Below are 42938 nucleotides of genomic sequence, written 5' to 3' on the forward strand. Positions count from 1 at the left end.
ATGTCCGCCTCCGCTGCTGCCTCGATCTTCACAGCCGCCCCTTTCAGGCAGAGCCAACGCCTCGTGCAGCGACCGGACTTCCGCCGACCCCTGTGCCCCGGGCACTCTAATGGCGATGTCCCGCGCCCGGTACAGGATCAGCGCCGTATGCATGGCGTGTACGGCAGCGGCGGCCGGATCTCCCTCGACCGCAAGACACATGGCCTCATCGAGGCGGATCAAGGCCCGGTCGGTCAGGTCGTGGGCCGGGTACAGCTCCACCGCCTGGACGTGCTCCCCCACAGTTATGTTTTTCGCGCTCGCTCCGTCTCGCCGAGATGCGTCCACGCGTTACCGGCGTGGAAGTGGAGTTGGGATGCGCTGTACCCAAAGGCCGAGCCGATCCGCTCCGCCTCGGGGAGCCGGTCCAGCGCGGTCCCTGCGGCCTCCAGCGCTGCCCGGGCCTTCTCGCGCACCCCGAGCAGCGCGTACGCGCGGGCCTCCAGAGGAGCCGCCAGGGCCGGGCCGGCGCAAGGCAGGCCTCCGGCCAGGCTCTGGGCGCGGACAGCGAGGTCGACGGCTCCGTGCACATCGCCGCTGTAGTACTGCTGGTACACCTCGTGCGCGTAGATCCACGAGAGGGTGGCGCGGTCGTCAGCCGCCGCCGCTGCGGCCCGGCCGGTACGCCCTGTGCCCGGTCGTCGCCCAGCTTGAGCAGGGTAGGGCCATCAGCCCGGACATCCGTGCGGCCACAACATGAAGGCGTCTGCGGGCATGCGGGGGATGCCGTCGGACCAGGAGGATGCGCAGGTCCTGAAAGTCGTCGATGAGGTCGCCGAGGAGGTCAGCCTCAGGTCGGTGGCGGGTGGCACGTCCATGGCGGGCGACGGCGTAATCCCACTCGTCGAGGGTCGCGTCGGTCATCGGGCCGGCGGCCAGAGCCGCGTGCACGCCGCGCTGAAGGGCATCCGCCCGCTCCATCGGGCTGGCGCCGGGCCGGGCGTCGGCGGCCGTGATCAGTTCCCCGCCCGCACCGAGGGCCCGGTCCAAGGCCGCGGCGACCTCCGGGCTGGGGTGGTGCCTGCCGCGTTCTAAGACACTGACGTACGATTTGCCGATTTTCGCGAGCGCGGCGACGTCGCGCACAGAGCGGTCACCGCGCCAGCGCCTGAGGACTTCGCCAAATGGCTCCCTGTTCATCGTTCCCGTCCGCTCCCCGTGTCCAGCGTGTCCAGTAGCTACCGGACAGCACTGGGCAGGGATCGCTTGCCCCTGGCTGTCCGTCACCGCAACGCTACTCGTACGCGAACGCACTTTCCCTTCGTCTCCGGCGCGGACAACTCCCTTTTCCACTCGGGGACTTGCTCCCGCCGGGACGCAGCCCGCCCCTGAATTCCGTGCGTCGCCCCTGAACTCTAATCAGCCCTGATTTGGATTCAGGGGTGATCTTCGTAAATGGCCCTACGTTGTTGCGACATGACGAAGGGGCAACGCGACTCGTCCATGAGGGAGATACCACTGTGGTCCGGCTGTTGACGCCGCTGCCGTCCGCCCACAGCGTCCGGCCGCCTCTGTAGCCGGTCGCCGGGGCGGGGAGCTCGTCGTTCCCCGTAGCGGACAGCCTGCCCCGGCGGCCCTTCTCCCGCGCGCCTCCGTGCAACCGGCCTGTGCCCACGTCCCCGAGGTTTTGATGTCTGATACTCCACCTGCCACACGCTCCGAGCGCCGACGGCACGGCAAGTCGTGGGCGCGCAGGGTGAACACCTCCGAGGGGCTGCGCTCACGGCTGGGGCAGCTCGCCGTCCTCCCTCCGTGCGCCGTGCTGTTGCTGGTAGCCCTACCCGAATACCTCCTGCGGACCGAGCGCCCCTGGTCCGGAGCACGGTTGCTGGTGTGGACGGCTGTCGCCGCGGCATGCTCTGTGGTGCTGGTTGTGGCCTGGCGGATGTCCGGTACGACCGCCGATGCGGTGCACCGGCACCGAGTAGCCGATGTGGAGGCGGTGCAGCAGCAGCGGGCGGCTGACGTTCAGGCCCTGGAACAACAGCAGAAGGCTGAGCGCCTGGCTGTGTCCCAGTGGATCGCCCGTCTGCGGTCGGTGATGGCCGACGGCCTCAAAGAGGTCCAGGCGACGGTGGACCAGCTACAGCGTGGCGAGCAGCCCCAGGTGCGCGATCTGCCGTCGGAGCCCGTTGCCCCGCATCCGTTCGCCGCGCTGGAGCGTGGACTGCTCGAATTCGTGCACTGCGTGCAGATGGCTCTCACCGACAGCTCGGCCCGGCAGGAGAAGGCCGCCGTCCTCAGTATCGCCCGGCGCATCCTGACCTTGATCAACAATACGTTGAAGGAGTTCGACGCGCTGGAACGCGAGATGGAGGACCCCGAGGTCCTCAAACCGCTGTTCCGGCTGGACCACAAGGTCACCCGGCTGCGTCGCCTGGCGGAGAGCCTGACGGTGGCGGGCGGCGCACTTCCCCGGCGCTCCGGCAAAGCGACGCTGCTGTCCGACGTGATCAACCACGCGATCTCGGAGATCGAACAGTACGAGCGGGTCAGGCTGGTGTCCCCCGTGGACGGCATGGTCGACGGGCGGGCGGCGACCGGACTCGTCCATCTGCTGGCTGAACTCCTCGACAACGCCGCCAACTTCTCCGATCCGCAGACACAGGTGCTGGTGCGGGTCGAGAAGGCCGCCTCGGGAGTGGTCGTCCAGATCGACGACCGCGGAAAGCTCATGCCGCACGAGACCCTGGCCCAGCTGAACGGCCTGCTGTCCGAGCCGTCCCGGCACCGGGCCGGCGACTACCTGCGGGACGGACGCATCGGGATGTGGGTGGTGGCGGAGTACGCCCGCCGGCTCGGCCTCCACGTCAGGATCCAGAGCAACTTCTACGGCTCCAACCAGGCCGAAGTCCGCGTGCCGTTCGGCCTCTTCAGCACAAGGCCGGACCGGCAGGAACAGGCCGCGCGGCCTGACCTCCCATCCCTCGCACCGGTTCACGCCCCCGACCGGGGAGCGCCTGCGGCAGATACCCGCGCCGGCGGCCGTACGGGGATTCCGGCAGCACCCGGGCCGGTGGCGGCACGCAGCACAGCGCCCAACGTCGGCGGGTCAGCCGCCGCGGGCGGCGTTGCGCCTCTGCCCTCACGCCGCGCGACCGGCGAGCACCCCGCCCCGGGGCACGCCCCGAGCGGAGTGCCGGACAGCGCATCCGGCGACGACGCTCCGCTGCCGAAGCGCGACCCTTCACGCTCCTACCTGGCGCCGGGCCTGCAAGACAGGACCCGTGAATCCCGTGGAAATACGGAACCGTCCGCGCCTCCCAGCGCGGGCCTGATGTCCCGGGTCGCCGAGGGGCGGCGCCGCGCCGAGCAGGACCGCGTACCGGATTCCGCCCCCTCTTCCGAACCGACCAATCCCCCACACCCCTTGGAGGCCCCCCGTGACGACCACGACTCCGCGTGACCTGAACTGGCTGCTGACCAACTTCGTCGACAGGACGGACGGCGCGCTCAGCACGCTGGTGACCTCTCGCGACGGCATGCAGGTCACCAACCTCAACATCGACGGGGCCGGGACGGCTGACACGCTGAGCGCCATCGCCAGCGGACTGCACTCCCTGGCCGAAGGCGCTGCTCCTCTGCTGGGGGACGCCGGCGGCGTGCGCCAGGTCGTCGTGGAACTCGACCAGGGCCACCTGTTCGTCATGGCGGCCGGCGAGGGCACACTGCTGTCCGTCCTGGTCGATGCCGAAGCCGACGTCGCGCAGGTCTCCTACGAGATGACCCTGCTGGTCAAGCAGGTTCCTGGCTATCTGTACGTCGCGCCACGGTCCGAGCCCGCAGCGGCGGGCACGACGGTCCAGTGAGATGTCCGGTGACGACGCCCTGGTCGACGACGCTCTCGGGACGGTGCGGCCCTACGCGCTGGTCCACGGGCGGGTTACTCCCTCACAGGATCTCGGCAGGGCGTCCCTGGTCAAGGCCAAGATCGACCTGCCGTCGGAACCCTTGCAGTCGCACTATGCGCAGGCGTTCGAGCTCTGCCGGGCCGGTGCGGTCTCCGTCGCGGAGATCGCGGCAAGGCTCGGGCACCCCTTACAGATCGTCAAGATCTGGCTGGCTGACCTCATGGACGACGGCTATCTCACAAATGCGATGCCCGACAACTGCGGCGGAGCAGCCACCGACCCACAGGTATTGGAAGAAGTCCTTGCTGGGCTACAACGAATCTGAGCTGATGCTCTCGCTGAAGATCGTCGTGTCGGGCGGTTTCGGGGTCGGGAAGACGACCTTCGTCGGCGCGGTGAGCGAGATTCCGCCGCTGCGGACGGAGGAGACGCTCACCGAGGCCGGGATCGGCACCGACAACCTGGCGGGCATCGAGCAGAAGACGGCCACCACCGTGGCCATGGACTTCGGCCGCATCACGCTCCGCAGCGACGATCAGGTGCAGATGACCCATGAGGTGCAGCTGCTGCTGTTCGGCACGCCCGGCCAGGATCGCTTCTGGTTCATGTGGGACGACCTCTCGGAAGGCGCCGTCGGCGCGGTCGTCCTCGCCGATACCCGCCGGCTGGCGGACTGTTTCGCCGCCGTCGAGTACTTCGAGCGCGGCGGGCTGCCGTTCCTGGTCGCGCTCAACCAGTTCCCCGGGGCACGCCCCCGCACCGAACAGGAAGTACGGGACGCCCTGAGGGTGAGCCCCGAGGTTCCCGTCGTCCAGTGCGACGCGCGTGACGGAGCCTCTTCACGCCGCGTACTGACCGCTCTGGTCGCGCACGCGCGCGACCGTGCCCCACTCGTCCCCTCCGCCTAGCCCCATCCCTTCCCGCCGTTTCGCCGTTTTGCCTTTGGAGCCCACGATGCCCACCTTTGACGCCGTAACCGGCCGCCACGACCGGGTCCCCGAGGACCGTGAACTGGCCCAGCGCATCCCGCTGTTGCAGCGCAAGGGGCTGATCGAGGACCGTCCCGTTCCGCGGTTCGACGCTCTCGCGCAGACCGCCGGGATGGAGGCGGCCGACCTGGTTGGAAACCCGCACGGGTTCTTCGCCATGGTCAACCTGATGAAGGACGGCTACCAGTACTTCGCCGGTTTGTGGGTGCCCGAGGGCACCAGCGGCGGCGCGAGCCAGGCAGCCGCGGCCGCCACTCCGCAGGTGGACCGCGTCATGGACCGCACAAGCGGATGGTGCGTCCACACCGTGGACCGCCGCCTGGCCCTGCCGCTGAACAACGTCTTCGACTATCCGCGCTGGCTGAACAAAGCCATCCACCAGCTCGGCGCCAGCTCATACCTGGGCACCCCCCTGATCCACCAGCCCACCGACATCGCGCTGGGCACGCTCTGCCTCGTGGGCCAGGAGACGACGGACTGGGGCCGCCAGGGAGTCGCCCTCATCAAGCACGTCGCCGCCCAGGCTGTGGACTACATCGACGAACTGCCCGACAACACCCCGCCGCCCCTGCCGCCCCCGCTGCACTAGCGCGACCGCCCGCCGTACAGCAAAGCGCCCGCCAGACCAGAGGGAGGGGACGGACCGATGTCCACCACATACACGTACCTGACGGACGACCACCTGCGCCTGCGTGACCAGGCGCAGGAATTCGGCCACTCAGTGATCGCCCCCTACGTCCCGCGCATGGAAGCGGCGGGAACACACACCGACCGGGAACTGCCCCGCCTGATGGGCGCGCTGGGCTGGTGCGGCGTGATCATCGGCGCCGAGTACGACGGTATGGACCTGGACCACCTTTCCAAGACCATCCTGATCTCCGAGATCAGCTATTTCAGCGGCGCCGCCGGGGGCATCCTGCAAGCCTCCCTCATCCCCACCGCGGCAATCCTCTACCTGGGCAGCGAGGAACAGAAGCAGCTGTGGCTGCCGCAGATCGCCCAGGGACTGTGGACGACCATCGCGGTCACCGAGCCCGACAGCGGCAGCCACGTCCTGGGCATGGACGGCACGGCCCGCCGCAAGGGCAAACACTGGATCGTCAACGCGACCAAGTGCTTCATCGGCAACTCAGGCATAGCGGGCCTCCACGTCGTCGTCGTACGCACCGGCAGACCCGGCGATCCACGAAGTCTGTCGGCGTTCCTCGTCGAGGCCGACCGGGACGGGATCGAGGTGAGCCAGCCGGAGCTGGTCGGCATGCATGGTTTCACCTGCGGCAATGTGCGACTACGCGACGTCCGGGTGCCCGAGACCCACCTCCTTGGGGAGGTCGGCGATGGCCTCGCCGCCGCCTACACCGCCTCAGTCGTCTGCGGCCGTCCCAACCTTGCCGCGACCGCCCTCGGTCTCCACCACAGGGCCATGGACGAGACCACCGACTTCCTCCGCGGCCGCCACCGCAAGACCGGCAAACGCCACCGCCAGACGCAACCGCTCTCCGAACACCCCGTCGTCAAGTACCGCCTCGCGGACATGCAGTCCCGGCTGATGGCCGCTGAACGGCTGGCGTACGACGCCGTGCACCTGCTGGACCAGGGACGAGCGTGCGACGCGGAACTCGTCCAGGCCAAGCTGTACAACAACGTGGCGGCCGGCGAGTCCCTGCGGGACGCGAGCTCGCTCCACGGCGGCTACGCCGCCCGCACCGACCACCCCATCACGCGCCTGATGCGCGACATCCAGCTCGTCGGCGCACCGGCAGGCCCGGACGACATCCAGCGGCACCGGCTGACCGAGAAAGCGCTCGGAGCCGACCGCACCCAGTGGTCCGAAGACTTCATCCGCCGCACGAGGTCCGCCGAGGCACGCGCCGCCTGACCCCCACTGCTCCATCCCTCATCCCGCCCATGGCCGAAAGACCTTCATGATCAGCATGTACGTCCAGAACGAAACGCCTCACACCGAGGAACTGGCCGAGCAGATACACCAGTTACTCACGCAGGCGACCCCGTGGGTGGAGAAGGCCACCGGCCTGCTCCTGCCAACCGTCAGGGTCGAACTCGTCGGAGTAGAAGGACTGGCGACGGCGTACGCAGCCTTCGTCCGCCGCCAGGTCGAGCGCGACACCGAGGGCCTGGACCTCACCGAGCGAGAGCGGAAGAAGGCGGCCGCCCTGCCGCTCACCGCCCGCGGGTCGGCCCGCACGATGTGGATGGTCGAGGAATCCGTCCTCATCGCGACCGGCGTCGGCCAGCCGTCGGCGCTGATCGTCCCCGAAGCCCTGGAACACCTGGGGCTGACCGGTGCCCCCGATCTCCTGTGCGACGCATTGGTCCGCGCGCTCGCCCGGCAGGCCCAGGTCGCCGCCTGCGGCGGCACCCTCATACCGGCCCCGGAATGGCCTGTAGTCCGGCCCGCCAAGGATGCCATCACCCAGCTCAGCGACGGCCATGCGCAGTGGACGAGCGACCAGGCGACCCCGCAGATACTCGGCAGACCCGTCGACTGCACCCAGCGCCGGCGGCCCAGGACTTTCCTGGTGCGCCGCGCGGTCCTGCGTATCGCAGACCCGGGAGCGGGCAGGCGGCGGGCCCGCGCTGCCGCCCTTGTCGACAAGGCCGTGAACGCCGTCGGCCTGGACGCCTTCAACCAGGTGTGGAGCGCCTCCGGCCTGGCCCCCACCCTTGGCGAACTCCGATGTCCTGAGGACTGGATCAGCCGCCTGCCCGGCTGACCTCGCGTCCGGCCTCAGCCGTGCGGCGGCCCAGTAAGCGGTGCGCCGCCGTCGACACAGACCCCGTCCTCGTTGTCCGCCGACGGCGGCGGACAACAAGGACGGACCCAACGCCGGCGTAGAGGGCAGTGTGTCCCCCTGGCTCCCCCAGAGGTACGAGCTCTCCGCGCCGGTCTCACCAGTACCTTCTCGCACACCGAACGGCTCCTCCGTGACTCCCCTAGCCCCAACCCTCGTACGGCCGACCGCCCCAGTCAGCCCGCTCCGTGCCGACGTAACCGCACCTGGCTGGGACATCCCCACCCTGACCGGCCACGATCCGGGCCAGGAGGCGTACACGCTGCTGGGCTCGGCCTGGCGGAGCTCCACCGCCCGTCTCATAGCCACCGGGGGCGACTTCGACGCGGTCCGGGTAGCGCAGCCGTACGCCGCCCCGGCCTTGGAGTATCTGCGACGGCGCGGTGCCCGCCGCGGCGCCGTGCCCGCTGAACGAGACGTCTGGACCTTCTTCGTCCCGCCGCTCTCCGACGATCTCCCCTGGCCGCCCTGGGTCACGTACCTCAGCGGGCCCACGGTGTGGATTCCACCGCGCGCTGCCCGCGACGACGGCCTCAGCCTGCGGTGGATCACTCGCGGCGATCCGGCCGGACAGCTCCTGACGGCGCCCTTCGTGCTGTGCCCCATCCTCACCGCTCTCGCACCCCCGAGCCCCGATCCGGCCTGTGACCGGACAACACTTCCGGAGGAAACCCCGTGAAAGACAAGATCGACACGTCCGTCCCCCACTCGGCACGGATCTGGAACTACTGGATGGGCGGCAAGGACAACTACCCCGTCGACCAGCAAGCGGGCGACGCCTATATCGAGACCGCCCCCCAGGTCGTGACCATGGCCCGCGAATCCCGCAAGTACCTGATCCGTGCGGTCACTCACCTCACCGGCGAACTCGGCGTCCGCCAGTTCCTCGACATCGGCACCGGCCTGCCGACGTACGACAACACTCACGAGGTCGCCCAGAAGATCGCCCCGGACGCCAAGATCGTCTACGTCGACAACGACCCGATCGTCTTGGCCCATGCCAACGCCCTGCTCTACAGCAAGCCCCCGGGTGTCACCGCCTACATCGACGCCGACCTGCACGACCCGGAGGAGATCCTGCGCCGCGCCGCAGTCACCCTGGACTTCAACCAGCCCGTCGCCCTGATGCTCATGGGCATCCTCGGCCACATCGAGGACTACGACGAGGCGAAGTCGATCGTCCGGCGGCTCCAGGCCGCCCTGCCGTCGGACAGCTACTTCGTGCACTACGACGGTATCGACACCGACGCCGACCTCAAGGACGCGCAACAGGGTTACGACGACACCGGCGCCGTCCCGTACGTCCTGCGCAGTCCCGAGCAGCTCGCCGCCTACTACGAGGGGCTCGAACTGCTGAAGCCAGGGTTCGTCTCGTGCCCCCTGTGGCGCCCTGACCCAGGCGTCTCCCCCGAGCCGACGTACATCTACGGAGGCGTCGCCCTCAAGTCGTAGTGCGCTGTTCCTGCTGCTCGCCGCACTGGCCTCCAAGGGCGGCCCCGGCGACACCATGCAGCAGGAGGCACGACGCCCGTCGTGCAGCACGCGCCGTCCGTCGCCTCGCACGGCGAGAACTGTTGAACGCTCACTCCTCACGACACAGTCCTAGGAAGACATGTATTCGCTTCTTGCCCGCGAACGCTCCGGCCACAGCCAGCTGCCCATATCCGGGCAGCCACCCACCTCTTGGGGAGCGGCACACGGGTACGCCGCCGTGCTGTCCTTGTACGCCTTCGTAGGCGGACCTCACCTCGCGGGGTCTGTCACGGCGGGATGGCTGTATCACCGCTACCGGCGGGTGATCCCGCTCGCCCTCGCCCACGCCTCCTACAACACGCTCAACAGCTTGTTCGGCGTGCCGCTCCTACCGGTGCTCGCCCTCACACTCGCGGCAGCCGTCTGGGCCTGGCGCGAGACGCGGACTGGTGACGAGGCACACGCATGAGCAGCGACATCGCACCGGACCGTCGGCGAACGACCCGGGAACTGAGCGTCAGAGAAGCCGTGCTGAACATAGCGCTTGGTCTGCACGCGGATGGCGTGTGGGACCGGACCTCGATGGAGCGGATCGCGTCCGCCGCAGGCGTGTCACGGCAAACCCTCTACAACACCTTCGGTGACCGGAAGGGCATCGCCCAGGCTCTGCTCTGGCGGGAGACCGACCGGCTGCTGGACGGAGTGGACCTGTGCTGGCGCCGAGCCCGCGGGCGGGGCGCGGAACCCAGAGACTGCCTCGTGGCCGCGATGAGCTGGATACTCGCAGCGAGTCATGATCACCCCTTGCTCCACGACGTGCTCACCGGCCATGGCCACCAGGCAGCAGACCTGAGTCTCCTCTCGCCACGGCACGCCCCGGCAGATCAGCGGGTCGACCTCGGCCGAGGACTGGCTGCGGTTGTGGGCGCCGTCGCGGAACGTTGTCGCCGCCTGGATGCCGCCGAGCCCGGCGGACACCCCGACCGGCTCCGGGGTGTCGAGGCCGTCGTCCGCATGACGGTCTCCTACCTACTCCTGTCCACGGCAACCATCCAGGCTCGTCGGGAGATCGCCCACACCGCTCGGAGCCTGCTGCCCGACAGCCGGTCTCCCGCCCGCGCACCTGGCAGCGGCACCGCGACGACGCTGGAGAGATCGAGGAGCGAGCCGTCGACACCTGGACGCCCGTCAGCCCGCCCGACGCGGACCGTTGACGCTCGCCCTCAGCTGGCCACCGCGCCGTCCTCGCACCGTCCTTCTCCACCCCAGCAGGCCCGGAGGTTCGCATGATGCCAAAGTCCAGTGACCGTATCCGTCTCCTGAACTGGAACTTTGAGCGCAATGGCGGCCCCGGTCCGGAGCCCGGGGTGCTTCCCGAACTGTGTCGCGAGGCGTACGAATTCCTGGCCCAGCTGGAAGCGGACTGGATCGGCATGCCGGAGCTCCCGCACGTCCAGACCGGGCCCGACGCTTCTCCGGAAGAGGTGGCCGCCGCCAGACATCGGCTTGGTGCCTCCGAAGACATCCTGGTGGGCATGCGCGGCTTCCTCGGGGGGATGGGCGAGGGCAACAACCCGACCGGGCTCTTCGTACGCGAAAGCAGCTTCACCATCGGGCCCCAGCGCCACCACCGCACCGGGTTCCACACGCCACCCACCCACGTCCCCCTGTACCTGGACGAAGTGCCCGATGTCCCGATCCACACGGCCTGCTTCCACAACGCGTACTGCTCGCCGCCCGACCGGCGGCGTGAAGCGTTCAAGCTGACGCGTCTGGTGGACAAGGTCAAGGCCCACAGCACCGCCCCGTGGGCGGCATGCTGGCTGCTCGGCGATGCCAACGAGATGCCCAGCCCTCACGGCGAGCTGGTCCCGGCCATCGACTGGTCCTCCCTCGAGATCACGGATGATGTCCATCGGCTGCACCGTGCCGAGCAGCTGCCGGACGGCTCCTGGCGCAGTTACACGGACTTCGACGACATCATGCTGGGGGCCGGCATGCACGATGCCGCCCGCTGGGCGGCCCACCACGGACAGCTTCACGCCATGGCTGCCACGGCGGGCCGTGCTCGCCCGGAGCAGGGCGGCCCCGTCCGTCTCGACCGCGGGCTCTTGGACCGCTTCAGCATCCAAGGCGTGGTGTACGTCTGCGTCGTCGACATGTCCGGGCTCAGCGATCACGACCTCGTCGTGATCGACCTGTCGCGCCGCAAGCTCGTCGAAGCCCTCCTGCGGCAGACCGTCCAGCCTCTGGCGAAGTGGAGCGACCAGCCGCTGCTGCCAATGCCGGCCCTTCTGTCTCGCCAGCAGTTCGTCGAGATGGGGCCCGAGCAGCCGCTTCTGGTGCCGGCGCGCAGCTCGCCGTCAGTGCGCTCGCCCGCCGCCCGCACCACTCCCTCGGTGATCTGGCCGCCGGGTGGGCGCGCACTCAGCACAGCGCACACATCCGCCGAACCGTCCCCGAATACCAGGAGGTGGCTGTGACCGCAGCCCTCGACATCCGTTATCAGGACCTGCCCCCCGGCGCCGCCGACCTCTATCGGTTCCTGGGCGGCGGTCTGTTCGTGCTGGACTTCGACGCCGCGCTGGCCGCCGCCGTCTCGGGCCTGTCCCGGGCGGCCGCGTGTGACGCGCTTCAGGTGCTGCACTCGGCACGCATGATCGAAGCTGCCGGGGCCGCCCCGGTCCGAGGCACCGTCTACCGATTCCACGACGCCGCCCGCACACACGCCGCCGAATACTTCGCTCAGGAAGCGGCAGCCGACCAGGGTGAGGTGCTACGCCGCGCCCTGGACTACTTCCTGGACACCGCTACCAGGGCCGAACGCCGCCTTACTCCCACCCATCGCCCGCTCGGCCGGGACCACCACGAGCCCGCGGAACCGGTCGAGTTCGACGACGACGCCGAGGCCCTCGCATGGCTGGAGTCCCAGCAAGGCAACCTGCGCGCGGGAATCATCGCGGCGGCCGACGCCGGGCTCGACGCATCGGTGTGGCAGCTCACCCACGCTCTGTGGCCGCTCCTGCGCGCCCACCACGACTACACCCTGTGGGACGAGACCCACGCGCTCGCGCTCGGCGCGGCCCGCCGCTGCCAGGACACCGCCGCCGAACTGGAGATCCTCGGCACCTGGGCCGTGGGCCTGCGTGGCGCCCGCCGCTACGACGACGCCGCAGAAGTCTTCGACCAGGTGCTCCGCCTCGCCCGTAAGTCCGCCGACGGCCGCGCCGAAGCCCAGGCCCTCCACGAGATCGGCGCCACCCACCTCGCGGCCGCACGCCCCGAGGAAGCCGAACCCTTCCTCCTCCAAGCACGCGCACGCCGCTTCCTGCTCGCCCGCCTGGCCGCCGCCGACAGCGACACACGAAACGCGGTCACGTATCGACGCGCCGTGGCCGTCACCGACGTGTGCCTCGGCCAGGTTCAACTCCTCCTCGCAAGACCCTCCGAAGCGGTCGCAACGTTCTCCTCCGCCCGCGCCACCCTGCTCACCGTCAAGGACCCCATCGACGCGGCGCGAGCGCTGGCCCGGCTCGGCCGCGCCCACACACTCAACGGTGACCCCGCACAGGGCGAGCGATGCGGGCGGCGGGCCATCACCGAGTTCGACGGCTCAGGGACACCGCGCTGGCAGGCCCACAGCCGCGAACTCCTCGCCCAGACCCTCCAGGACACCGGCCGCCGCGACGAAGCCGGCGCCCTCTACCAGGAAGCCGAACGTATCTACACCCCCATCAGCCCGCCCGACGCGGACCGCGTACGGCAGCAGCTCGACGGCCTGTCCGCACACACCACCACCGGGGAAGACGGCCATGACGGCGGGTAACGACACGATCTGCCGCGGTCAGGCCCTCGCCCGTCACGGGGCGACGGCCCTCTCCCCGCCTTCCCCGGACAAAACCCACTCACTGAAAGGGATCTACATGTCACGTCCGTTCGCACTGAGGCTGCTCTCCCCTCGTGCCGTTGCCTCCCCGCCGCCCAGGACCGCGGGACAGCGGTTCGACCCGGTCCGCCAGATCACCGTCGGAGCCAACGGGGTACCCGCACCGTTCGGTGCCGGCACCTCGCCGACCATGAACGGCCCCTTGTCGCCAGGCGACGCCGAGGGCAACACACCCCTGCTCTGACCTCTGGTGCCGGTGGGGGCTCCAGCACCGGAGCCCCCACCGGCAGAACTCCCACGGAGAACATGCCCATGCCCATACACACGCCTGCCGCCGGCCCGGTCGGCATCGTCACCGAGCAGACGGACCCGACAGCCGACCGCATCATCATCGAACTGGACAAGCGCGACATCCCCGTTGTCCGCTTCGATCTCGCGGACTTCCCCACCGGTCTTGGCCTGGATGCCGTTGTCAAGGCAGGCACGGTGACCGGATCTCTCACAGCGCCAGGCGGCCGTCGGCTGCGCCTGGACACCATCCGATCAATCCTCTGGTGGCATCCAGGGCGCCCCGAGATCAGAGCATGCCTGCCCGAACCGGAGCACGGGTGGGCGCAGAAGGAGGCCACAGCCGGTCTCGTCGGCGTCCTGGCCGCTCTGGACTGCCTCCACATCAACGCTCCGGACCGAGGCCAACCGGCTCAGAACAAGGTCATGGCCTTACGCGCGGCGGCCGACTGCGGACTCAGTGAGCGGTGTGCATCGTGAAGTTGCTGGTCACGGGTCTGGTGTGTGCGGACATCGGGATGCTCGGGCTGGTCGCGGGCGGATGGCTTCGGCGTAGATCATCGGTCACCGGGAGATTTCGCGGTTTGTGAGGACCAGCAGGGCCCTGACCAGGGCGGTCGCCCACTTCGGGTCGGTGCGGACCTTGCCGAGCACGCGCCAGTTCTTGAGGTGGGCGAGCCCGTGCTCGACCGGGGCCCGGACGGCCGCCAGCGCCTCGTTGGACAGCTTCTGCGCCCGCGTCAGGGGCCGGTTCCGGGCGGTCTTGTAGCCCGTGATCACCGCAGGGTCGGCGTCGGGATCGCTGTCGTCGAGTCCGACGAATCCCAGGTCGGCGATGGCGCCGAGGCCGGCCGCCCGTAGTTTGGCGGTGAGCTGGTCATGCCGGCAGGCGGTGATCTCCGAGGTCCGTCCGGGCCGGGTGGCCGAGACCCAGAGGAGTCGGCCCTTGTCGTCGGTGAGTGCGATCACAAGCAGGCCATGGCATTTGTGTTTGCCTGAGTAGTTCTTCCGGTTCTTCCTTCCGGTGCGCCTGCGGGTGCGGATCAGCGTGCCGTCCAGCAGTACGACTCCGCCGCCCGTTCGGGCGATCTTCTTCAGAGCCCGGTCAAGGCGCGGGGCGCGAGCGGCCAGCGGGGTACCGACGTAATTCGCTGACCTGGGGCGCCACATGATCGTCCGCGAGTTCGTTCCGGACTTTACCTGGCTTACATCGTGTCAAGACTGGATGAACCGGACATCGCCCACGGTCGTCGTGAGCTGCGTATACCCGGCGTTCATGCTGGTCAACGAATTACGTCGGCACCCCCCAGCAGGCCGACGGCTTCTTGAACCCACCGGGTCACCGTGGTGCGGTGTATCCCGTTGCCGCCGGCCAGGTCGCCCGGCCGCTGGTCACACTGTCGGCCGCAGCGTTGTCGGGTTCAGACTGTGCCGCCCGCGATACCGCTACGAAGTGTCCGAACGTACTCCTTCCGGAATGCCCGCAAGCACCATGGAAATAAAGGCGGATGTACTGTAATGTGCACGTCACTCAAGGTGCTCGAGCAAGTCCGGGCGATCTACGGTAGTGCCTGCCCGAGTGCGGGAATGCGCTGCCCGCCAGGCACGGAGCTGCTCACACCACAGGCCATGCCTGACGCAAATCCGCCGGTGGCTATGCCTCTTCACACTTCGCCGAGGCGGACGAAAGGTGAGCAATGCGTTCGACAACCCCGCTATCAGGGCTGGCTGTGTCAAGATTTTCTGGATCTCCTTCCGCGGTGTTCCGCGTCGCGCTGATCCTCTTCCTGGCGGTTGGTTTCTTAGCGGTCGTGCCACAGACTCCGGCTCACGCGGTGGTGGGCAACCACCGCATGCTCACCTGGAACATGCAGGGCGCGACCGGCAGTAACGAAAGCAAATGGCAACACTCGATCAGGAGACTGGTCACGGGCGGTAAGTACGGCGCTGATCCGCATGACGTACTGGCCCTCCAGGAGGCCGGAGCCGTACCAAGCACGGCCATGCACGCGGATAGCTACGTGCAGGAGTTCAACGGGGAGAGGTACGTCGTCGAGGAGTACCTGTGGAACCTGGGGGCCGAAAGCGGTCGTTACGCCTACATCTATCACATGCTGACGGACCCGAACGGGAATCGCGTGAACATGGCGATGGTGACCACCACGCAGGCCCGCGATGTCTGGGTAATCCCGCCGCAGACCATGAACACCAACGACAGCCGGGGCAGACCGTCGTTCGGGGTGAGGCTCGACGACAACACCGTGGCCTTCACCGTGCACGCATCCTCGAACGGCCCCAACGTCAGTAACGACGCGGACCACATCGTTTCCCACATAGCCAACCGATTTGCGGACTACCAGTGGGCGATCCTGGGAGACTTCAACCGGGATCCGGCCCAGCTGTCCCTCCCTCCGGATGTCCATAGATACACGTTGGGGGCGGCTACTCACCGGGACGGCAGGGAAATCGACTTCATGGTCGCCAACGAGGTCGTGGCGGGCTGGGCAGGTCACCGGGCAGGCGGCGGGATCGTGTCCGACCACATCCCCATCGAGTTCCGGATGGGCGGAGCGGCCAGCGGACTGGACTTGAGCAACAACCGCATCGGAATACTTCCGGACAACGGCACCGCTTTTGTGAAGGAAGGCACGCTCCGCTCTTCCGACTGGGTCACACAATTCCAAGACGCGAAGCAGGTGGTTCTCAGCGGTGACCGTGTCGGGGTGGTCACGAACGATGGCACCGCCTACGTGAAGGAAGGCGGCCTCGGCGGTGCCGGCGACTGGGTCAAGCAAGTCGGCAATGTCCGGAATCTGGTTCTCGACGGTGACCGCATCGGGGTACTCACGAACGACAGCAAGGCTTATGTGAAGGAAGGCTCAGCCAACTCTGCTGGCTGGGGAAGGCAATACACCGGCGCGAAGCAGGTGGTTCTCAGCGGTGACCGTGTCGGGGTGGTCACGAACGATGGCACCGCCTATATGATGGAAGGCGGGCTCAACGCCGACTGGGAATGGCAATATGACGATGTCCGGGAACTGGAGCTCGACGGTGACCGCATCGGGGTACTCACGAACGACAGCACTGCTTATATGAGGCAAGACTGGCCCTACCCTACTGACTGGGAATGGCAATCTGACGATGTCCGGGAACTGGAGCTCGACGGTGACCGCATCGGGGTACTCACGAACAGCAGCTATGCTTATGTGAGGGAAGGCGAACCCGACTCTGCTTACTGGAAATATCAATATAGCCCTGTCCAGGAATTGGAGCTCGACGGTAACCGCATCGGGGTACTCACGAACGATGGCATCGTTTATGTGAAGGAAGCCAGCGAGCTCGGCAGTTCCGGCGGCTGGGTCCAACAAAGCGGCGACGTGAAGCAGTTGGTTCTCGACGGCAATCGCATCGGGGTGGTTACGAACGATGGCACCGCCTATGTGAAGGAAGGCGGGCTCGGTGCCCGCTGGACAAAGCAATACACCGGCGTGAAGCAGTTGGCTCTCGACGGCAACCGCATCGGGGTGCTCACGAACGATGGCACCGCTTATGTGAAAGCAGGCGGACTCGGCGCCCGCTGGGTCGAACAACACGACAACGTCCGGGAACTGGTGCTTTCCGGTAACCGCATCGGGGTAGTCACGAACGATCGCACCGCTTTCGTGAAGGAAGGCGGGCTCTCCTCTACTGACTGGAGAAGGCAATTCACCGGCGTGGAGCAGTTGGTTCTCGACGGAAATCGCATCGGTGTGGTCACGAACAATACCACCGATGGGATGGTCACGAACTATCGCACTGCTTATGTGAAGGCAGGTGGACTCTCCGCCGCCTGGTTCGAACAACACAGCAGCGTCCGGGAACTGGTGCTTTCCGGTAACCGCATCGGGGTAGTTACGAACGATCGCACCGCTTTCGTGAAGGAAGGCGCGATCGACTCTTATATCTGGAGATATGAATATACCCCCGTAGAGCAGTTGGTGCTCTCCGGCAAGCGCATCGGGGTGGTCTCTCAGGGCGTGCCTCAGGTGGGAGAAGACCTTGGCACCGCCTTGGTCAGACAATACGACAGTGTCCAGGAACTGGCGCTTTCCGGCAATCGCATCGGCATCCTTACGAATGGTATCGCCTATGTGAAGGCAGGCGGACTTTCCGCCGAATGGACAAGGCAGTACCACAGTTGGTCGTCCTGACGGTGGATGCTGATGGCGAGGTTGCGCAGGGATGCCATCGCGCGGGGCAGCCGGCCGGTGCGGACCTTGGAGTCGTCCTTGCGGAAGGTGCGGTCGCGGACGTGGTGGAGGAGATTCTCGATGCGTCAAGCAGGATGCGCCTCTGTGTCGTTGCCAGTTGTCTCGGCGAAGCGCGAATGAAGGGACTCTGTCGGGAATCTTGAGGACGGCAGTTAACGATCGCGACGTTGCGTCAGGCTCGTTGGAACGTCCCGCCCTCGTTCCCCAGGAGCCCGATGTGTCCCTCCAACCTCACTCCGGAGCCGAGATCCCGCCGCTGACCGCCCGGGTTGCCCGCGCGGCCAACCCCAAGGGCACCACCGCGATGTGGATCCGCGACCGCCTCGATGGCCTCTGGCGTGACAAGGACTTCACCGCCTGGTACCCGCGTGACGGCCGCCCTGGGCTCTCACCCGCCCAGCTCGCCACCGTCTGCGTGCTGCAGTACGCGATGAACCTCTCCGACCGCCAGGCCGCCGAGGCGGTGCGCTGCCGAATCGACTTCAAGTACGCCCTCGGACTGGACCTGGACGATCCCGGCTTCCACCACAGCGTCCTGTCCGACTTCCGCGACCGGCTCGCCGAAGGCGACCGCGCCGACCGGCTACTGGGCCTCGCACTCACCCGCATCCGACGGGCCGGCCTGCTCAAGGGGCGCGTCACGCAGCGCACCGACTCCACCCACGTCCTGTCCGCCGCACGGGAGTTGACCCGCCTGGAGCTGGCGTGCGAGGCGGTCCGCGCCGTGCTGGAAGAGGTGGCCCGCGACGCGCCAGAGGTGCTGGATGAGCTGGTCACCGCCGAATGGGCCCAACGCTACGGCCGGCCGGTTCGCCTGTGCTCCCAGCCCAGCCACCCCGTCGCCCGCCTGGAGCAGGTGGGCAACGACGCCCGCGAACTGCTGCAACGCCTTGACGCCCGGTTCCCCGGCGGCGCTCCGGCGCAGGCGAAGGTGCTCCGAACGATCCTGGTGCAGCACTTCCTGGTGGATGCCAAGGGGGCGGTTCAGGCCGCGCACGAAGCGCGACGGCCGGCCGCCCTCCCGGATTCAGATCGAGTCGCCGTATGAGACCGAGGCGCGCTGGACGCGCCGCGGCGACACCCGCTGGACCGGCTACCTCGTGCACGTGACCGAGACCTGCGACGACAAGCGGATCAACGTCATCACCGACGTGGCCACCGCCGTCTCCAGCGCGGACAGCCAGGCGCTGCCCGGCATCCACGCCCGCCTCAGGCGGCTGCGCCTGCTGCCGGACCGGCACCTGGTCGACGGCGGCTACACCTCCGTTGCCGGCATGGACGCCGCCGCCCGCCTGCACCGCGTCACTCTGATCGGGCCGCTTCCGCCCAGCACCACCCCGCAGCACCGGGCCAACGACGGATTCGGCCGGGAGAACTTCATCATCGACTTCGACCAGCGCGAGGTAACCTGCCCCAACGGGCAGGTCAGCGGCAACTGGCAGGACCTGCCGGTGGCCGAGCCGACCAAGGTCACAGTCCGGTTCGACGCCCGCCAGTGCGGCCGCTGCCCCGAGCGGGCCAAGTGCACTCCAGGCCCGTTTCGCAGCCTGTACTTTCCCACCCGCCGCCTGCACGAACTCCAAACCAGGAACCGCGCCGACCAGCAGGATGCGGACTGGCGCCGACTCTACGGGCGACGCTCGGGGGCCGAGGGCACCATCGAGGAGTTCGCGGACGGCCACCGCGGACGCCGGTGCCGCTATCGCGGCCTGGCCAAGACGCACGTCCAGCACGTCCTGACCGCACTCGCGATCAACGTCGAGCGGCTGAGCCTTCAAGAACCCGCCGACGGCTCGTACCGGCCCCGCCCTCCCACAGCATTCCAGCAGTACCTCGACGCACGCGACTTACCCCGGCCGCTGTGGTGGCGCCAAGGGAAGTGACGCCCGTCCTCAAGATTCCCGACAGAGTCGCTCAGTGTTCCGCCTTTCTGGGTCGGCAACAGCGTGAGTGGGGCGCAATCGTTCGCCTCCTCCGCGGCCGTCGTGTGCAAGAGCTTGGTGACGCCGTTCATCGAGTACGCCGACGGCACCGTGGCGAACCTCTACACCACCCCCGTGACCTATCCCCAACTGGACGAGTCGATCGCGTTGACGGCCCATGTACTGCAACACGCCATCGACAAGCGGGGCGAGGTACGCCTCACGGTGATCGGCCAGCAAATGTTTGGTGCCCTGATCACCGCGCACAGCGAGGCATCCCGCCACGACTTCCGCGCCGACTACGCCGCTCTCTCCTACACGCCCATCGATGTCCCTCCGCACATCAGGGACGGAGTGCTCCGGCTCAAGGCACGCCTCGGGCTCATGTACGTCGCGTGCGGCATCCTCATCGATCACCAGGACCGCTGGCTGCTGGTCGACATCAATCAAGCCGGCCAGTACGGATGGATCGAAGACAAGTTGCCGCAGTTCCAGATTTCCGCGGCAATCGCCGAGCTGCTGGCCAATCCCCGCCCCTCCAGACGCGCCCGACCCAAGTGACGCCCAGACAGGTCTTCGGGATACGCCCCCGCAGGCAGCCTGAGCACCCTCCCGTACGTGCGAGTACGCCGTTTCCCACCAGCACCCCATCCGCCGACAGGATCATCAGTGACCCCCCAGTTCACCATCCTCGACGATACCCGCCGCCACCCCGAACTCGCCGCGAGGCTCTTCGACATCCTGCACGCGGCCGCCCCGATGGCGGAGGAAATCACCGGTCTCTCCCTCCCGCCGCGCGTCCGCTTCCGTCTCCTTGCTCCGAAGAAATGGCGACGCGCGCAGATGCGGGCCAGGCAGCGCATCCTGACCCGGGACATCGCCGACCTGGAGTTGACACCCGACCAGTTCGACCCCGTCCGCGTCGCACTCAAGGCAACCGGCGTCAGCGACAGGCTGATCCTGCCTCTGATGCTCGCGACGAGCATGGAGGCCGACGACGGGCAGTACGAGACCATCATGAATCTCCTGGCCCTGCGTCACGCCGGGATTCTCACTCACGAACCGTCCCTCCACCAGGTGAGCGCCCACGAACTAATCCACCACGCCCAGTTCGCGGCAACCGGTGGCACCGTGTGGCGAACCCTCTTCCCCCAGCTGCGGGGCATCGACTCCGGCAGCGTCACCACCTGGCGCGAAGGGCACGCCGACTGGGCAGACCGTCAGATCACCACCCGCTTGTTCGGCGCACCGGTCCAGCACCGCACCGACGCCCCGAAATCATGGCGCTACCTGCTCCACAACCGCCTCCCCGGCATCCGCCGCCTCGGACCCAGCCCTGAGACGTACGAGCAGGGCTCCCGCTTCTTCTCCCACGTCATCGCCGAAAGCGGAATCGACCTGACCAACCGTGCCTGGAAGGACACAGAACTCCTGCCCACCACAGACGAGTTCGCCAACCCGGATGCCTGGATCTGCCGGGTCACAGGGGTGAATTCGGCGGGAACAGCCTCATGAACTGCGGTAAGTCGCCCGCAGTTCCAGATTTTCGCGACGTCGGACCGCAAAGGCACCGTTCTGAGGCTGTAGCGCAAACGCCCGTGCCGAGCCGCCTCCGCGCTGCGCCTCGGCCGACACACGCAGCACACACAGCCGAACCTCGCACGATCACCAACAAGGAACAGCCGTGCACGAACCGCGCTACCGCCCTTGGGGCACCGTGACCCCCGAGTACTGGGCCACCGGTGACGGCATCCCCGACTACCAGGAGGTGGCTATGCCCCCAGCCCTTGATGCCCGTTACCAGAACCTACCCCCCGCCGCCGCCTACGTGTACCGGCGCCTCGGCGGCCAGCGCCAGCCGCTGCTGCCGCTCATTCAGATGAGGTAACAACACCCCGAATCTCAGGGCAAGTTGGTCACGAACCTCGCTCGGTATGCGCATACCACACCAACGACAGGAAGACCGTGAAGCAACGTGTTGATTCTTTACGGGCCCTAAACCGTTTCGGATCAATAGGCCCGAAAGGCGGCTCAGGCAGGACAGTGCTGATCGTATAACTTCACCTGGCCGTCGATCTGTTGGGGAGCAATCGACTCCTGAAGCGTTGCTACGCGATCAGGGCCAGCGATTCGGAGCGCGCACGTGCAAGCAGGGTGGCGGGATGCCCGCCCGTGGCGTCACCGGACCAGAGCAGCAACGACAGTCGTGGGAGACTCCGCACGTGAGTTCTACGTCGCCTCGAAAGACGGTTCAGCTGTGCTCTGAGCCGAATTGCTCGCAGCCGGCCGCGTACCGGACCCGTTCACGCCAATCCTGGTGCGACGACCACATCACGGCGATGCTGCGTGCTGGCGGTCTGGAACTCCTGGAGCCGTTCACCAAGCCGACTGCGTGGCGTCTGACGCGCTGCCTGGCGTGTGGGGTCGAGGCGCATTACCGGTTCGAGTACACCCTCGAGAAGAACGCGCTCGGGGAAGCGACGTGCCGGGCCTGCTACTGGCGACAGTGGGCGGAGGAGGACCGGCGCCTCAAGGGGGCGTACGCGAACTTGATACCGGTGCCGACAGCGGAGGCGCGCGAGCACGCCGAGAAGAACGGCTACGACTACCTCGGGCCGCTCACGGAACCATCACTGTCTGAGGACCCGCACCACGTGCGATGCCGGTACTGCGAACGACTGAGTGCCGAGCGACTGGGCGACATCGGGTTCGGGTGCAGGTGCCAGACCAACCCCAGGCGCGACCGGCAGACCTCCACCACAGCCGCGGCGAGGCACAGTGACGGTGTAGGCGTACTCGATCCACACCGACTCGCCGGGGTAGAGCGGGAAGCGGCCCTGGTCGTTGTCGAACAACAGCCATACCTCCTTGAAGGCGTCCCGGTCGTGCTTGGCCTGCCAGCGCATCGCCTCGCCCCGGCAGGTCGCGGTGAGCTGCCCCTCTCCGGACAGCTCCAGGACACCGGCGTCCTTGAACTGCTCACCGGCCGACTCACCGCAGCGCTGAGATCAGCCCTCTGGCGTTGCCTGCTTGGGACCGTTGCTGGTGTGGCGCTTGTCGCGGGCGTAGATGACGGTCGTCTTTCCGCCGCCGGGAGTGCGGCGGTCCATTTCGAACAGAGTGGTGGCGGCCAGGAGGTCACTGAGCTTGGTGTAACCGTAGGTGCGGGAGTCGAAGTCGGAGCGCTGCTTGGTGATGATGTGGCCGACGTTCGCGAGGTGGGCCCAGCCGTCGTCGTCGGAGGCTGCTTCAACCGCGTGGCGAAGCAGGTTGACCAGCGTCGTGTCGCCCTTCAGCTTGACCGCTGTGGCCCGCGCGGCCGGCTTTGCCTCAGCCGGGGCGGTGGCGCTCTTGAGGTTCTCGATATAGATGAACTTGTCGCACGCCGCGACGAACGGCTTGGGTGTCTTGCGTTCGCCGAATCCGTACACCGTCAGGCCGGACTCGCGGAGGCGGGCCGCGAGGCGGGTGAAGTCGCTGTCGCTGGAGACGATACAGAACCCGTCAAAGCGCTCGGCGTACAGCAGGTCCATGGCGTCGATGACCATTGCGGAGTCGGTGGCGTTCTTGCCGGTGGTGTAGGCGAACTGCTGGATCGGCTGGATTGACTGGGCGAGCAGTTGGTCCTTCCAGCCCTTCAGCCGCGTGCCGGTCCAGTCGCCGTAGGCACGCTTGACGTGGGCGGTCCCATACTTGGCGACCTCCGCCAGCAGCTCTTCCAGGGCCGCGGGCTTGGCGTTGTCGGCGTCGATCAGTACCGCCAGTTTCGCAGTGTTCTCCACGGCACTCGACCGTAGCGCAGACGACTTCGCAGTCGAGGGGGAGTCACCGAGTCCAAGCCCAGCCGAGCCGACCGCCCTGCGGAGTAGGGAAGGGACTAACGGGGGCGGTCTGGGAAGACTACGGAGGGGCGGAAGCCCGCACCGCGGCTGCTCCAGGGCCTTCACGAAGAGAATGCCGGACGGGCGCTGAAGTGGTCCGTCACAGGGAAGGACAGCACTGCACGGGCAAGCTGCGGCTGAGGGACTCACCCCGGCCGCTCAATCGACGTTCTTGTCCTGGGGGTAACGGTGGCCGGATCCACGGGCCCGGACTCGGCACTCAAGAGAGCCCGACTCGCGCGGAATCTGACGCTGGAGCAGGCCGCAGCCCAGCTGAACCGAATGACTGGCGGGTCAACCGATGCAAGCGCGCTCAGCGCCTGGGAGTCGGGGCGAAAGCGGACAGGGATCGGGAATCGGCGTGCCTTGAGCCAGTTCTACCGGGAGCGGCCTGAAGTGCTCTTCGCGCACCAGGACGGCCGGGACTCAGCGAGCGTCTTGGAGGCCATGGGCACCGACGTGGTGGTGCGGGTCCTGACCCGCTACACCGATCTCATCGAGGCGATGGTCGAGGTCGTCTCCGAGGCACGTGAGTTCCTTGTGGTCACGGGATCACGCAGCCGTGAGAAGGCGTACTTGGCGTCGATCGAGACGACGGTGGCGCAGCAGCCCGATCTGGTCCACTACCGCGTGCTCTACGGGCCGCCCCGGCATCTGGCGTTGTCCGAGCACTTGGTGCGGCTGCTGGAGCTGCGGGATCCGGGTGAGCGCCGCAACGGGGTTAAGACCCTCCACTTGGGGATTGTCGAGCCGCTCGCCGCGATGGAACGTCACTTCGTCGCCTCGGAGTCGGCGGCGGTGGTGCCCCTGCCAAGTTTTCACGGCGCCGAGGGTTTTGACTGCGGAGTTCTCATGGGCCGGGAGGCCGCGCTGGGACTGGTGCAGCATGGGCGGGAGGCGTGCGCGTCGGCACGGCCGGTGGAGACCGTGGAGGCCGTGCGCGCGCTGCCGGTTCGGCATGGCGGAACGTCAGGGCAGGGAGAAGCGTGAGGAAAGACTTGGTGGCACTCGCCACCCAGCGGTCGGCATCGGTGATCGAGCTGGCACAGGAGCTGATCCGGCGGCCCAGCCGCGGGGGGATCGACGACTACACACTGGTGCTGACAGTTCTGGAGGACTGGCTGTCCGGCCGGGCTCTGCCGCACCGGCGTCTGCACGACGACGCGGGCCAGCTCGTGGGCCTGCTCGTCGAGATCGCCGGCGGCAGACCAGGCCCGTGGTGGACTCTCGACGCGTGCATGGACACGGCCTCCTTCGGGGACGAGAGCGCCTGGTCGTTCCCACCCACGTCCGGCGACGTCCGAGACGGATGGCTCTTGGGGCGGGGCAGTGCCGATTCCAAGCTCGCGGCCTCCGCCTTCTGCCACATCGCCGCTGACGTGCACGCCCGCGCCGGCACGCTGAGCGGGGGCCTGGCCGTCCTCCTCGATGTCGACGAGCACACCGGAGGGTTCGGTGGGGCCCGCGCCTACCTGGCCGACCCGGACGCGGTCCGCCCGGCCGGCGTGATGATCGGCTACCCGGGGATGGACGAAGTCGTCGTCGGAGGCCGCGGCCTGTGGCGGGCCACGATCACGGTGTACGCGCCCTCGGGACACTCCGGCTCCAGCCGCAGCGTCATCAACGCCGTATCCCGCGCTGCCCGCCTGGTCCAGCTCCTCGACACCGCCGACCTGCCTGGCCCGCCCCAGCCAGGTGCCGACTTCTTGTTGCCGCCGAAGCTCTCGGTCACCGCCATCCACGGCGGGCAGGGCTTCTCCGTGTCGGCGGACCGCTGCGACCTGAACGTCGATGTCCGCACGACCCCGGCCTTCGACGCGAGCGACGCCGAGACTCTGGTCCGCAAGGCCGCCGCCGAACTCGACGCCGAGATTCCCGGCCCCGCACCGACCCGGATCGAAACGATCGCGTGCTGGCCGCCGTTCCAACTGGCGCAGGATGAACAGCCCGCAGCCGCGCTGATCAGCGCCGCCAGGTCACTGGGGATCTCGGTACGGGCGAAGACCGCAGGGCCCAGCAACATCGGCAACCTACTGGCGGGCGAGGACGGAATCCCGGCGACCGCCGGATTCGGGGTGCCGTACGAGGGACTGCACGGCATCGACGAACGCGCCCACCTCGCCGAGCTCCCACAGGTGTACGCGGTCTACCACCAAGCCGTCCTCGACCTGCTGGGCACCTTCTGACCTGCCCACATCCCAACTACGAACCAAGTTTCTCCCACCTGGGAAACCAACAAGTCTCCAACTCCCGCTCTGTCGCGGCGGGTTGCCGAGCGCTGTCATGGAGGAGCCGAAGAGGCCGTACGGGCGCGACACAGCCCCGTACGGCCGGCCGGCTCAAGACCTGACCCCACGCCTCGTGGAGAAAGCGCCAGGTCATCGGCACCACCGCAATGAGCAATACCCCTACCAGTAGGAGGACTTGCCATGAACACCAGCACGATGGGATCGCGGGCGAAGACCACGCCGCAGGCCGACTCGGTCAACCTCGACCTGAACGTCAGGATCGTCACCGCCGGGCCCGTGGCGGCGGCGCTGCTGAGCAGCACCGACGACGGCTGCGACACCGACAAGAACGGCGACTGCTGACCTGATCACCGGGGGTGTCTGCGGCGGGAGTTCGCGCCGCAGACACCCCTCAGCAATGCGTCCCATCACGAAGGACCGGCCATTCGGGAGGCGCGAGGGTGAAGACAGGCGAGCGAATGCCCTACTACCGGCAGACCGGGACGGCGATGCTGCGGGCGAGCGCGCACACCGACGAGGCGGGCTCGACGCCCTGGCCCGAGCTGGACGAGGACGGCGACGGAGGGCGGTGGAGCGGATGGCTCGCCCAGACATGGGCGAAGCGGCCGGTGGCCGAGGCCGTCACGATCGCCAGCCCCGTGCTGGCCGCACAGATCGACGCCCTGCTTGCCGCCGAGCGGCCATCCGGCGCCGGGCAAGTGCGGCGCATGGCACTGACGCTGGCCCGGTACCTGGTGCGGATACGCGGCCGTGCCACCCCGTTCGGTGCCTTCGCCGGCGTGACCAGCGCACGCTTCGGCCCGCGTGTCCTGGTGCAGTGGACCGAGGACCACCAGGTGCGCACCCGGGCCGACGCGGGCTGGTTGGCCCATGTGATCGAGCGTCTCGAAGCGTGCACGGAGCTACGCCGCCGGCTGCCGGTCGTGATGAACGACCTGGCCGTCATACGCGGTGAGCGCCTGGTGGTGACCTGGGCGCCGCACGCCAGCGTCAACGGCTCACAAGCCGAGGTATCGGTGCGGCTCATCCCCGTCGTACGGACAGTCATGACTCTGGCGCCGTCACCTCTCCGGGGCGGCGACCTGGTCGACAAGATCGCCGCCGAGCACCCTGGCGCCCCCATCCCCGGGCTGGAGGCGGTGGTGGGTGAGCTGATGGCCAGGGGTGTTCTGATCAGCAGCCTGCGGCCCCCCTCGACCGCCACCGACGCTCTCGCCCACCTTCTGGGCCAGCTGCGCGAGGCGGGCGCGACCGATCTGCTGGAGACGCAAGCGCTGGTCAGTGAACTGGAGGCGATCCACGGGCAGTTGCAGGCAGCCGACCATGCGGCCTCCTGGGCCGAGGGTCAGGGCAGGCGCGAGACCGCCGAGCGGATGCGCGCGCTCTCCAGCGCCACTGAACACCCTTTGACGGTTGATCTGCGACTCGGCTGCACCCTGGTGCTGCCCGAGTCGGTGGCGTGCGAAGCCGCCACCGCAGCCGAGGCACTCATCCGGCTGAGCCCGGCCCCCACGACGAAGCAGACGTGGCGCGAGTACCACGGCCGGTTCCTCAGCCGCTACGGTCCCGGAACGCTGGTCCCGGTCGAGCAACTTGTCGACCCCACGACCGGACTCGGTTTCCCCCGCCACTTCACCCAGCCGCACCCCGGCGCCCGAGACCTGTCGCCCAGGGACGAGGCCCTGCTCGACCTGGCCCAGCAGGCCGCGCTGGACGGTGCCCTCGAGGTCACCCTCGATAGGAAGCGGCTCGGCACACTGGCTGGGGACGTGGGGCAACGGCCGGTGTCACCGGTGGACCTGTGGGTCGATGTCCGCGCCGCTACGACGGCCGCGCTCGATGCCGGCGACTTCACCCTGGGCGTGTGCGGGTTCGGCCGGCTGGCCGCCAACACCGGCCGGTTCCTCGACCTGCTTCCGGAGCACGACCGGCGGCGGGTGACCGACCTGTACGCCGAGCTGCTCACCGGCGTAGACGGGGCGCTCGCCGCCCAGTTGTCGTTCCCTCCCCAGCAGGTACGGCAGGAGAACGTCCAGCGCGTCCCGCCCGTGCTGCCGGACGTGATCACCCTGGCCGAGCACCGAGAGCCGGTCGCCGGTCGCATCCCGGTGCGGGACCTCGCGGTCACCGCCGACCAGACGCGGCTGTACGTGGTGTCGCTGTCCCGGCGACGGGTGGTGGAGCCGACGCTCCCCCATACCGGGGCCCGGCATACGATGCCGCCCCTGGCGCGTCTGCTGTTCGAGATCCCCCGCTCCACCCACCCCGCGGTCGCGTCCTTCGACTGGGGCGCCGCATCCCGCCTGCCTTTCCTGCCCCGCCTGCGCTACGGCCGCAGCATCCTCGCACCCGCCCAGTGGCGCCTGCATCCGTCCGACCTGCCGGACCCCAAGGCATCGTCGCGCGACTGGAACAAGGCGCTGGAAGCGGTGCGCGCACAGCGTCGCCTGCCCACCAGCGTCGCGGTGGGCTCCGGCGACCGGCAGCTGCGGCTGAACCTGGACGAGCCCATGGACCTGACCCTGTTACGTACGCACCTGGACGCGGCCGACGCCCCGCTCACCCTGGCGGGGGCGCCCACCGCGACCGATCACGGATGGTTCGGCGGCCGGGCCCACGAGATCGTCATCCCGCTCACCGCGACCGCGCCGCCCGCCCAACCACCCGCGTTCCTGCGAGGCCCGGCACCACGGCCACTGGCACACAGCGGGCATCGGAAGGGGGTCGTGTACGCCAAGCTGTACGGACATCCGGAGGTCTTCGACACGCTGTTGACCGAGCATGTGCCGTTGCTGCTGGACCGCTGGGGCACGCCGCCGCCGTGGTGGTTCGTCCGCTACCGTCACCCCGCACCGCACCTGCGGCTGCGCGTGCACGATCCGGATTATGCACGGGCCGCCGGCCGGGTGGTGGCCTGGGCAGAGGATCTCCGAGAGCTCGGCCTCGTCGGCGAGATCAGCTTCGACACCTATCAACCGGAGATCGGACGGTACGGGACCGGAGCGGCGATGACGGCGGCCGAGGCATTGTTCGCTGCCGACTCCGCGGCCGTCCTCACCCAGCTCGCTGCGCTGTCCGCCTCCGGTGGCCCGCATCCGCAGGCCCTGACCGCCGCGAGCCTCGTCGATCTGGCCGGTGCGGTGACGGGCAGCCGACCGGCCGGGATGCGCTGGCTCACCGACCACCCGGAGCTCACGGGAGAGGCGCCCATGCGGGACCGCGAGGTGCGTCAGCAGACGCTGCGGATCGCCGACGGGCAGGCCCTGCACCACCTTCCCGGCGGCGACACGATCGCCGCCGCCTGGGCGGCGCGGTCCCGGGCCGCCGCCCGGTATGCCGCCTGCCTCACCCCCGCGACCACCCGCCCGACGCCGGACTCAGTTCTCACCTCACTGCTGCACATGCACCACATCCGCGCACACGGCATCGACGCGGAGACCGAAGCCATGACGCACAAGCTCGCCCGGGCCGTCGCCCTGGCCTGGACCGCGCGTCAGAGCACCGAGGGGGGAAGCGACCGATGATCGTGCTGGAAGCCGGGCAGCAGGCCGCCGCCGCAGCCATGGCCGACCACCTCACTGCCACCCTGGCCACGCCACCACGGTCGGAATACGGCGATGACTACAGTCCGAACAGCCCCCGCTGGCGTGACCAGTCGCTCTCCAAGGGCGCCGCGGGCGTCGCCATCCTGCACGGCCTGCGGGCCCGGCACGGCCTGGCCGACGAGAAGCCGGTGCATGCGTGGCTGGCCCGCGCCACCCGCGACGATCTCAGCGCCGGCCCCGGCGCCGGGCTGTGGTTCGGCGCCCCCGCCCTCGCCTTCGCCCTCCACACCGCCGCCCCCGACCGCTACACCGAAGCCATGGCCAGCCTGGATGCGGCCGTCGCCGACCTCACCGAGACCCGCCTCAAAACCGCGCTCGCCCGCCTGGACGCCGAACGGCGCCCGGCACTGTACGAGTTCGACCTCGTCCGCGGCCTCACCGGGCTGGGCGCCTACCTACTGCACCGCGACCCCAGCAGCGACCTCCTCCGCCACGTTCTGTCCTACCTGGTCCGGCTCACGAAACCGGTCCAGGCCGGTGACGCGGCCGGTCTGCGTGCGCCGGGCTGGTGGACTGCGGAAATCCCCGCCACGGAAGACGATCCCGCCTTCGCCGCCGGACAAGCCGACTTCGGAGCTGCCCACGGCATCACCGGGCCCCTGTCCCTTCTGGCCATCGCCATGCGCGACGGTGTGACCGTTGACGGGCACCGGGGGTCTATCGAGACCATCTGCCACTGGCTCGACTCCTGGCGGCAGGAGGCCCCGGCGGGCCCGTGGTGGCCCGAGCGGATCACTCTCGCCGAACTCCGCGACGGCCGGCCGCACCGAGATGGACCCGCGCGGCCCTCTTGGTGCTACGGCACCCCTGGGCTCGCCCGAGCTCAGCAACTCGCCGCCCTCGCCACGGGCGACGCCGCCCGGCGGCGCGCGGCCGAGGACGCTCTGGACCGCTGCCTGAACGACCCGGTCCAGTTCGCCCGGATCACCGATCCCGCTCTGTGTCACGGTTTCGCCGGAGTCCTTGCTACCGCTTGGCATGCCGCCGCCGACGCGGGCACCCCCGCCCTCGCCAACTGTCTTCCGGGGCTGCTGGAGGCCCTGCTCGACCACGCCTGCGAGATCCCGCCCGATGCCCTGGCCGGCCTGGTCGAGGGCAGCGCCGGGATCGCCCTGACCCTGCACACCATCGCCACCGGCACGACCGGCGGCTGGCAGACCAGCCTCCTTCTCGACTGAACGGAAGCCGTGATGACGAACGTGCCGAACACCGGCTGGCACCAGGTGAACCTGCGGTGCGAGTCCTGGCAGGCCGCCGAACAGATGGCCGCCGAACACCTCCAGCCGCTGCTGACCACAGCCGAGGACGCCGGAGACCTCGCCTCCTGGTGGTTCATCCGAAAGCGCGAGTCCTGGCGGCTCCGGCTCCAGCCCGCCCCCGGTCGCGCGGAGGCCCAGGCCGCCTTCCTCACCCGGCTCACGGCGACGCTCACCGAGTCCGGCGCGATCCGCAAGTACGCCGCCGGCGTCGTCTACGAGCCCGAGACCCGCCGCTTCGGCGGCCCGCAAGCCATCGAACTCGCCCACGGCCTCTTCCACACCGACAGCCGCCACATCCTCAACCATCTCGCCCGCCACGACGGGCGCGACCTGCGCCGTGAGCTGGGAGTACGGCTGGCCACCCGCATGATGCAGGCGGCGGGCCAGGACTTCTACGAGCAGGGCGACGTCTGGGCCGCCCTCGCCGAGCACCGCGCGACCGCGCACAGCCCGGAGCCGTCAGCGGCGACCCTCGCCGCCGTCCAGATGCTTATCACCGCCGACGGCGACACCGCCGACAGTCCGCTGGCCCAGGCGCCGGCCTGGCCTTCCGCCTTCGAAGACACCGGACGGGCTCTCGCCGGCCTGGCCCTCCACGGGCACCTCACCCGAGGCATACGGTCTGTCCTCACCGCTCACCTGGTGTTCGCCTTCAACCGGCTCGGCATCTCCGCCGAGCACCAGGCCGTGCTCGCCACCGCCGCCAGCAGGGTCGTCTTCCACCGTCAACCCGCCCCCGACGCGACCCTGCCGAACGCTCGAACCACCCCCGCTCAGACCACTACAGTCAGGCCAGTGACCATGGACACCGCGCACACGACCCTCGATCCGCAGGCGCTTCGCGACGCCCTCGTCGCCAAGATCGACAGCCTGGGAACCTTCCGCACCACGGCGGTCAAGGAAGCCTTCCGCACCGTGCCCCGGCACCTGTTCCTGCCCGGCACCGACCTCGCCACGGCGTACGCACCCAAGCAGGTAGTGACCAAGCACGCGGACGACGGCACCGCCGTCTCCTCCGCCTCCAGCCCCAACATCGTGGCCAAGATGCTCGAACAGCTCGACGTCCACCCCGGACACCGCGTCCTGGAGATCGGCGCGGCCACCGGCATCAACGCGGCTCTCCTGGCGGAACTGACCGGCCCGAGCGGCTCGGTAGTCACCATCGAACTCGACGACGACCTCGCCGAAGGCGCCCGCACTCACCTGGCCGAGGCTGGATACGACCAAGTCACGGTGATCTGCCGCGACGGCGCCCTCGGCGCCCCGGACAGCGCACCGTTCGACAGGATCATCGTCACCGCCGGCGTCTGGGACATCCCGGCCGCCTGGTGGCAGCAACTCGCCCCCGGCGGACGCCTCGTCGTCCCGATCCGCCTGCACGGCAGCGGCCTGACCCGCTCGATCGCCCTGGACCGCACCGAAGAAGACCGCATGGTCAGCACCAACGCCGTCGTGTGCGGGTTCGTACCCATGCGCGGCGCCGCCGAGATGGGCGAACGCCACGTCCGCCTCGCCGAGGACATCATCCTCAAGCTCGACGCCGACGACCTGCCCGACGAAGCCGCCCTGGCCAATGCCCTCGCCCACCCCGCCCACCAGCAGTGGACCGGCATCCAGGTCCGCCACGACGAACCCGCCGCCCACCTCGACCTCTGGCTCGCCACGATCAAGGGCGGCCTCGCCTTCGGTAAGCTGTCCGTCTCCGCCTCCGCCCGCGAACTCGGCCTGGCCGACCCCGCCCTGCGTTGGTCCGGGGCAACCCTGTACGCCGGCGGAACGATCGCCTACCTTGCCGTCCGCCCGGTCGACGACGACACCGACGAGCTGAGCATCGTGACCCACGGCCCGGACAGCAGCAAGGTCACCGGCCAGGTCAACGAGCTCCTGCACCGCTGGGGCCAAGACCGGCCCGCGCAGCCGGTCATCACCGCCTACCCCGCCGCCACCTCCGATGATCAGCTCGAACCCGGCGCCCGCGTCACCCGTCCGGACACCCGCCTGACCATCAACTGGTGAACGAGCATCAGGGGAACGAGACTTGAACAACCCGACCGTCCCGCCGTGCTCGAGCGGCGGGACGGCGTCGTCCGCACGCACCTCCTCAGCGGGGCTTGCCACCCATCGGCGTTGCAGGATCCACTCGCCCGTCGACGGCGTCCTCTGACGGATGCCGCCCCGTGGTAGGCCGTCGGGCTCAGGCGGCGCCATCGAACTCGGTGCCGGGGCGCGGGAGGCAGGCTCTCGCCTCCAGGGGTTCAGGGAATCTGATTGAGCAGGACGGTGCGCCCGTGGGGCGGGTGGTGGAATACGGCCCAGGCGAAGGACGGGTTCTTCGGCTCTGTGGTGAACGCGACCCACCCGCCGTCGCTGGTGCGGTCGGTGCGGCCCCAGAGGTCTGCGCCCTGGTTGCGGCCGGTGCGTTCGATCGCGTCGGGGTTGTCCAGGGGCAGGCGGCCGTCGTTGATGAACGGCAGGCCGGGGACAGGGTGGTCGGTGCTGATGCCGTTGGCCACTGGGCGTAAGCGGTACACGTCGGCTTCCCTCTTCCTCGGTTGTTGATCGGGATGGTGGTGCTCTTGGGTAACGCTGGCCCACCACCGAGCCGAATATGCCTCGTGGGACGCCCGCGTATCTTCCCGCCCGCGGATAGCACTGGCGAGCCGCCTCCGGCTCGCAGAGCTTGCGACTGCCTGCTGAGCGAAGCAGACAGGATGCGCGTGGGCACGGCGCTGAGCGGCATCTGACCGAAAGCGAGGCCCCAGGGCGCCACACCACGGCGTCCCGGGGCCTGGCCCCATGCTCAGCGCGGTACCTCAGCACCGCCGCCCTGCTGGACCCGCTCCAGCACTTTCTGGTGGAGCGAGGCCAGCCCGCCGGGTGGCATCGGCACCGGACTGCCGGTCAGCGTGTACCACTCGTCGGCGTCTGTGTACTGGATCGCGACGCTGGCCTGCCCGTCGGGGCCGACCGTGGAAGCCGGTGCGCGCCGAGTCGGAACAGGCACGGGAGTTGGCGGAGTTCCTCCGAGCGCAGATCTCGGCCAGCGGATTGACGCTCGCCGAACTCGGGCGGTCGATCCACCGCAGCAAGGTGCAGATCAGCTACTACGTCAGCGGTTCCATCCCCGGCCGACCGCTGCTGCTGCGCCGCCTGGGCAGCAACTCCAAGCGCAACCAGATCTACCGGGCCTTCCGCGAGGTGGGCCGCGCGGTTGCCACGGTGCAGTTGCTGCGGTTCATCTCGGACCCGTCGCTGCGTCGTCGGGTGACGGCGGCGACCAACAAGGTCGAGTCCTTCCCACAACTTCACCGACTGGCTGGCGTTCTGCAACGGCGGGGTGATCGCCGAGAACGACTCGGTGGAGCAGGAGAAGGCGGTGAAGCTGACGTCGCTGCTCGCCAACTGTGTGATCTTCCACACGCCCCTGGACCTGAAGAACATCGTGCGCGAGCTCCAGGCGGAGGGCTGGCAGATAACCGGGGAGGACCTGGCCGCCATCAGCCCCTACCTGACCGACCACATCATGCGGTTCGGCACCTACGCCACCACGGAGTTCACCGTGCGCCCGGACGCCTTCGACCCGCACCTGGACGTCGAGTTCGAGACGGAGGAGGAAGTGCCGGCCGCGGCCTGACAGCCGCACCACGACAACATCAACACCGCCGTGGTGAGGTACGTGTACTGCTGGACGTACGCTTGTTCTTTAACCTCAGGCAATGCATGAGTGCCGTGGCGTCGGGGCGATCGGACGCCGGGGACATCGCACGGGCGGTTCCTCTGGAAGGGGATATGTCAGTGGCTGCCCGGCTTGCTTACGGAGACCCTCACTTTCGGGTCTCCTCTACGATCCAGGTCATCAGGTCCTGCGGGGGGAGGCCTTCCGAGCGTCGTGTCTTGACGAACTCTCGGTACTTGCCCATCAGTTCCCGACGGCGGTCGGTCCATTCGAAGCTGCGCAGACAGCCGTGGCAATACTCCAGAGTCATTCCGTACCACTGCTCATCGACGCCACATGCAGCGCATCGAGGTCTGCCCAAACCCAGGGTGGGCACGAGACGGGTCACCGGTTGTTCAGGGATCTGTCGCCCGGCGAACTGATTGATCCCTTTGCCGAGATCCTTCAGGGCCCGTCGCGCACCGACCAGCATCAAGGTGCCCCACATGGGCCCGGCGTCTATGACGAGCGTGGACGGGAGGAGCAGCTTGGGGCGGACAGTCGATTGCTTGACGATCGGGTGCGGGAGCGACGTGTACTGTTCGGACTGCACCAGCAGGATCCGGAATCGTGTGAGCGCTGCCACACCACCTGGAAGGCGGTGCCCCAACCCAGCCCCGACCGGCTGAAACATCTGGTCGAAGCCGAGCAGGAGTACTAGTTCTTCGTCGTCGCGTATGCGGCTGTGCGCGCGGCGCACGTCCCACCGCATCTCAGGATTCCCCATCCTTCGCTCCTCCCTTTTACGTTCGCACGGGAGCGTATACGGATCGCCAGGCGTGCCGGGGCGTACCGATCACCTTGCCCGGTCCGGGTGACGGCCAGTGAGCTGCCCGTTGGCTGCGAGTGTTGTGCGACATCCCGCACTGGTGGGCTCGCCTATTCAACTGTCGTCAGTTCGTCGTGGTGTCCAGCCTGATGGTGACCGTAGGTGGTCGCCGGCGGCGTATCGGCTCCAGGTGGCGCCGGTCTGTGAGGCGAGCCTGGCGGCGGTGTCCTGGTGGTAGCCGAGGGCGTCGGCGACGACGGGTGCGGGCATCTCCAGGACGTGTTGGCGGATGGCTGCCGCCCGGGTGGCGGTGGTCGGTATGCCGAGGTCGTTGATCGAGGCGGCGAGGACGTAGGGGTGCATCGGTTGTGCGGCCCGGCGGCCGGGGAAGAGCCAGCGGGAGCCGCAGTTCGTGGCGGTGTTCATGTTGTCGCGGCTGTCGATCCACTCCAGCAGCAGGTCCGCGAAGGGCCCGGGGACCGGAGAGGGCGGGTCGCCGAGCTGGAGGAGTACCTGGTCGCCCCGGATGACGTCGTCGATGGTGAGTCGCACGACTCGGGTGAGCGGCTGGGCGTAGAGCAGGACGATGACCGCGGCCACTCGGGTTCGCAGCGGCAGGTCGTGGCCGGTGAGGAGGCGTCCGAGCAGATTCAGACGCTGGGCTTGGGAGATCGGCGTGGCCTGGCTGATCTTTGCTGTGGGCAGCGTGAAGCGTCGGGTGAGCTTGGTGGTCGCGCACCACAGCAGGAAGGGCCGGACGGTGTTCCGGTCGTGATTGGTGTGCTCGACGTGCCAGAGGTCGATGTCGCTCTGACGGCAGGTACTCAGGTCCAGATCATGGTCGGTGAGCCACTGGAGGAAGGACGTGGCCTGCTTGGCCTGGTCGCCGACGTACTTGCGGCTGGAGGCGGTGAGCGGGCCGGCCTCCGCGCGCCTGCGGAACTTCGGCAGGACCTCCCAGGTGGTGAAGCGTCGGACGATCTGGGCCTGTTCGGGGTCGGTGATCGTGGCGAGGTGACCGACAAGCCACTGCTCGAACAGGCAGATCTGCTTGTCGATGACGGGGAGCACACCGCAGCCCATGAGGAGTTCACGCAGGTGGGAGGCGGCTTGCCCGTGGTCCAGGGTGTGGAATGCCTCGTGGGTGAGCTCTATGTCCCCGCGGCCGAGGCGTCGCAGAAGGTCTTCGGGAGAGTCGGGCTGTCCCTTGCGGGTGTAGCCAAGTCAGCCCGGACAGAGGGTTGTTCATGGCAAGCAGGGAGTCGGCCAGCGGGGTGAGCTCGGGGTGGACGCGGCCGGCGCCCGCGACACCGGCGATGTCCTGGAGGAACTCGACGGCGTGGCCTCCGACATCGAGGAGGAGGTGCCCGCGCCCGAGCAGCCGCACGCCATTGACGTGCCCGGCCTGCTCGCCGAGCACCTCAAGGCCACCGACGTGGCCGAGATCCGCGACGCGTGGCCGGACGATCCGCCGCGGGCAGGGTTACTCGGTGCGCGTCACCGCTCCGCTCGCACTCCACCAGAGCGCGCTGAAGCAGTGCGCCGCCGTCGCCGGCGACGGCTCCACCCCGGCCGGACGCAAGGCGTACCGCACATACGCCGACCGGATCGCCGTGGTCCCGCGGACATCCTGAAGCACGCGGTCAGGCGCGGTTAACACGCCGCGCTGCGCTGTCCGTTAGTCCGCCATCGCATGCCTCCCACTGCGCCGAATCTGCAAAACTGCTGGTCACAGGCCCTAATGACCCCGGTACCCCGCCGCCGGAATTCGGCACAAGGCCCTCGATCGTGCGTCTGGCGTGCTAACGGACAAAGATCCTTCTCGCCGATAGCAGCTGTACCAGAAGAGCCGTCACCCGTCTTTCTCATGGTCAGGAGCCCAGGCACTTCTCAGCAGTTCGCGCGCGGGAGGAGGCAGTACACCGGGAAGCTCCAGCACGTCCCACTGGCAGCCGGGGACCAGTTCCTTGAGTGTGCTCAGTCCCTGCCGCATCTGGAGCAGGGAGAGCGCCGAGATGGCGCCCTTCGCCGGAGACCAGCGGCGGTCGCGGAGGGCTTCGAGTACCGACACCCCGGAGAGCAGGAGCCGGCCGCACGTCCACTCGTCGACCGCCGCGCCAGGCTGCCCGGCCTCCAGTTCGCCTTCGACCCGGTCGCACAGGTCCAGCGCCCAGTCCCGGACGTCCTGTGCGGCCTTCCATGCGGCCGCGAGGTCCTCCAGCGGTGCGGCATCGGCCAGGATGCGGAGACTGTCGCGGGCGTCGCCGTCGGGGACGGTGACCATGCCGCCGTCCGGGTCGAAGACCATCGCGGCGGTCTCCTCCGAGACGTCCACCTCGGTGTACTCGACGAGGGAAGCGATCGGGTTCGCCTCCATACCCGGGTTCAGCGCCCGCAGCAAGTTCCCGATCCCCTGCGGCGTGACGGCGGCACCGCCGCGCAACGTCGCGTCAACGACAGCAGTCGTGGCGCCCTGGGGGGTATGCGGTGAGGGCTCGGGATTGCGGTCCCAGCCGGCCAGTTCCGGGGGTGGCCACATACCTCCGGCGTCGTGGACGAACCGGGCGATCCGCTCGTCGATGCGCCTGGCCCGGGCCGGGACGAGCGTCACGGTGACGCCAGCCTGGTCAGCGAGGCGCCCCACCCGCTCGTCCAGGTCCTCGTCTTCTTCTGCAAGGGCTGGGCCAGCCTCATGCCTGTCGTCCGCTTCGCCGGTGAGGCGGATGCCGTCCACAGCGACGCGGAACGCGGCCCGCACGGTGGGCTCCGGAACAGGCAGCCCCTCGGCGAACAGCAGCAGCGCGAGATCCTTCGGCCGCCGCCCACGGGCGGCATGGCGGGCGAGCGCGACCACCAGGTCGAAAGCCTCGGGTGCCGGGTGGGACGCACTCCCTTTCCCCTGCCCCCGGCCTCCGTCGGGGATGTTCCCCGGAAGGAGCCGTGCACGCCGCCAGGTGTCCAGTTGCTTGGCCGTGACCGTGTAGCCGTAGCGCTTCGCGTGATCAATGAGCAGCTGGTCAGCCAGGCTCGGCGCCTTCTTCGACATGGCGCAAACGCTATCGGCCACGCCGGCTTCCCGGGACGGACTTTGGAGACCCCCCACCGTCGTCCGGTCGGGCCGGCACCGATCTGGTCCCGTAGTTGCGGCGCCCCTCTTCCGGCGCCGCGGAGTGCGCTCAAGCCTCCGCCCGTCCACGCGCACCCGCCCCGGAGAAGGAACGAAGAGCAGATGACCACCAACCCGACCCCACCCGATCCGCAGCGAGACAACGGCTACCAGGAGCTGCGCATGTACGTGCTCCTGCTCGTCCTGGCCGTGGGACTACTGGTTGTCGGCGCCGCGGCCTACCTTGTGCGCGTCCATCCGTCGCTGCTCGGGCCCGTGAGTGTTGGCGCCGCCGTCCTGGGCGCGCTGGCGGCCGTCGTCGAAGCCGCGGCCCGAACCGCACGACGACAGTGACAGCATTTGTCCTCTGCGGTCACCTTCGCCGGGGGCAATTGCTGTTCCGCTGGTGACCCCAAACCAGCCCCTGACCTGGGGATCATCCCCTTAGCGTTACACCCCGGGAAGCACACGACAGCGATTGGCGAACAACTGATCCCCTCTGCGCGGGAAGGGCCGAAGATGATCGCCGACTGCATCATTCGCTACCGACCACGCCACTCCGCCCTGCCCGAAATAACCAACACTGGCCTACACATCCGGGAACTGTTTCCAACCCGCCCCGCGGTACGGTTCCGACGGCACCAGACATCACAGCCTTGAGGCCGCCGCCCAGCAAAGGCCGCGGCTCGAGAGGAACAACCGGCTCCGCCTGTCCGTACTATCTCTACCTTGCGGCAGTCACGGCGTCCGCACCACCGACACCGGCCAAGAAGGGTGCTGCCCCGATTCGGAGCCGTCCGCCGTTCTTGTACCGCGGCCGTACACCAAGGAAGGTCAAAACCATGCCCGAGAGCACGACTGGCACCACCGAACTGACATCGCAGTACGTCGCTCAGGTGACTGCCGACCTCGAACGCAACCTGAAGGAACAGGAACGCATCGGTGCGGAAATCACCGCCCTGCAGGAACAGTTGGCCGCCCTGGAGCAGGACCATACCGTGCTGGTGAACATGCAGCAGGCGCTCGGCATCACGGCAGCAGCAGCTGCGCCGGCAGTCACGCCCGAGAGCGCCACCGTGCCCTCTCCCCGGCAGAAAGCCAACGCCCAGCCGAGCGGTAAGCAGAGGGCGAAGAAGACCACGGCCGCGCAGGCAAACCCGACGGCCACGAAACCGGCTGACAAGAAGCGCGCGGCCAAGACCGCAACCTCCGCGAAGGCGACTCAGCCTACCCTGGCGGAACTCATCCGCCGCCACCTCGCCGAGCAGAGCGAACCGCGATCCGCCGCAGAAATCTCCACCGCGCTCGGCCAGGCCCATCCCGAACGCGACATCAAGACCAAGGTCGTGCGCGTCACCCTTGAAGGACTCGTGGCCAAGAGCCAGGCACAGCGCACCAAGCAGGGCACCTCGGTCTACTACACCGCCCCCGACGCACCCGAGGCGGCACCTGCACCCCAGGCCGAGGCTCAGATGGAAGACACTGACCCTTCCCCGTCAACTGCATGAACCGGGCTACCACAGCGGCTACGAGCAGGCACTCGTCGCCCTGGGCGACCTCCTCGGCGCCCGCTCGTTCGAGCCCCAGGGCAAGGGGCGAACCGACGCCGCCTGGATGTGGCCTTCCTTGTGGCTCACGATCGAGGCCGAGAGCGAGCAGAAGGCCGAGGGCGGCGTCAGCCTGAAGTACATCTGGCAGGCGAACATCCAGTTCGACCTCCTCGCCGCCGACGAGGGCCTCGACGAGTCGGCACCCGGCAGCATCACCGTCATCGCCTCCCCACGCAGCATGGTCGACGACGACGGAGTGAAAGTCGCCCGCGACCACCTCCACCTCAGCTCCCCCACCACGCTGCTCGCCCTCGCCCAGCGCACGGTCCGTGCGTGGACCGAGATCCGCGGCGCCGCCCCGGCCGGCGTCGACGGCGACGGCCTGCGCACTGTGGTCCAGGAGACGTTGGCCGCCCCCACTGCGACGCCAGGGCAGCGCCGATGAGGCCGTCCGGCTGCTGACGGAGACGATCGCGCAGCTCAACAGTTCGGCCTCCGGCAGGCTGAAGCCTTCGATCACGGCTGCCGTCGGGTCTCTGGCGCTCACGTCCTACTCGGCCGCGCTCACCGGCCGCGAAACGGACGCCCTCGTGCTCGTCGACGAGGCGGCCGATGTGGCCGGCCGACTGATCGAAAGGCTCACCTGGCGCTACGCGAGTGCGAGCGCCGTGCTGGGCATCGCGGTGCTCGACCGGCTGATCAGCGGCCGGCCGCCGCTGGAGGACGGGGCGGTGGAGCGGCTGGCCGGCCAGGAGCCCACCGTCGCCGAACTGCGCGCGGCCTTGTCCATCCCCGCGCACCTACTGCGGCCCGGCCGCGACGGAGAGTTCCGGCAGCGGGCCGAAGAGCACAGGCGGATGCCTGCCGGCTGGGCCCGGCCACGCCGACGGGCGTCGATCCGCTCTGGCTGGAGCTGCTCACTTCGATGCTCAGTCTCAGTGAGTCCCTCCCGTACGAGATCGCCCACCACATCGGACTCGGCCGGAGCTGACCCTCGACCGAGCCGGGACACTGGGCCAGCCACCCGCGCGATCGGGCGGGTCAGCATTCGGCGGGGGCCGGCGCGTTGACCCGGCATGGGGAGGCCGGGGCTGGTGGTTAGGGTGGCGGAGTGACTGTGGCTTTTGAGATAGCAGCCTGCCCCAAGTGCCACGACATCGCCGACGCGTGGTGGACACACGGAGTCGCCGACGACCGCACCGGTCTCAGGGCGGACGAACTGGCCCTCTACGAGCACCTCAATGACCACCACCCGACAGTCGTGCTCGCCGGCCGGGACGAGTGCCGCGACTGTCACTCGGCGGTGGCGATGGCCCGATTCTTCATGGCCGACACGGCCATGTGCCTCAAGGACGGCACCCTGGTCGATCCGGCCCGGCTGCACTTCATCCACCACCTGCTGGAGCAGACCGCCGACCTGGACCAGGCACAGCTGACCAGCGCCCACACCTTCACCGCGTACCTCTACCATCACGCCACCGGCGACGTACCAGCCGGTCATCTCTGCTCCCCCGACCGCGGCCACCGCTATGACGTCACGGTCGAGCTCACCGCCCCGGTGCGCCTGATGAACGACGACCAGACCGCCGCGCTGAAGACCGTGGTCGCCGAGCTGGCGCGCGATCTGCAGTACCGCGAGGTGGAGCGGCTCGGCGACGGCGGCCTGGCCAACCTGGACGATTTTGCCCAGTGGGTCCACACCGCCGTCGCGGCCCGGCTGGCCGACGGCCTGAGCAACCGCCTCCAGGTCCGGGTGCAGGCACCCGACGTCGATGACGGGCCAGTGGTTTTCCCTCCGCCACAGTAAGTCCCGGCCGCTGTACGGGCGCCGGCGGCCCGACGGCTAGTGGGCGGGGGGTGCGCTCGACGTACCAGAAGTAGGTGTCCTCGCCGAATAATCCGGCGGGCCGTCGGTGACAAAGTCGGCGCAGCCAGGGGCCGGTCGGAGCGCGAGGACACGCGCTGCGTGAGCTCACAGTGCGGGTCCGTGCAGTCTCGCATTGGCCGCGGCCGTGGTGAACTCCTCGGGGTCGAATGCCTGGTAGGGGTCGTAGCCGAGCAGGCGCTGGATCTTGGCGTTGCGGTGCGGTCCGGTGTCGGCGAGCAGGAGCTTGAGGTGGGTGTAGCCGGGTTGCGGACGCGCTGGTCGTCGGGCTCCGTGATGCCGGGATGCCAGCGGCGGTGTGCGCGGACGTCGGTGAGGATCTCGCGCGCCCTGATTGTCGGCTGGGTTGAGGTAGAGCAGGGTCACCAGGACCCGCTCGGCGGAGTTGAAGCGGCCCAACCGCCACAGCGTTGCCGATCCGACGGCGTTCGGCCCGGTCCAGTCGGTTGACCTCGATGACCCGGAACCCGCGTGAGCAGGCGGCACGGCCCCGATGGATGTGTATACGAGGCCGGAGGCGGTGAGGTGGGCGGCGGTGGAGAAGCCGTGTTCGTGGACGTAGTGGAGGACGGCGGGGCTGGTGGGGCGGGGGCGGCGCAGAGGCCGCGTAGAGGCAGGGCGGATGGTCGCTCATCTCGTACGGGATGCGGGCACTGAGCGGGAAGCCGTCGGGTCCGCACCGCGAGAGGTCGTCGGGGGTGGTGGTGAGGGATCCAGCACTGTGGAGCGGTGCCGGCCGGGCGGTCGAGCGCCAGCCGACCGGGGTGCGCTGGTGGGCACTGGCGGTATGGGGGATGACATCGCGGGGGTCGACACGGAACCGGCTGTGCCGCATACGCCCGAAGAGCTGTTCGCCTCCAACACGCCGTACTACGCCCGCTACTGGCCCCGTCAGGCGCCCGAGTTCTACGCTCCCGCCAGGTGTTCAGCGGCCCGAGTGTCCGCTGATGACAGCGGTGGGGCCGTCCGGCTCCGGGGGAGACAGGGCGTCGTTCAGACAAGGATGCCGCTGCTATCAAGCCGCCGAACCCGAACTCGCGATGTTCCAAGCAGACCCGGATGCACAGCTGACAATGTACGCCGCATCGACATCGGGCAGGCCACCTCGCTCGCCGAGGGCACGTACAACGTGGACAGACGCCACCGGCTCACTGTTGTACGTCCGAAACCGGGTCCTTATCCTCGGGGCCGCTTCCACCTGATCCAAGTCCATGGGCCCCGCAACGCGGCGTGAGCAGGTAGACGATGCCTATGAGCGGGCGGTCGATTCCTACCGCTCAACGTCATGATCCGTTCAGGCTAGAGCAATGCTCAAGACCTGTGGATCGGCCTCGGGAGGGGTGCCTCGCGGAACGCGGAGGGCGTACCTTCCCGAGTGATCGATTGATGGTCACCGAGTAGACCCGCG

At 68.6% G+C, this 42938-nt stretch carries 44 protein-coding genes and 3 pseudogenes; 34 read left to right on the forward strand and 13 right to left on the reverse strand.

What is annotated here, in order from left to right:
• The 3 genes and pseudogenes from ACWD3C_RS39290 to ACWD3C_RS39300 form a co-directional block, all read right to left on the reverse strand.
• A pseudogene (locus tag ACWD3C_RS39290) lies at window positions 1-282 on the reverse strand (helix-turn-helix domain-containing protein); the annotation flags it as partial.
• Between the two features lie 2 nt (window positions 283-284).
• Complete coding sequence (locus tag ACWD3C_RS39295; protein ID WP_451151900.1) at window positions 285-596, reverse strand: hypothetical protein; 312 nt, start codon at window positions 594-596, stop codon at window positions 285-287.
• 37 nt (window positions 597-633) lie between these two features.
• Entirely contained in the window at window positions 634-1179 is a 546-nt protein-coding gene (locus tag ACWD3C_RS39300) for a helix-turn-helix domain-containing protein (RefSeq protein ID WP_451151902.1), read from the reverse strand.
• 490 nt (window positions 1180-1669) lie between these two features.
• Here ACWD3C_RS39300 and ACWD3C_RS39305 point away from each other — a divergent pair, with 490 nt between their 5' ends.
• The 15 genes from ACWD3C_RS39305 (at window position 1670) to ACWD3C_RS39375 (ending at window position 13819) form a co-directional block, all read left to right on the forward strand.
• On the forward strand, window positions 1670-3445 hold the full coding sequence (locus ACWD3C_RS39305) for an ATP-binding protein (RefSeq protein WP_451151904.1): 1776 nt from the start codon (window positions 1670-1672) through the stop codon (window positions 3443-3445).
• The gene (locus ACWD3C_RS39310) at window positions 3423-3848 is read left to right on the forward strand and encodes a roadblock/LC7 domain-containing protein (RefSeq protein ID WP_451151906.1); all 426 of its coding nucleotides are present in this window, start codon (window positions 3423-3425) and stop codon (window positions 3846-3848) included. The genes ACWD3C_RS39305 and ACWD3C_RS39310 overlap by 23 nt, the downstream gene beginning before the upstream one ends.
• A gap of 1 nt (window position 3849) precedes the next feature.
• Complete coding sequence (locus ACWD3C_RS39315) at window positions 3850-4215, forward strand: DUF742 domain-containing protein (protein ID WP_451151908.1); 366 nt, start codon at window positions 3850-3852, stop codon at window positions 4213-4215.
• Window positions 4216-4219: 4 nt separating this feature from the next.
• Complete coding sequence (locus tag ACWD3C_RS39320; protein WP_451151910.1) at window positions 4220-4798, forward strand: GTP-binding protein; 579 nt, start codon at window positions 4220-4222, stop codon at window positions 4796-4798.
• A gap of 46 nt (window positions 4799-4844) precedes the next feature.
• The gene (locus ACWD3C_RS39325) at window positions 4845-5468 is read left to right on the forward strand and encodes a GAF domain-containing protein (RefSeq protein ID WP_451151912.1); all 624 of its coding nucleotides are present in this window, start codon (window positions 4845-4847) and stop codon (window positions 5466-5468) included.
• A 57-nt stretch (window positions 5469-5525) separates the two neighbouring features.
• Entirely contained in the window at window positions 5526-6758 is a 1233-nt protein-coding gene (locus tag ACWD3C_RS39330) for an acyl-CoA dehydrogenase family protein (protein WP_451151914.1), read from the forward strand.
• A gap of 55 nt (window positions 6759-6813) precedes the next feature.
• Complete coding sequence (locus tag ACWD3C_RS39335) at window positions 6814-7614, forward strand: zinc-dependent metalloprotease (RefSeq protein WP_451151916.1); 801 nt, start codon at window positions 6814-6816, stop codon at window positions 7612-7614.
• 211 nt (window positions 7615-7825) lie between these two features.
• Entirely contained in the window at window positions 7826-8371 is a 546-nt protein-coding gene (locus ACWD3C_RS39340) for a hypothetical protein (RefSeq protein ID WP_451151918.1), read from the forward strand.
• Window positions 8368-9144, forward strand: a complete 777-nt coding sequence (locus tag ACWD3C_RS39345; RefSeq protein WP_451151920.1) for an SAM-dependent methyltransferase — start codon at window positions 8368-8370, stop codon at window positions 9142-9144. The genes ACWD3C_RS39340 and ACWD3C_RS39345 overlap by 4 nt, the downstream gene beginning before the upstream one ends.
• Before the next feature lie 160 nt (window positions 9145-9304).
• Window positions 9305-9634, forward strand: coding sequence for a hypothetical protein (locus tag ACWD3C_RS39350; protein ID WP_451151922.1), 330 nt, complete (start codon window positions 9305-9307; stop codon window positions 9632-9634).
• Window positions 9631-10455, forward strand: coding sequence for a TetR/AcrR family transcriptional regulator (locus tag ACWD3C_RS39355; protein WP_451151924.1), 825 nt, complete (start codon window positions 9631-9633; stop codon window positions 10453-10455). The genes ACWD3C_RS39350 and ACWD3C_RS39355 overlap by 4 nt, the downstream gene beginning before the upstream one ends.
• Entirely contained in the window at window positions 10452-11648 is a 1197-nt protein-coding gene (locus tag ACWD3C_RS39360) for an endonuclease/exonuclease/phosphatase family protein (protein WP_451151926.1), read from the forward strand. The genes ACWD3C_RS39355 and ACWD3C_RS39360 overlap by 4 nt, the downstream gene beginning before the upstream one ends.
• Window positions 11645-12991 (forward strand): tetratricopeptide repeat protein, encoded by a 1347-nt coding sequence (locus tag ACWD3C_RS39365; protein WP_451151928.1) that lies wholly within the window; start codon window positions 11645-11647, stop codon window positions 12989-12991. Before ACWD3C_RS39360 ends, ACWD3C_RS39365 begins: the two co-directional genes overlap by 4 nt.
• Before the next feature lie 97 nt (window positions 12992-13088).
• On the forward strand, window positions 13089-13295 hold the full coding sequence (gene tgmA / locus ACWD3C_RS39370; protein WP_451151930.1) for a putative ATP-grasp-modified RiPP: 207 nt from the start codon (window positions 13089-13091) through the stop codon (window positions 13293-13295).
• A gap of 68 nt (window positions 13296-13363) precedes the next feature.
• Entirely contained in the window at window positions 13364-13819 is a 456-nt protein-coding gene (locus tag ACWD3C_RS39375; RefSeq protein ID WP_451151932.1) for a hypothetical protein, read from the forward strand.
• A gap of 84 nt (window positions 13820-13903) precedes the next feature.
• Here the strand turns inward: ACWD3C_RS39375 and ACWD3C_RS39380 are convergent, their stop codons facing one another.
• Complete coding sequence (locus ACWD3C_RS39380) at window positions 13904-14509, reverse strand: transposase family protein (RefSeq protein ID WP_451151934.1); 606 nt, start codon at window positions 14507-14509, stop codon at window positions 13904-13906.
• Window positions 14510-15099: 590 nt separating this feature from the next.
• Here ACWD3C_RS39380 and ACWD3C_RS39385 point away from each other — a divergent pair.
• From ACWD3C_RS39385 to ACWD3C_RS39410, 6 genes are all read left to right on the forward strand, one after another.
• Entirely contained in the window at window positions 15100-17529 is a 2430-nt protein-coding gene (locus ACWD3C_RS39385) for a hypothetical protein (RefSeq protein WP_451151936.1), read from the forward strand.
• Between the two features lie 277 nt (window positions 17530-17806).
• Window positions 17807-18637 (forward strand): transposase, encoded by an 831-nt coding sequence (locus tag ACWD3C_RS39390; protein ID WP_451151938.1) that lies wholly within the window; start codon window positions 17807-17809, stop codon window positions 18635-18637.
• Window positions 18638-18695: 58 nt separating this feature from the next.
• The gene (locus ACWD3C_RS39395; RefSeq protein WP_451151940.1) at window positions 18696-19472 is read left to right on the forward strand and encodes a transposase; all 777 of its coding nucleotides are present in this window, start codon (window positions 18696-18698) and stop codon (window positions 19470-19472) included.
• A gap of 117 nt (window positions 19473-19589) precedes the next feature.
• The gene (locus ACWD3C_RS39400) at window positions 19590-20072 is read left to right on the forward strand and encodes a hypothetical protein (RefSeq protein ID WP_451151942.1); all 483 of its coding nucleotides are present in this window, start codon (window positions 19590-19592) and stop codon (window positions 20070-20072) included.
• A gap of 108 nt (window positions 20073-20180) precedes the next feature.
• Window positions 20181-21026: a zinc-dependent metalloprotease gene (locus ACWD3C_RS39405; protein ID WP_451151944.1), complete on the forward strand. Its 846-nt coding sequence runs from the start codon at window positions 20181-20183 to the stop codon at window positions 21024-21026.
• A 169-nt stretch (window positions 21027-21195) separates the two neighbouring features.
• On the forward strand, window positions 21196-21399 hold the full coding sequence (locus ACWD3C_RS39410; RefSeq protein ID WP_451151984.1) for a hypothetical protein: 204 nt from the start codon (window positions 21196-21198) through the stop codon (window positions 21397-21399).
• Window positions 21400-22141: 742 nt separating this feature from the next.
• On the opposite strand, the gene ACWD3C_RS39415 is transcribed toward ACWD3C_RS39410, so the two are convergent.
• Window positions 22142-22417, reverse strand: coding sequence for a hypothetical protein (locus ACWD3C_RS39415; RefSeq protein ID WP_451151946.1), 276 nt, complete (start codon window positions 22415-22417; stop codon window positions 22142-22144).
• Between the two features lie 102 nt (window positions 22418-22519).
• A complete protein-coding gene (locus ACWD3C_RS39420; RefSeq protein WP_451151948.1) occupies window positions 22520-23293 on the reverse strand; it encodes an NYN domain-containing protein in 774 nt (257 codons plus the stop codon).
• A 465-nt stretch (window positions 23294-23758) separates the two neighbouring features.
• Here ACWD3C_RS39420 and ACWD3C_RS39425 point away from each other — a divergent pair, with 465 nt between their 5' ends.
• The 6 genes from ACWD3C_RS39425 to fxlM all read left to right on the forward strand — a co-directional run bounded on the left by ACWD3C_RS39425 (window position 23759) and on the right by fxlM (window position 32521).
• Entirely contained in the window at window positions 23759-24382 is a 624-nt protein-coding gene (locus tag ACWD3C_RS39425; RefSeq protein ID WP_451151950.1) for an XRE family transcriptional regulator, read from the forward strand.
• 11 nt (window positions 24383-24393) lie between these two features.
• The gene (locus ACWD3C_RS39430; RefSeq protein ID WP_451151952.1) at window positions 24394-25578 is read left to right on the forward strand and encodes a M20 family metallopeptidase; all 1185 of its coding nucleotides are present in this window, start codon (window positions 24394-24396) and stop codon (window positions 25576-25578) included.
• A 243-nt stretch (window positions 25579-25821) separates the two neighbouring features.
• Window positions 25822-25983 carry an FxLD family lanthipeptide gene (gene fxlA, locus ACWD3C_RS39435; protein WP_451151954.1) on the forward strand — a complete coding sequence of 54 codons (162 nt, stop codon included), beginning with the start codon at window positions 25822-25824 and terminating at the stop codon, window positions 25981-25983.
• Between the two features lie 98 nt (window positions 25984-26081).
• The gene (locus ACWD3C_RS39440; RefSeq protein ID WP_451151956.1) at window positions 26082-29165 is read left to right on the forward strand and encodes a lantibiotic dehydratase; all 3084 of its coding nucleotides are present in this window, start codon (window positions 26082-26084) and stop codon (window positions 29163-29165) included.
• Entirely contained in the window at window positions 29162-30424 is a 1263-nt protein-coding gene (locus ACWD3C_RS39445) for a lanthionine synthetase C family protein (protein ID WP_451151958.1), read from the forward strand. Before ACWD3C_RS39440 ends, ACWD3C_RS39445 begins: the two co-directional genes overlap by 4 nt.
• Before the next feature lie 12 nt (window positions 30425-30436).
• Window positions 30437-32521 carry a methyltransferase, FxLD system gene (gene fxlM, locus ACWD3C_RS39450; RefSeq protein ID WP_451151960.1) on the forward strand — a complete coding sequence of 695 codons (2085 nt, stop codon included), beginning with the start codon at window positions 30437-30439 and terminating at the stop codon, window positions 32519-32521.
• 239 nt (window positions 32522-32760) lie between these two features.
• Here the strand turns inward: fxlM and ACWD3C_RS39455 are convergent, their stop codons facing one another.
• A complete protein-coding gene (locus ACWD3C_RS39455; RefSeq protein WP_451151962.1) occupies window positions 32761-33036 on the reverse strand; it encodes a hypothetical protein in 276 nt (91 codons plus the stop codon).
• Between the two features lie 269 nt (window positions 33037-33305).
• Window positions 33306-33509: a hypothetical protein gene (locus tag ACWD3C_RS39460; protein ID WP_451151964.1), complete on the reverse strand. Its 204-nt coding sequence runs from the start codon at window positions 33507-33509 to the stop codon at window positions 33306-33308.
• An 86-nt stretch (window positions 33510-33595) separates the two neighbouring features.
• Here ACWD3C_RS39460 and ACWD3C_RS39465 point away from each other — a divergent pair.
• Window positions 33596-33787: pseudogene (locus ACWD3C_RS39465) on the forward strand (Tn3 family transposase); the annotation flags it as partial.
• 25 nt (window positions 33788-33812) lie between these two features.
• Window positions 33813-34139: pseudogene (locus ACWD3C_RS39470) on the forward strand (Tn3 family transposase); the annotation flags it as partial.
• 190 nt (window positions 34140-34329) lie between these two features.
• On the opposite strand, the gene ACWD3C_RS39475 reads toward ACWD3C_RS39470, so the two are convergent.
• Together ACWD3C_RS39475 and ACWD3C_RS39480 are read right to left on the reverse strand one after the other, a co-directional pair.
• On the reverse strand, window positions 34330-34947 hold the full coding sequence (locus ACWD3C_RS39475) for a hypothetical protein (RefSeq protein WP_451151986.1): 618 nt from the start codon (window positions 34945-34947) through the stop codon (window positions 34330-34332).
• Between the two features lie 156 nt (window positions 34948-35103).
• Window positions 35104-36072: a hypothetical protein gene (locus ACWD3C_RS39480; protein WP_451151966.1), complete on the reverse strand. Its 969-nt coding sequence runs from the start codon at window positions 36070-36072 to the stop codon at window positions 35104-35106.
• A 202-nt stretch (window positions 36073-36274) separates the two neighbouring features.
• Here ACWD3C_RS39480 and ACWD3C_RS39485 point away from each other — a divergent pair, with 202 nt between their 5' ends.
• Window positions 36275-36646, forward strand: a complete 372-nt coding sequence (locus tag ACWD3C_RS39485) for a hypothetical protein (RefSeq protein ID WP_451151968.1) — start codon at window positions 36275-36277, stop codon at window positions 36644-36646.
• 195 nt (window positions 36647-36841) lie between these two features.
• Here ACWD3C_RS39485 and ACWD3C_RS39490 read toward each other — a convergent pair whose 3' ends face one another.
• The gene (locus ACWD3C_RS39490; RefSeq protein ID WP_451151970.1) at window positions 36842-38035 is read right to left on the reverse strand and encodes a hypothetical protein; all 1194 of its coding nucleotides are present in this window, start codon (window positions 38033-38035) and stop codon (window positions 36842-36844) included.
• Window positions 38036-38218: 183 nt separating this feature from the next.
• Between ACWD3C_RS39490 and ACWD3C_RS39495 the strand changes: the two genes are divergently transcribed.
• The 3 genes from ACWD3C_RS39495 (at window position 38219) to ACWD3C_RS39505 (ending at window position 40090) form a co-directional block, all read left to right on the forward strand.
• Window positions 38219-38449 carry a hypothetical protein gene (locus ACWD3C_RS39495; protein ID WP_451151972.1) on the forward strand — a complete coding sequence of 77 codons (231 nt, stop codon included), beginning with the start codon at window positions 38219-38221 and terminating at the stop codon, window positions 38447-38449.
• A 488-nt stretch (window positions 38450-38937) separates the two neighbouring features.
• Complete coding sequence (locus tag ACWD3C_RS39500) at window positions 38938-39603, forward strand: hypothetical protein (RefSeq protein ID WP_451151974.1); 666 nt, start codon at window positions 38938-38940, stop codon at window positions 39601-39603.
• Window positions 39604-39709: 106 nt separating this feature from the next.
• Complete coding sequence (locus ACWD3C_RS39505; RefSeq protein WP_451151976.1) at window positions 39710-40090, forward strand: hypothetical protein; 381 nt, start codon at window positions 39710-39712, stop codon at window positions 40088-40090.
• A gap of 204 nt (window positions 40091-40294) precedes the next feature.
• Here the strand turns inward: ACWD3C_RS39505 and ACWD3C_RS39510 are convergent, their stop codons facing one another.
• Complete coding sequence (locus ACWD3C_RS39510; RefSeq protein WP_451151978.1) at window positions 40295-40435, reverse strand: hypothetical protein; 141 nt, start codon at window positions 40433-40435, stop codon at window positions 40295-40297.
• A gap of 321 nt (window positions 40436-40756) precedes the next feature.
• Here ACWD3C_RS39510 and ACWD3C_RS39515 point away from each other — a divergent pair, with 321 nt between their 5' ends.
• Window positions 40757-41452, forward strand: coding sequence for a hypothetical protein (locus ACWD3C_RS39515; RefSeq protein ID WP_451151980.1), 696 nt, complete (start codon window positions 40757-40759; stop codon window positions 41450-41452).
• A gap of 165 nt (window positions 41453-41617) precedes the next feature.
• Here the strand turns inward: ACWD3C_RS39515 and ACWD3C_RS39520 are convergent, their stop codons facing one another.
• Window positions 41618-41929 carry a hypothetical protein gene (locus tag ACWD3C_RS39520; protein WP_451151982.1) on the reverse strand — a complete coding sequence of 104 codons (312 nt, stop codon included), beginning with the start codon at window positions 41927-41929 and terminating at the stop codon, window positions 41618-41620.
• Window positions 41930-42938 lie beyond the last annotated feature (1009 nt).

This window comes from Streptomyces sp. NPDC002845 (assembly GCF_053591955.1).

Excerpts from the sequence above, each read along its gene's own strand:
- ACWD3C_RS39300 (WP_451151902.1), bottom strand. The coding sequence starts at position 1,179 with ATGAACAGGGAGCCATTTGGCGAAGTCCTCAGGCGCTGGCGCGGTGAC.
- ACWD3C_RS39305 (WP_451151904.1), top strand. The coding sequence starts at position 1,670 with ATGTCTGATACTCCACCTGCCACACGCTCCGAGCGCCGACGGCACGGC.
- ACWD3C_RS39315 (WP_451151908.1), top strand. The coding sequence starts at position 3,850 with ATGTCCGGTGACGACGCCCTGGTCGACGACGCTCTCGGGACGGTGCGG.
- ACWD3C_RS39320 (WP_451151910.1), top strand. The coding sequence starts at position 4,220 with ATGCTCTCGCTGAAGATCGTCGTGTCGGGCGGTTTCGGGGTCGGGAAG.
- ACWD3C_RS39325 (WP_451151912.1), top strand. The coding sequence starts at position 4,845 with ATGCCCACCTTTGACGCCGTAACCGGCCGCCACGACCGGGTCCCCGAG.
- ACWD3C_RS39330 (WP_451151914.1), top strand. The coding sequence starts at position 5,526 with ATGTCCACCACATACACGTACCTGACGGACGACCACCTGCGCCTGCGT.
- ACWD3C_RS39335 (WP_451151916.1), top strand. The coding sequence starts at position 6,814 with ATGTACGTCCAGAACGAAACGCCTCACACCGAGGAACTGGCCGAGCAG.
- ACWD3C_RS39350 (WP_451151922.1), top strand. The coding sequence starts at position 9,305 with ATGTATTCGCTTCTTGCCCGCGAACGCTCCGGCCACAGCCAGCTGCCC.
- ACWD3C_RS39355 (WP_451151924.1), top strand. The coding sequence starts at position 9,631 with ATGAGCAGCGACATCGCACCGGACCGTCGGCGAACGACCCGGGAACTG.
- ACWD3C_RS39360 (WP_451151926.1), top strand. The coding sequence starts at position 10,452 with ATGATGCCAAAGTCCAGTGACCGTATCCGTCTCCTGAACTGGAACTTT.
- tgmA (WP_451151930.1), top strand. The coding sequence starts at position 13,089 with ATGTCACGTCCGTTCGCACTGAGGCTGCTCTCCCCTCGTGCCGTTGCC.
- ACWD3C_RS39375 (WP_451151932.1), top strand. The coding sequence starts at position 13,364 with ATGCCCATACACACGCCTGCCGCCGGCCCGGTCGGCATCGTCACCGAG.
- ACWD3C_RS39380 (WP_451151934.1), bottom strand. The coding sequence starts at position 14,509 with ATGTGGCGCCCCAGGTCAGCGAATTACGTCGGTACCCCGCTGGCCGCT.
- ACWD3C_RS39415 (WP_451151946.1), bottom strand. The coding sequence starts at position 22,417 with ATGCGCTGGCAGGCCAAGCACGACCGGGACGCCTTCAAGGAGGTATGG.
- fxlA (WP_451151954.1), top strand. The coding sequence starts at position 25,822 with ATGAACACCAGCACGATGGGATCGCGGGCGAAGACCACGCCGCAGGCC.
- ACWD3C_RS39445 (WP_451151958.1), top strand. The coding sequence starts at position 29,162 with ATGATCGTGCTGGAAGCCGGGCAGCAGGCCGCCGCCGCAGCCATGGCC.
- fxlM (WP_451151960.1), top strand. The coding sequence starts at position 30,437 with ATGACGAACGTGCCGAACACCGGCTGGCACCAGGTGAACCTGCGGTGC.
- ACWD3C_RS39475 (WP_451151986.1), bottom strand. The coding sequence starts at position 34,947 with ATGGGGAATCCTGAGATGCGGTGGGACGTGCGCCGCGCGCACAGCCGC.
- ACWD3C_RS39480 (WP_451151966.1), bottom strand. The coding sequence starts at position 36,072 with ATGGGCTGCGGTGTGCTCCCCGTCATCGACAAGCAGATCTGCCTGTTC.
- ACWD3C_RS39490 (WP_451151970.1), bottom strand. The coding sequence starts at position 38,035 with ATGTCGAAGAAGGCGCCGAGCCTGGCTGACCAGCTGCTCATTGATCAC.
- ACWD3C_RS39495 (WP_451151972.1), top strand. The coding sequence starts at position 38,219 with ATGACCACCAACCCGACCCCACCCGATCCGCAGCGAGACAACGGCTAC.
- ACWD3C_RS39500 (WP_451151974.1), top strand. The coding sequence starts at position 38,938 with ATGCCCGAGAGCACGACTGGCACCACCGAACTGACATCGCAGTACGTC.
- ACWD3C_RS39505 (WP_451151976.1), top strand. The coding sequence starts at position 39,710 with ATGTGGCCTTCCTTGTGGCTCACGATCGAGGCCGAGAGCGAGCAGAAG.
- ACWD3C_RS39510 (WP_451151978.1), bottom strand. The coding sequence starts at position 40,435 with ATGGACAAGGCCGCGCGCAGTTCGGCGACGGTGGGCTCCTGGCCGGCC.